Origin of the sequence: Roseovarius salincola, assembly GCF_026891095.1 — a bacterium.
In the GTDB taxonomy this organism is placed as follows: domain Bacteria; phylum Pseudomonadota; class Alphaproteobacteria; order Rhodobacterales; family Rhodobacteraceae; genus Roseovarius; species Roseovarius salincola.
Genome location: NZ_JAPTNL010000018.1, coordinates 1 through 56,319 on the forward strand (window position 1 = coordinate 1; position 56,319 = coordinate 56,319).

The window sequence follows — 56,319 nt, forward strand, 5'->3', positions numbered from 1 at the left end:
CGCCACGAAACTGAAACCGCATAATCTCAATCAAGGATGGGCCAGAGCCTCCAATCCGAAAACCGCTCAAGCGTCCCAAATTATCTGACGACGTACAATTGACCGTGAGTTCGCGTGCGTGCACCACCTTGCCCCTACCATCAACAATGCAAAGCGCACACGACCGCAGCGACACGTCCAGTCCAGCAAAATATTCCATCATTTATCTCCCTTGTTCACAGCTATCCTGTGATCCTATCGGCAGCTCGACCTCAGAACAGAGGCAGCCCAATTACGCATGCTCTGGGCCGTGAGCTTCGGAATGATTTCGGGGTCGACAAATTCATAGGTAGCCTCGCTTCTACGGTCGATACATGTTTAATGTGAACGGGATGGAGACCGGATGCGACCATGTCGACTTTTGAAGATGAAGACCTGCGGACACATCAGCGTGAAGTTCAGCGATTGCTGGGTCGATGCATGTTGCGGTTGCAACAGTATGAGCGGCTAATCAAGGCGATGGTGGCACATTATGGGGCCTCAGGGCCAATTCTTGAGTTGGAGCGGACTCGGGCCGCGCAAATTGACGGCACGGCGCGTAAGACGCTCGGCACCTTGGTTAACGAACTCCTTGGAACGTATGTTATTGCAGACAAGAACGGTCATGGCGAAGACACGCCCATAAATTCTCCAGAGAACGTCAATTGGTTCGCAATGCAGACGTCAGTCGGCCTATCGGACGCAGATTTTGCTCAGGCAGAGCACGAACTTGGAGAATTGGTAGGCCTTCGAAACAATCTGGTTCACCATTTCATCGAGCAGCATGACATTTGGAGCGTGAACGGATGCCGTCGCGCGAAAGATGCTCTTGTCACCGCATACAGCCGCATCGACCGAAATTTAGGACAGCTTCGGGAATGGGCCGAAGAGATGAAAAACGTGCAGCAGGCGATGGTGAACGTTATGCAGTCGGCAGAGTTCGCAGACTGGTTCGACAACGGAATTGCTCCCGATGGCACAGTAGAGTCGAATGCCTCGGGTATAGTGGCGGCCTTACGAGAAGCATTCGGTGCCCTGGCCGCCGATGGGTGGGCGCATTTGGTTGAGGCTGGCAAATGGATTGCCGAACGGTATCCCGAGCAACTGCCTGCCAAATATGGATACCAAAGTTGGCGGCAGGTCGTGCATGAGTCCCCCATCTTGGAACTTCGGTATTTTGAAATGCATGGGCAACGCATGGCCTTCTATCGGGAGAAAGAGAGTGCCGCGAATCCGCTTTAAGATACGTCGGCGTCGCGCGAATTGTTACGCTTCATCAAACGGCCACTTTTGGGAAGCTGCACCGCAGCGCAGGTAGCGGCTATGAGTGACTGGTAAGGGCCGATCGGGTAATTGCCCATCACGCTGTGCCAAGCTTATTCCAAGATCGCAGCCCGCACGGCGAACGCTTACGAAGACCGAACATTTGCCATATAGATAACTTAACTATGGTGACAGGCGATCAAAGCCCGAGGCTACGCAGACAAAAATGACTCAAACCCAGATTCCCTCCGATGAAAATACGCAGTTTGCAAGATTATTGCTCGACCCGGAAGACTATTGCGACATTGTTGGAATGCCTGTGAAGAACTCCATGCTCGGACCGCGTGTTGCGGGCGTTGGTGGCAACGAAGCGCAACACAGGTTCTGGACGAGAGCGCGTAAGACCGGCAACGCGACCAAGACTGCGGTTACAAAGTTCATCAGACATCTTGAAGCTAAACACCGGTTGTCTTTTCTATCCCCGCAAGATGTGCCTCCCGAAGTGATCCGGCTTGGTGCCTGGTCCATCGCGGAACTCGGTCTACGCAAAAGAGGCGCGCATACGCTTATGGCCGTTCAGGACGTAGTCCTTGCCTCGGATCACTTGCAAGCGGTCGTGACCTCAGGGGGGACGAAAGCGCTCGCTTCTGAACTGCGCCGGGTGCCGAAATCCCGCGTTGCACCGCTTTTCCACGAGTGTGCCAGCATGCTCGAAACAACCAACCGCGCCGATTTGCGGGCTATCATGGCACCGATACATATTTTCATGGCGAGCGTCTTTGTCTTTAACCTGCTAATCGAAACCGGGCCGGACCGGACCGAGAGCGTCCTGGCGCTCCGTAAACTTGCGTGTGGGGATGCCATCCGTAGAGGGCCGCGTCTGGCGTTAGCAAGGTGGCTGGACACGGCCCAAGGCGCACTTGGCTACGAAACGAAGAGCGGCTTCTACGCTGCGCTCTCTCCGCATTTGGATCCTGAAAGCGCGCGCATTGAATGGTCAAAGGTTGCAAGTGGAAGAGACGTGCCACCACTGGACAGGCTGCGAAATGATCTCAAACGCGTCAGCGAAACCTCAGATGTCTGCAAAGCCAACTCCGACCTCCACGACCGGCTCGATTTGGGGCTGTGCTATTGTGCCTTTGTCGCGCGCTCCTACAGGTATCTGCAAAAGCAGAACGTCACCAAGGCGCGCAAGGTTTTTTTGCTCGCCGCGGCCGAGGTGGAGGAGGACTGGAGCGAGGCAAATCAGCCTGCGTGACATTTTGCCTGCCTGTTCAACACCCGTTCCACATCGCGCCGGAAGTTGCGAAGAGCCCGGCGATCACTGGGGGTGCATGGCACGATTACAAAGCCACCAGTCGGTGACACCAGCCTCCCATGTTTGCGTTTTCGGACATACTGCCAGCTCTCACGCACGCGCGATTGCACCTCTTTCTCGATCTCTTTGCTGGTCGAGTATTTCATGACGTGCTCTCCAGAGGCTGGTAGCGCGCAAGAAACCTGTTGATGGAGAACGGGATTTGCGCAAACGCACGTTCGATCCCGATATCGAGGATGGGTTCGCTGTAGTAATATCCTTTACTGTCCAGCCTGTTCTGGAAAAAGCGGCCATGCGGATCGATCATAAGATAGGACTGGACCATCGAGGGGTTGTCCTCGACGGAAAGGATGCGCCGGAAAGCGGCATGGCGGCTGACAAACCTTTCAAATGTCGCTTCATCCACGGTCAGCTCGTCATTGTAGGACGGCAACATTCGTAGAGCCTTCCAACGGTCTGGTGCAATTTTGGAAACGAGTGTCGAGAAATCCTCTTCGGCATTCACCGCATTCACGACCGTGTTCAGCTTGATCTGCAGTGCAGGGTTGGCGGTGCGCAATTCGCGGACCAAGTCGATAAGATCGTCCGAGCCGATTTGCGCGCCCTTTCTATCCACCCGTCCGATCCGCAAATTCCCGTCGCAACGAGTGGAATCCACACTGAGACCGAGCATTGAAATTCTTGATGCAATATTACGCAACGTCTCGAGACGGCTGCCATTGCTTATCAAACTCACGTCAAACCCGGCTGCAACGGCGTGATCCACCACGTGACTGAGCTCGCCCGCCCAAAGCGTCGGCTCACCTCCGGCAATGTTAAGTCGCGGCCGGCGGGCAAACCGTTGTTCCCAAAGCGGGTTTTCAGGTGACAGAAACCGGCCCAGTTCCGATATCAGCAACCTACACGCGGCATGATCGCGCCAAAGTTCCGAAGCCTTTGGTTTGGACCAATGCGCGTAGCAAAACTTGCAACGATAATTGCAGGCTTCTGTAACATGCCAATTCGCCACGAGTTGAGGTTGAAGTTCCATTGCGCTCTCCTTGCAAAAGTGTGCTTGAAGAAATGGCCGATGCGGGCAGCGCAAAGACGTGGGATTCTCGGGACATTTTAATTGATCTTGGGCTCAGTAATGCCTGCAATACCTGCCTGTGACATAAGTGCTGCCTATCCAGGTCACTCATTTGAACTCCCCTACCAAGTGGAAACCGCGGGGCAGAGCCTCTCCATTCGCGCCAGGACGCCCGGTGTCAATCCGATGCGCTCTTTCGAGGAGGAAGAAGACAAGGTCGAGGCGGGCCTCATCGCGACCCGGGACCTTTTAGCGTGGATCCGCGCCAATGCCGGCGAGATCGCCCGCCTACTTGATATCCCTTGAGCCGTTTTACTGGCCGATGCATGAATGACCGGTCTGGCGAAGCTGCGGCGTGGCGCCACTCACCTCGGCGAGTGACCGCAAAGGGGCCGTGAGGAGCTTCGGCGACCAGACCCAGCGCCAACCCGCAGCACATCTTGCGCTCACCTACCGATACAACGATCAGCAGCACCGACCGCCACCAGCTTCTTGAACTCACTTACAAAATCATAGTTGCCAACGAGCTTTTCGACTGCATCGTTCGTGTTGTAGACGACATCACGCAAGTACTGCCTATTTGCACTAAACACAATATTCCGATCCTTTCGACCTTTGCTATCCACTTTGTTGCTAACAAATCTTCTCAGGTCTTCCCTGGAGATTGCGAAATCTCTGAGTTCAGGCCGCTCTTGCAAAACGAACCGAAAAGCAATTGGGCGTAACTTGATATCATACTTCTCGCCTTGTCGATGGAAGACGAGGAAACTGTCTTGGTGTGCTCCGAACTCCATTAGCCGCTGAGCGTCTGACGCGCTGGTGGGAACTATACGATTCGGATGCTCCGCAGTGTCCCAAGCTGCTGTAATTCCGATAACGGGCTTGCCCTCGGCAACTATCCGAAACACATCTAACAACGCTCTTGTCCTCTCAATTGCAGCTACATCATCGACATCCACCTTTTTCATTTTATCGTACAATCTGTATGGAACGGAGAATGACTTGACGCGACTGTCGTGCAAACAGACGCCTCGAGCCTCAAGAAATGATGCCTCCTCTTCGTCGAGAAACCTCGTGTTGGGCCACGAGAACAGATTCTTCGGCTTGCAGCTTTCAGGTAGAGGGTAGCTTTCCACACACGAATTTTGGTCAGCTGCGTGAGCGATCCTGAGGCACTTTCAATCATCGTTAGAAGCGTGTCTGTCATCATAAATCCCAAACTTTACCCTTGTGTATTCCGGTATCTTCGAACCATGTTGCTTCCCAACGGAGACTGCACTTCTGTACCATTCCGATGTCGGCGGACAATATACCGACAGGACAAAACAACAGTATCCCTGAATGCAAACGACCCACTACTCTCGCGCTCGGGAGATTGTCCAACACCGTCTGCACCGGGTAGTGCCCCACGGGGTTCTCTAATCGCCTCCGTCGACAGCTGATCTTTCTGCGCGACCTATGAACGACCGATCCGGAGAAGCTGCAACTCGCATTTTCCGCAGCCTTGAAAGACCGGGATGGGCCGAAAGCTACGTGTGCAGTTTGAAGAACAAGAACCAAGGGCACATTCATTATGTCGGGGCTTGGTCCTGAGCCTCATGCCAATCTGCTATCTTCTGGCAAAGCAGACCGATCCACACTTCGAATAACAGCACTTCAGCCTCGCCGTCTGGTGTAAATGAGGGATGGTCGTTATCGTCCATCTCCCAAGTGCCAAGATACTCGCCATCCCTCGTAACCACCGAACCGTCGTCGCACAGATTGATCTTGAACCGATATGGCTGTGCCAGATGTTCTTCGGCATTGGCGATGGCCTTGGTGGCAGCGGTCGCCTTATCCGGTTCCATTCCACTGCCGATTACCTTGCCGTAGCTTTTTGCCATCCACTCAAAGGATAGGTGGCGCTCACCGGCTTCGCTTGACGTTACTTCGTCAATGTGGATCTCGACGCCTTTGTGCTCGATGTAGGTCTTGATCCTCGCCGGTCTCTGCGTTGATGCCGTGAGCCGCTTCTCGCTTCTCCGTTGTGCTGACAACGCGTCGAAGATATCTTGACCAGATGTATTCACATCGCGAAGGTCAAACTTTTGTTCGCGTTCGGCACTGACGTCGCCCGGAGGGACCGCCTTACCTTTTATCCAAGGTGGCGTCGAGTTCTTGGAAGCCTCTTCAATCTGGCACTTCACGCTTTTCGGGAAAAACGCCGTACTTGGCGACGCCTGATCAGCGAAGACTTGTGCAGTACCCGCTATGACAGGCATTCGCCCAAGGCTTTTCTCCAGGCTCGGTACCGAAGTGTTGAACTCGGGCGCATAGGCCCGAATGGCTGCGCTTTCATACTCGTCCATGTCTTCGTAGGCGCAGGGCGCGAAGGCCATAGACCATGGAAGCCACGTGTCTGGGACCCTGTGATAGACACGCCCAAGACTGTCGATGGATCGTTGACTGAGTTGATTGCTCTGCCCGATGTACACCACACGGTCGGCGCATCCGATCATGTATATGCCGGTATGAAGCCAAGAACACCCAAGGAGCGACGAAAGTTCGTCGTGGCGATTTCGGAGAAAGACCTGCCGCTTCCAAAGGTGGAAGAGCGCACTGCTTGTCAGCATAATGACCCTGGCAAAAACATAAGGAACGACAATATCTAAGCGATCCTATCGCAGCTTTGGAGGCCAAGTAAATTGTTGACGAGCATGACTGTAGTCGTAATCGAGAACTTTTGAGGTAAGACGACGGTGGCGGAAGCGATCCGTTCGTTCGCGGTGCCGCCGCTCGCCTGTTTCCAAATGTGCGTGTGCAGCGAATGACCTCTCTGGGGAGGCTGCGACTGGGCACACGGTGTCCGCTTTGGGCCGTTCACGACCAAGAGCGTCTCGCCTCATGCGCGAAACCGACCCGAGGCGCCGTGGCCAAGATGACCTCGAAACGGACATTGCACTCAGAGCCCTCCGCGCTCATCTGCACCACGAAATGCAAAGGGCTGGCTCTTTTGGTGTCATTTTTTACTTTCTGGTCCTTTTCATTTCACAACCCTTGGGATTAGGTTTCGATGAAGGGGAGAGCTGAAATTCAACCAAAAGAAAAGCAGGCAAAAGCAAGCCATCTCCAAGATGACCACTTTTGACACCCCCATGACCGAATTCACAGAGCGCGAATCTGATAACGACTGGGGAAACACTTTTCAGGAGCTGCCATGTCATTTCGATTCATTCATTCCTCCGACCTGCACATTGGCCGGAAATTCGCGAATATCCCGGAGCCGGCAGACGGCAATATCCGCGGACGTCTGATGGAAGCCCGGCATAGCGCGATTGCCCGCCTTTCGGCAGCAGCGTACAACCATGGGGCAGAGCATATCCTGCTTGCCGGAGACACCTTCGACACTGCGACCCCCTCTGCGACCGTGATCAGACAGGCACTTGGTGCAATGGCAGAAACACCAGACGTTACATGGTGGATGCTGCCCGGCAACCACGACAATCTCCGCGATGCCGAGCCGCTGTGGGAGACTATCTGTCGAAATGCACCGGACAACGTCAAGACTCTGCTCGGCTCCACGCCACATGACATAGGCGACATGGCGACGCTGCTGCCCTGCCCCATCGCTTTCCGCTCCGGTGCTTCCGACCCGTCCGAGCCGCTGGTGAACATGGTGAGCGACGAAGGCCGGTTGCGGATCGGGCTGGCGCATGGCGGCGTGACCGACTTCACCGAGTCCGGCGATGCGATCGCGCCCGACCGTGACCAGAGCGCGCGCCTCGACTATCTCGCGCTCGGGGACTGGCATGGCCGCATGGCCGTATCGGACCGTGTGCAATATTCCGGCACACCGGAACAGGACCGCTTCAAGCATGGCCGCCGGGGCGTCTGCCTCTGCGTCGAGCTCGACGGGCCGGGTGCCACCCCGAAGGTAGAAGAGATCGAGACCGGCACATTCCTCTGGCAAGAGATCGAGCTACCCTTGCACCCTCGGCAGGATGCAGCGGCTGCGCTGGCTGAGGCTCTGCCGCTGTCCGGGCGGCGCGATATCCTGATGCGCGTGGCGGCGACCGGCTGGGCCGGGTTGCCCGACCGGGCGGACCTGGAACGCGCTGCGGAGGCATCTGCGCCCGAATTTGCCCATTTCGACCTGGTGACGGATGCGTTGGGCACGCAGTACGACGCCGCTGATCTCGATGAGATCGACCGCGGCGGCGCGCTGCGGCTGGCGGCCAATACGCTCAAGGACGATGCCGAGGCCGACGCCCTGCCGCAGGAGGATCGCGACGTTGCAGCCGACGCGCTCGCCCGGCTTTACGCCTATGTCCGGGAGGCCTCGGAATGAAGATCCGCTCGATCACTCTCGACAATGTTCGCCGCTTCACCGAGCAGGTGCGCGTAGACGACATCGGCGACGGGCTGAACGTGCTTTGCGAGCCCAACGAGCAGGGCAAGTCGACGCTTTTTGACGCAATTCAGGCGTTGTTCTTCAAGCCCCATGGCTCGCGCGACAAAGATGTCACGGCGTTGCGCCCCCATGCTGGCGGCGCGCCGCAGGTGTCCACAGAGATCGAGGCCGAGGGCAAACGGTTCACCGTGATGAAGCGGTGGCTGCAGAAGCCCGCCGCGACGGTCCACCGCGATGGTACGCTGATCGCGCAAGCCGACGAGGCGGAGGCATGGATCGCGGACCTGCTTGGTGGGGATAACGGCGGACCCTCGGGCCTGATCTGGGTGCGGCAGGGTATGACCGACCTGATGGGGGGCTCCAGAAAGGAACAGCAAGCAGCGCTGGAGGCGCGGCGCGACCTGATGTCATCGGTTGGCGCGGAGGTCGAGGCGATGACCGGCGGGCGGCGGATGGACATGGCGCTGGCGCAGTGCCGTGATGAACTGGCCGGCTACGCAACCAAGACAGGGCGGCCCTATGCCAATGGCCCGTGGAAGATTGCCATGGACCGGGTAGAGGAGCTGAGGGCGGAGCGCGACGCGCTGGCAGCGACGGCTGAGGATCTGCAAGGCGCTCTGGCCGAACGCAAACGGGCCCGGCGCGATCTTCGCGAACTGGAAGATCCCGAGGCAGTTGAGGATCGGCGGCAAAAGCTCGAATACGCGCGCACGGCCCATGCGGCGGCGGAACGCCATGCTCAGGACCTCGACGCCGAGGCGCACAAAGTGGAAATGGCCCGGCTGACAGCCGAGAACGCGCTGGCGCGGCTCGACGGGCTCCGGGAGGCCCGCGCCGAAAAGACGAAAGCCGCGGAGTTGACGGCGACCGCAGAAGCCGACGCAAGCAACAGCAAGGCCGCGTTGGAGATGGAGCGCAGGTCACGAGACACAGCCGAGCGCAACCTCGAAACCGCGCAGACCGAGCTGAAGGATGCCGAGGCCGCCCGCAACCTCGCCCTGCGCGCGCAGGCTGCCCGAGACGGCGCCGACCGACGGCGAGAACTGGCGGCGCGGATCGCCGAGGCCGAGAAGACGCGTAGCGCTATGGAGATCGCCGCCGCGGCGGCGCGTTCCGGCCCGGATGCCAAGAGCCTGAGCCGGATCGAAACTCTCGCCGCCAACCACGCCACGGCCGTCGCCGCGCGGGACGCTACGGCGACACAGGTCGTCGCCCATTACAACGAAGGCCACGTCGGCATGATCCGCTCGGAGGACATGGCTTTGCCCGACGGGCAACCTGTACCCCTGCCCCGCGCCACGAGGTTCACCATCGAGGGTATTGGCGAGTTGGAGATCCGCCCCGGTGACGCGGGACATGACGACAGCTCGGTCGAGGCTGCTGCCACCGCCTTGCGCAAGGCACTCGACGCCATCGGCGCCGACGATCTGGACGCCGCCCGCAGAGCCGGCGCCGCCAGGGCCGAGGCGGAACGCAAAGCGGGTGAGGCGAAAGCTGTTCTGCAAAGCCTTGCCCCTGATGGGATCGACCCGCTGCGCGAGGCGCTGGCGAAAATCCCCCAGGTGGAGGACGACGCCGATGCCCCCGACCTGCACGAGGTAGAGGTGGCGCTGGAGGCGGCGCGCGCTGCCCACGAGCAGGCCCGCATTGCCCGTGACACCGCGTCGGAACGTGTATCGGACGCCCGCGAGGCAGCCACCGGCGCCGAGACCGCGCTCGGATCGCTGCAGGACCGTCTGCTGCGTGCCGAGGGCGCGCTGGCGAAATACGGTACGAGCACTGAAGAAACGCTGGCCTCCGAGGCGAGCCAAGCGGCCGAAGCGCTGGAGGCCGCCGCAAAGAGTCATGCCTCGAAGGCGGACAACGCCCCCGACCTCGCCGGCACTGAAGCGACGCTGAAACGGGCCGTCTCGGTCGACCAGGGCGCGCGGGACGAGATCGCCCGCCTGAAACCGCTACTCGCCCGGCTTGACGAACGCATCACCCGGTCTTCGGGCGATGCCGTCGAGGAACGGCTGGCCGAGACCGAAGAGGCGCTCGGCGCAGCCTCGGCCAGCCTCGCCCGGATCGAACACGAGGTGAAGGTGCTTCAGCGACTGGAGAAAGCGTTAGAGGCCGCCCGCACCGAGGCGCGCGATCGTTACTTCACCCCCATCGCCCGAGAATTGAAGCCGCTCCTGCACCTGCTCTGGCCGGAGGCCGAGCTGACTTGGGGCGAGGAATCCCTGCTTCCCGACACGCTGATCCGGGACGGCCAAGAAGAGCCGATCGACATCCTGTCGGGCGGCACGCAGGAGCAGGTGGCGTTGCTTGTCCGGCTGGCCTTCGCCCGGATGCTGGCCGCCGCCGGGCGGGTCGCGCCGGTGATCCTCGACGATGCGCTGGTCTTCACCGATGACGACCGGATCGAGCGGATGTTCGACGCTCTGCACCGACAGGCGGGCGATTTGCAGATCATCGTCCTGACCTGCCGCCAGCGCGCCTTCCGCGATCTGGGCGGCAAGGCTCTGCGTCTGGCCGCGCCTGGAAACATGGAGCCGGCCGACTGACAGAACGCCTTGGACTTCTCCCACACATGTGCCCGCGAACAATCAGACATTGAGGGAAAATCATTATGTACAATGATGAACTACCGGAACCGCGTTACCGCGGCCGTCCATCCAGCGTAAAAACTTTGGAGAAACTTGGCCGGGAACAACTCTCACGGCATTTTTTCATGCGCAATTTCCTCTACTCGGAAATAGGCGCATTCGAAGGCATCCCCAATATTCCTGATGATCCGGCACTTGCGGTGCGGGCGGGACGCGCCCTTGCCCAAACGCTGCTCGAACCGTTGGTGGAAACATTTGGCCCAATCGAGGTGCGTTCGGCCTACCGATCCCCGGAGGTCAATGACTTCGGCAACCGGAATGGGCTGAACTGTGCATCGATCGAGGCCAACCGAGCCTCCCATATCTGGGATCAGCGGGATGCGGAAGGGAACCTCGGGGCGTGCAGCTCGATCGTCATTCCGTGGTTCGCCCGGAAATTCGAGGCCGGGCGCGACTGGAAGGATCTCGCGTGGTGGATGCACGATCACCTGGACTATCACGCCATGACCTTCTTCCCGACGCGCGCCGCCTTCAACCTGACTTGGCGAGAGAACCCGGAGCGCAAGATTTCATCTTGGATTGGGCCCACAAGGACCCTGCTGGCTTCCGGCTGCGAGCCCAATGAGCCTCTTGCCGCCCGGCAGCAGGGATATGCGGACTTTCCCACCTTTCGCGGCATCCGGTACCCGGAATGAAGTGGCACAGCACCAGCATCCACGAGCGTATCTGTCGCCGCTATGCAGCTTCATCAGACCGGCCATTTGCTGCAGTGCAAACCCGCAACCGCTTGTTCCAATAAGCAGAAATTCCAGTCTTTCTGGTCCGCGATTTCATCGAGTAGGCTGTCCAGGAACCGGAGGCAGGCGTCTATCTGCCCGATTTCGACGAACTCGTCTGCCTTGTGGGCCTGCTTGATCGAGCCCGGGCCTACGATCACTGCAGGGATTCGGCCTTCCACCTCAAAGATGCAGCCCTCAGAACCGTAAGAGACCTTGCCAGACCATTCGGGCATTATCACGCGCAGCTCGCCGAATGCGTCGGTGCCACTTGCATCGCTCATCGCCGGGTAAGCGGGAAAAGAAAAGCTCGCAACTCCGGCTTCGTGCTGTGCAATAGATGGGAAATCATTCTTTGGCAATTCACCGAGACGGTCATAGGTGCAACGCGTGGTCATATACTGCCATCCGTACCACTCCGAATCTTCCTGGCGTGTTTCGGATTGGGGACGCAAAGACGCTATGTCGCCCGTTCTGTCGAATCGATTTTCTCCGATAAGGCAGGCTTCGAACCTCCATCACATTTTTCAAAACCATCAGGCGTGTGTCATTTTCGCCACGCGACAATCCGAGTGTCGCCGGAGATTTCGTAGATGAGACAGACGCGAAGGGGCCGGCGCAGATGTTTTTTTTGGCGCGAGATGGAGGTCGGCAGAGAAAATAACACAAAAACAGCACCTTGGGCTTCACTGGTATCAACCATCTCCGCTCGGAAGGAATTTTTAGAGAAAAATTTTGGGCAAAATCAGCAGTTGCCCGAGGTGGCGTGCTGGGTACTTTGACCCTCGAAACGAGGCCCGGGACGGCGGATTTCACAGGTCAACTCGACCGGGTCGTTTCGCCGAAAATGTAACCAGCCAATGTCCTGGCTGCCCAACCCAAGAGACCGGGCAAGCCGCAGGAAACACGATTGAGAGAGAATGGAGGAAGAAGTGGATGTCAAGAGCTGACTACACAGTCTAATCAATCGGATCTTTAGATCCATAACCTTGAAATGACCGACAACTAAGAGCCAATCGGTTCATTTCAACAAATCCCGAAAATACGGCCGCCGCCTTCGGGCAGCGTCGGACCGAGGTCCGGCGGGTGGCCTTCCTATGCGAAAGGAAATCAAAATGCCGATTTATTCGGAGGATAATGTGTTGCCCGGAGAAACACTGGCGGATCGTGACGCAACGAAACGCGAGTATCTCGAAACAGAAGATACCGTCATCGATCATGACTCGTGGAACTACTCACTCCCGAAACTCCCTCGCGCAAGCGCGCTCTCACTCGGTGAGATCCGCGATGTTCTCTCCTTCGATGGGGTTCGGAACCCGAGTGCACGCAGCAATACCTCACACAAGGTCTTTCTGACCTACCGCACCCCGGCAAACGATTGGCAGCCGAAGGTTGGCATCGCTGAAAGCGCCGCTGAGGCGGCACCAGGGTTGGAGGCGGTGATGTCCCGCGAGATCTACGATGTCACGTTTCAACCCCTCACCGTTCATTACCGCGACGAGGACGGTGTCCGGCGTTCATATACTCACGACCTGCAGATCACTTTCCGGAATGGGTACAGGCGGCTGATTTTCGTTCGTAATGAAGAAAGCCTCAAGAAGCCCAAGACACAGCGTCAGATCAACGCAATCGTGGCCGCCACGCCCAAGCACGCCGCCAACGACATGATTGTGGTCAATGCGAATGACTACACGCGTCAGCGTCGTGACAATCTAATGCGGATGCATCACTTCGTGTTTAACCCGGATCCACAGGCTGATGAGGCCCTGCTGGAGACCGCACTTTCGGTCAAGTCTTTCTATTACATGAAGGACCTCTTCCCACACGCGCCTGTCTCCACACCACGCGCATTTGCCGCCTGCTACCGGCTGATCGCCCAAGGTGCGTTCCGCGCCAACCTCGACCATGTGTTGTGGGAAAATTCTCAGATCGAGGTGGCGGCATGACAGTGGTTCCACGATATAACTTCCTTCCCGGAACCGAAATGACGCTCCTGGAGCGCCCGGTGGTGATTTCCGGACAGAATGCGCACGGATACAAGGTGGTTGGCCGTGACGATGGGATCACCACTGTTCTGCCCTTTGCCAAGTTGGTCGAACAGCTCAAGCTTCCAGGAGCGACAATTGATACGGCTTTGCCAGAGAACGGTGCGCGTCTGAAACAACGGCTTGGCGGATACGCTTCATCCGAAGCTCTCTCCAAGGATCAACGCGAAATTGGCAGATTTCATCTGGCGATGTGCCAGGGGATGTTGGCCTATCGCGCACAAATCCGTGCCGAACGCGGCGATCCGAACTTCGAGCTTTCGGATCGAATTGCCGACCGCCCGGCCGCGCGTCGCTTCTTTGCTGCCGTTGCAAGTGAAATCTTCGGAGAAAAGGTGCTGATCAACCCACCTCGGGGTGGGCGCTCAAAGGGCATGTATCTGTATAAGGGACGCACTTTGATGAGGTATTTCAGGGTTTTTGAAAGCCTGGCGCCTGACGAGTCCCCGATTGATGCTTTGGTCACATTGGATCACCTCAAGGGCAATCGTACAGATAAGATTGGCCTGCGACTTCGTGAATTGATGACCGAGGTTTGGGACAACTTCGGTCTGGACCAGAAAAAGCCCACAGTTTCCAATGTCCACAAGCGTCTTGAGACACGCATCTGGGAAGAAAACAAGAAGCGTGCCCGCAATGAGTTGCCCAAACTTATAGTGCCGTCCCAAAAGACGCTGCGTGACCATCGGGACCTTCTCTTAACCCCAACTGAGCAATTGGTCGCGACTGAAGGCCTCCGCCAAGCCCGTAACAAACGCGGGCGTGGAAGCACCGATTTGCGAGCTCTCATGATTGGGGAACTGGTGGAAATCGATGAATGCAAGATTTCCCTCATAGCTTCGGCAAAGTTGGCTGGCTTCTGGGAGCGCATGTCCGACGATGAAAAAGAAGCGCTGGATAATTTGGATAAGTATATCAAATCCCGGTTCTGGATCTTGGTCATGATAGACGTGGCGACCCGCATGCCCCTCGCTTGGGTGATTTCGGAAACCCCGAATTCAGAAGCCACGTTGGCACTCTTCCGAATGGCAACTCGTGACAAGACCAGGGAAAAGCGCCTTTACGGATGTAGTGGAGAACCGGCCGCCGCAGTTGGCCTGATGCACGTGAAGAACGACAATGGGTCAGGCTTGCGCAATTCGACAGCAGTCGGAGCGCTTATGGGCATCGGAAGTATCAACACCGTTACACGGACCTATTCTTCGACGGACCGGGCTACCATGGAGCGTTTATTCGGGACGGTCGAGCTGGACATTTTTAAGCTTTTGCCCGGCTATACCGGCGGCCGGCCGGGCGAACTGCCCGGTTATGACGCCATGGCAAACGGTGTTCTCACGGTCGAGCAGCTCCATGAAATCATTACGCGATACTTTGTCGACGAATATCCTTCCACCCGTCACTACGGCGTCGGGATGGGCGGACGCCGCCCCCGTGACGTCTATGAAACCATCAACGAGACCCGCGGCCACATACCGCTGATTGATCCGCATAATCGGCGAATTCATCTCGGGTGGGAGCAAGAAGTCACCCCCACGGATGAGGGCGTCCGGTTATTTCAGGGCATCTGGTTCAACTCCGATGAACTACAGAAGAAACGTGATGAATACAGAGTTAAAGGAAAGGTGAAGGTCTTTGTCGATCCCGACAATATGAACTCCGCAACTGTTGTGTTGCCCAAGGTGAAGGAGCCAGTCGAAGTTCACCTTCAGATGACGGCTTTTGCAGATATGACGCTTCCGGAAATCCTTCGACTTATGGCCGAACAAAGGCGGGAAGATCCGGAATCCGCAGCCTTCCATGAGGACCGGGTGATGCGTACGCGCAAGCAGCGGTATGATCAAATTACCGCCATCGGTGTGGAACATAATCTGCCTCGCAGCTACTCGACGATTGCTGAATGCAAAGCTATGGCAAAGGCGGTCTTCTCCGGTGCGCGGGTGATCCCGTCACAACCGATCCTTGGAACAACTCGACCGGGAGCGATCACAGATCTTCAGCCATCCGAAGGAGTATATCGTATTGGCCATGACGAGGCGCCAATCGACGGGAAGGTGACGAATGATCCCGCCCGGGCAGCGGACAATACCGGCTCCAAAGATCCTGATATAGGCGCTCTCACGAAATTCGAACCGCCCAATTCTAATTCGGCATCCGGAGGGTCGTCCCGCAATGCCCAGTTGCTGGGAAAGCCGTCGACCTCCGACGTGATCTTGCCGCGCCCCAAAAACCTGAAAGACCTCGAATAATGGCTTTTATCAATCAACAAGTAGTGAAGGCTTCCGCGCCTCTGAAGGCAGCCCATTTTCCGTTCCCCAGAGGAGAGAAACTGTTCGAGGCGATATCTTGGTGTGCGACGGATTATTATACCAAGGCATCGTCAGGGAAGCCTTTCGAAGCGCGGGGCGTGCTCGTCATTGGCGAGTCGCGCCAAGGTAAATCCCACGAAATCCTGCGTCTGCGCACAAAATTCAACGACGGATCGGTGATTATGCCCGACGGTCGCCCCGCAAAAATCATTCACTGCTTTCTCTCTGGCAAGATCACCTGGAAGGACTTGGGCGTTAATATCCTGGAGCTCCTCGGCTATAAATTGAAAGGCCGCCGCACTCAGGCTGCCATCTGGGAGATGGTCCACACATACGCCGAGCTTCAGGGCGTGGTCGGCATTCATTTCGACGAGTGCCAACACGTTTTCACAGAAGAGGGATACCGAACCAACCAGCAAATACTCGACAGTTTCAAAACGCTCTTGAAGGAGCCACGCTGGCCCCTGATGTTGATCCTATCAGGCATCCCGAGCCTCGCCACGCATGTCGCCAAAGAAGAACAGCTGGCCCGACTCCTAAGAACAGTTCATTTTGAGAAAATCGACCTGACCCGACAGGCCGATATGGATGAAATTTTGCAGTTGACCTTCAGCTACGCGGAGAAGGCAGGGCTGGACTTTAACCCTCTTGCGACGAGTGATTTTTTCGAACGTCTCGCCTTCGCCTGCTGCGACCGCTGGGGGTTGGTCATCGAGATGCTGATCGAGGCGTTCACGCATTGTCAGATCCTTGGCGACACGGTTTGCGCGACGGAACATTTTTCTCATGCGTACGCGAAAACCTACTCGACCCCGATCGGCTATTCGCCCTTCACCATGCCGAATTATCGTGACAGCTTCAACCAAGACAAGTTGATGGACATTCTAAAACAGACGCGCTGATTTCTTCGAAATCATCTAAAGATAAAGGCTCGCTTAGGCGGGCCTTTTCTTTTGCCTTCTTCACATTCAGGTGCGCACACATATCGTCCCAACGCGCATGCTTATGACATTCGCATTCGATGATGTAAAATATAATATAAATATATCAATCACTTACCTATGGTGATTCGCGTGGCGAATCTGTGAAGTGCGCACTCTTATGCCCCATTGGCACGGGTTGCGGTTTGACATGAATCAAGGCGCATATGCGTCTGGGCGCATAAACATGCACCCATGCAGCAGGCTCTGACAGCCATTTGCGATCCCACGCGCCGTGCCGCGCTCAGCCTTGTCTGGGACGGGGGCGAGCATTGCGTCTGCGAATTGATGGCGCGTCTTGATGCGAGCCAGAGCAGGATGTCGCGCCATATGAAGGTCTTGCGAGAGGCCGGTCTGGTGCTGGACCGGCGCGACGCGCAATGGGTCCGCTATCGGCGCAACCCGGATCTTGCGCCAGAGCTGGCGGCGGTGATCGACGCGGTGCTGGCCGCCGCGGGAAACGTTCAGGAGGCCTGCGCATGACCACTGAAACGCAGCATGACGTTGCCCGCCCGGCCCGTGCGGACCTTCTGTGGTATGCCGGGGTTCCACTGGCGGCCATCGTCCTTTGGTTTCTCTACAGCCAGCTGATCCCGTTTTCCGAATGGGTCACCTCGCTGGTCCCGGTTGCGCGCCACAGCCATGCCGGCGAGGCGATCGCGTTCTTCGTCTATGATGTGCCCAAGGTTCTTTTGCTGCTCACGGGCATCGTGTTCGTCACGGGCGTCCTGCGCAGCTGGTTCAGCCCGGAAAGGACGCGTGCCATTCTTGCCGGCAAGCGCGAGATCGCAGGCTATCCGCTGGCCGCGCTTCTCGGGGTGTTCACGCCGTTCTGCTCGTGTTCCTCGGTGCCGCTGTTTATCGGCTTCGTGTCGGCGGGCGTGCCGTTGGGCGTGACGTTTTCATTCCTGATCGCGGGTCCGATGGTGGGGCCGGTGGGGCTGGGCCTTTTATACGGCATCGTGGGCTGGAAAGTCGCGACGATCTACCTGGTGTTCGGCTTCAGCATCGCCACCATCTCCGGCTTCGTTCTGGGCCGGATGGGGCTGGAGCGGTATTTGCAGGACTGGGTGCAAGCGTTGAACGCGGGGCCTGTGGACGATCTGCCCGAGGAACGGCTGACATTGGTCGGCCGGCTGAAGATCGGGGGGGAACAGGTGCGTGAGATCGTCGGCAAGGTCTGGATCTGGGTCATTCTCGGCATTTCGATCGGCGCGCTAATTCACGGCTATGTGCCCGAGGCCACGATGTTGCGGATCATGGGCGGCGAGGCATGGTGGTCGGTGCCTGCGGCGGTGGTTGTGGGCGTGCCGATGTACACCAACGCGGCGGGAGTCATCCCGGTCGTGGAGGCGCTGTTGGGCAAGGGCGCCGCGCTTGGCACGACGCTGGCCTTCATGATGTCGGTCATCGCGCTTTCGCTTCCGGAGATGATCATCCTCAAGCAGGTTCTGACCTATCGGCTGATCGCGATCTTCATCGCCGTTGTCGCCACTGGCATTCTGGCGACCGGCTTCCTCTTCAACTTCCTGTTGTGATCGGCATCTTTGGTCGATCCGTTCTCTGAAAGGACACGAACATGAAAACCGTCAAGGTCTATGGCCCCGGCTGCAAACGCTGCGAAGCGACAGCCGTCATGATAAGCGACGCCGCCGCAAGGCTGGGAGTCGGGGTCGATGTCGAAAAGGTCACCGATCCGAAAGCCATCGCCATGGCGGGCGTGATGTCCACGCCCGGTGTCTCGGTCGATGGCAAGCTGGTTCATGCCGGCGGCCTGCCCGACGAAACGAAACTCGACGCGTGGCTGTCATCATGATCCGCGCCCTGATCACTGCGGCCGCCGTCGCGCTGCCTGCCTTCGCCACGGCGCAAACGCTTGAAATCCAGCCCGTGACCGAGGGTGTCTGGGCCATCGTGGGCGAAAAGGAACAGCGCAGCGCCGCGAACCTTGCCAACAATGCCACCTTCGGGCTGGTCGTGACCGGGGCGGGCGCGGTGCTGATCGATCCCGGCGGGTCCTGGAAGGGGGCAGAGGCCCTGCATGCGGTGGTTCGCACCCTGACGGACCAGCCCGTGACCCATGTCATCAACACCGGCGGACAGGATCACCGCTGGCTGGGGAACGGATACTGGCAGGCACAGGGCGCGACCCTGATCGCCAGCGACGCGGCGGTCGAGGATCAGAAGGCCCGCGCCTCGATGCAGATGACCGGACTGTCGCAACTGATCGGCGATGCGCTGGCGGGCACGGACCCTGTCCATGCCGACGTAACCTTCGGCGAGGCGCACAGTCTGGAAATCGGCGGTCTGAGTTTCGAGATCGTGCATCCCGGCCCCGCGCATACTCCGGGCGACAGCTTTGTCTGGGTGCCCGCGCGCGAGACGGTGTTCACCGGCGATATCGTCTATGTCGAGCGCATCCTGGGCGTGGGCGAGCAAAGCTCGATCACCCATTGGCCCGCCGCCTTTCTGGCGGTGGAGGCGACCGGCGCGGCGCATGTGGTCCCCGGCCATGGCCATGCCACGACGATGGACCATGCGCGTGCGGACACCTACGATTATCTCATGAACCTGCGCACCCGGATCGGTGCCCTGATTGACGCGGGCGGCGACATCATGGATGCCCCCGAGGTGGACCAGTCGGCCTTCGCCCATCTTGAGCAGTTCGACGCGCTTGCAGGGCGCAATGCGCAGACCGCCTTTGAGCAGATGGAGTGGGAATAGCGGGGTTTCACCGGAGGCCGACCCGCGGATATGGCGGGCGCGACACAGAGGGGCACGGCGAAGCGGTCGTATCCTGACGAGCGTCAATTCGGTGATGGCCGGTGAAATGACTTTACAAAACCAGTTTTATGGTTATTTTGGACTCCATGATCACAACCAACCCCAACGCCCGCGCCCTTGCCGCTCTCGGACATGATGCCCGCCTGTCGATCTTTCGCCTTCTGGTGAAAGCCGGAGAGGACGGTCTTCGCGTCGGGGATATCGGCGGCCATCTCAACCTGCCTCCCTCCACGCTGGCACATCATCTGTCGGCGCTTGTGGATGCCGGGCTGGTGCTGCAGGAAAAACGCGGGCGCGAGGTCTTCAACAGGGTTGACTATCCGGCCATGCAACGGGTCCTTTCGTTCCTTACATCCGAATGCTGCACCGGCGTATCGCTTCGATCGGAGGAAGACGTGGCATGATCTGCACCGTTTTTCCTTGCCCAAAAGAAACCAGATTTCCGGGAATTTAGAAATGTCCAAGACAAGCATCGACACGCCAAGTCACGCACCGTTCCTGCATGCCCTGTGGCACAAACAAAGGGTCTGGCTGGCATCGGCGCTGATCCTTGCCCTGCTGGCGCTTGTCGATCCGCGACAGGCCGGGGCCAGCGCGATGTTCACCTTCGAGTCCCTGTTGAGCACCGCGCCCTTCCTGATCCTGTCCATCGCTGTGGCCGCATGGGCCGGGGCGACAGGTGCCGACAACCTGATTGCGCGCGCCTTCACGGGGACGCCCATTGTCATGATCGCCCTCGCTGCGCTGGCGGGGGGCGCGTCGCCCTTTTGCTCCTGCGGTGTGATTCCCCTGATCGCCGCGCTGCTGGCGATGGGCGTGCCGCTATCGGCGGTCATGGCCTTCTGGCTGGCCTCGCCGGTGATGGACCCGTCGATGTTCGTGCTGACCACGGGCGTTCTGGGGCTGGAATTCGCCGTGGCCAAGACCTTGGCCGCCATCGGCCTTGGCATGTTCGGCGGCTGGGCGACGCATCTTTTGACGCGCGCCGGTGGATTGTCCGCCCCCTTGCGCGAGGGAATCGGCAATGGCGGCTGTGGCGGCACCAAGGTCCGCGACCCCAAACCGGTCATGTGGCGCTTCTGGGAGGACGCGGAGCGGCGCGCGAAATTCGGGCGCGAAGCGCTTGGCGTGACCCTGTTCCTGGCCAAATGGCTGACCTTGGCCTTCCTGCTGGAAAGTCTGATGCTGGCCTTCATTCCCGCCGAGACCGTGACCTCGGTCCTGGGGGGCAGCGGGCTGGCACCGATCGCCCTTGGCACGCTTGTCGGGGTTCCGGCTTACCTCAACGGCTACGCCGCGCTGCCGCTTGTCGGCGGGCTGATCGAACAGGGCATGGCCCAAGGGGCCGGGCTGGCCTTTCTGGTGGCGGGCGGCGTCACGTCGCTTCCGGCGGCCCTCGCGGTCTGGGCCCTGGTGAAACCGCGCGTGTTCCTGCTCTACCTCGCGCTTTCGCTGTCGGGTGCCTTCGCCGCCGGTCTTCTGTTTCAGCTTTGGGGACTGGCATGAGCATCCTGAGCGTCGATATCGAGGCACTTGATCCCGGTGCCACCCTTCTGGCGCCGGTCGGCATGACAACGCCACATGACGCGATCAAGGACGCCTCGGTCAGTGGCGGGCGGATCGCCGCGGCCCTGCTTGACCCCGAACTGGCGCTCTGCGCCGTTCAGATCGTGGCCGATGGCGGGCCGCTGCGCCTGACCTATCGCCTGGGCGACGCTTCGGCGACGGGCAGCTACCCCGAACAGATGTTTGTCGAGCGTCACAACCGTTTCACCCAAGCGGCGGGGGATCTGGCCGAAGCCAGCCGCAAGATCGCCCAAGGCGCCGGCGGCGGCAGCGCGGGCATCGCAGCACTGGTCGCCGAGGCCGAATCCCGCTTCGACTACGGCCACCCCGAGACGCGGTTCAACGACGGCGCCGATGCGGTTCCCTATCTGTCCTGCGGGCTGACACCGGGATCATGCGTGGATATCAACACCTATCTCATCGCCAGCCTGCGCGCCTGCGGTTACGAGGCCGGCTATGTCTATGGCTACTTCTTCCCGGAGGAGAACGGCGGGGTCACACATGACATGCATTGCTGGGTGGTTACACGCCATGACGGATGCCTGCAGGAATGGGATATCGCGCATCACGTCAAGGCCGGGCTGGGGCCGACGCAAGCCGGGCTCAACCCGCGTCCGGGACGCCGCGTGGCGCTGGGGCATTCGATGGGGCATCGCTACGCAGCGCCGGGCCTTTCGGGGCAGCTGAAACTTCTGGCGGAACCGATGCGGCTTGTCGCGGGTGACCTTCTGCGCGTGGAGCTTGTCGCGCGGCTGCAGGGCTGAAAAGCTGTCGGAATTTCGCGGGTTCCCCGTACCCGCCCGAGGGGCGCGACGGAGCGCGCACGATACATGAGCGCGCCGGTGCAGGGGGCGATCATGGATAATGGTCGATACCGTAATAGCGCTCAAGCCGCCGTATCGTGGATGGCGTGACCTCATAATACCGGGCGATCTCGCGATCGCAGAGGCCGAAATCCCGCATTGCGCGAAGCGCTGTTTCGGGCTCATGCCCAAGCTTTCCGGCGATGCGGCGACCCTTTCGTTTTTCAGATGGCACGCGCGATTTCGCCAGTATCGGCTGAAGGCTCTCTGCGGCGGGGATCGTGTGATCGTAAGTCATGAAAACTGCACCCTCATCATGTCAATTCCGGTCGCGGTGTCGGCAGCGCTGCGCTTTCGCTGTCGCCGCGCAGACATGCCTCAGCCCGCAGCCGGCTGATCCTCAAGCAGGAAACTGATCTTCGCATTCACGCGATAGCTGACGATCCTGTCGTTCTCGACCGCTGCGTTCATGTCCTTGATGTAGATGGATTTGATATTGCGCACCGATTCCGACGCCTTGATGACGGCGGATTGAGCCGCGTCCTCGAAACTTTTGTCCGATTCCGCGAGAACTTCGATAACCTTGAGCATGGACATGTATGGCCCCCCTTCATTGCCGGGGCGCTTCTGCCCCTCGGAATGAGACTTTAGCCTTCACCGGACCAACCCGCCTTGACCGGCGTCAACGGGCGCTGCCTGTTGCTGCCCTCAGGCTGGGGTGGATTGGATTTCCTGACGAACCGCCACGTAGTTCATGATGTCACGCATGGTCAGAATGCCCGCCAGCGCGCCATTCCGGGTGACCAGCAGGCGGCTGGTGTTGTGTTTTCTCATGACATCGAGCGCATCCATCACCGAACTGCCGGATGAGACAGTCCTTTCCAGCCCGTCGCGGGACAGGATGTCGCCTGCGGTCAGGCGCGCCCGGTCCTCGACCGGCAGCCGCCCGATATCGTCCAGCCGGACGCAACCCAGAAGAACGTCACCCCGCACCACCGGAAAGACCTTGTGCCCGAAACGGTAGATGTAATCCTCGATGATCTCATCGACCGGCATATCCGCCGGGACGGTCACCGGGCTGCTCACCATGAGCTGCCTGACGGGAACGTCGTTCAGGTGGCTCTTCATGATCATCTGGACCTCCGAGGAACGCGCCGCGCCGATGATGAAAAGCCCGATCAGCGCCTGCCACATCCCGGCAACGAAATTGCCGCTGACAACACTGAAAAGCCCCAGCACCATCAGGAACGTGCCAAGGATGCGCCCGGTGCCCGCCGCCAGCCTGGTGGCGCGCTGCAAATCACCGCTCCACCACCAGACCGCCGCACGGAACACGCGGCCCCCATCCAGCGGGAAGGCGGGAAGCAGGTTGAACGTGGCCAGAACCGTGTTGATCAGCGCCAGGTAGGAAAACACCGCGGCAACCGGCATCTCGGCGGTGGCCGGGGACAACACGACGGCGACGGTATAGAAAACCACGGCCAGAACGTAGCTGGCGATCGGCCCGGCGATGGCCATCAGGAATTCGGATTTCGCGCTGGGTGGTTCTTTCTCCAGTTCCGCGACTCCGCCGAAGATGAACAGCGTGATTCCGGTGATGGGAATATCGAAGCGCCGCGCCACGATCGCATGGGAGAATTCGTGAAACAGGATCGAGAAGAACAGCCCAAATGCCCCGACGATACCGAGAACCAGCGCGGCGTTGCGGTTCAGACCCTCGATCACCGCCGGGAAATATCCCCATGACAAGGACCAGACGATCAGGATTGCCAGAAAGAACCAGGTGAAATCCAGGCTCACGCGAAAGCCGAGAATGGAAAACAGATCGATCTTCTTGCCAAACATTGCCTCGTGCCTCCTTCGCTCACATATCTCGTGGCGTCCTGCTGCACCCTGCACCAACATGTTCGCGCACGCGTTAACCGTGATCAACCTGTCATCTGCGCGTCATCTCGGAGGCGGATGATGCAGCCGAAGCCCCCGGCGGGGCCAACAGCGCCGGCTTGTCCCTGAGATATGGGTGATCGAATTGATGCGCGACGACGGGCGCGAGGGTCGGTTCGCGAAGGCGCAGGCACCTGACGGGATCGTTTCGCGACGGCAAGGCCGGCGGGAAAGAAGTGCCGCCCGCGCACGGGATGCGCGGGCGACAGAAGAAGCGGTTCCGGGGACGCGTCAGAACTTCGCTTCAACCTTGAGATAGAGTGTCCGCCCCGCTTCGTTCACCTGCGTCACCGCAGGGTCGAACAGGTTGGCGCGGCTCAGGTGGTTGGCGTAGGTCTCGTCGGTGACGTTGTTGATCCCCGCAAGGACCGTCGCGTGTTCTGAAAGCTCGTAGCTGCCGAACAGGTCCAGCGTGGCGAAACCCGGCGTCTGGCCCGGATCGCGCGCCGGGTCGATCTCGGTCTGCTCGAGCGCCCAGTTCACCCGCGCGCCCGCACGCCAGCCATTGAGTCCATAGGCCAGCGAGACCTGCCCGTGCAGCGGCGGGATCTGGGCGATGTCGCGGTCATCGGTTGTGTTGCGGCCCTGCGTCCAGGTGGCGTCGCCCCAGATTGCCCAGGGGCCTTGCTCCCATCCGGCCGAAAGCTCGATCCCGCTCAGTTCGGCGCTCACGTTGCGATAGGTGGTGACGCCGAACACGCTGAACTGATCGCGCAGGATGTAATCATCCACCCAGTCGGCATAGGCCGAGGCATTGAGATACCATGCCCCCTTGTCGATCTGCATCCCGAGGTCGAGCTGGTGGTGCTTTTCGGGGTCGATATCGGGGTTGCCCACCCAGTTCGCGCGCCCCATCGCCCGTTCCGTGGCATCGGCGGTGCGCACCGAGCGCGACAGCCCCGCAAAGAGCGTGGTGTCGGGATTGAGCGCATATTCCAGCCGCAGCAGGCCGCCGAGATTGTCCTCTTCGCGCGGGGTGTTGAAGGTGGTGCCGTATTGCGCCGTGTAATAGGTGTTGGGCGTGTTCCCGGCATCCAGCGCAGGTGCGAAATTGGCAAGGCCCGCGCTGGCCTTGACGCGGTCATAACGCAGGCCGGCCTTGAGCATCGTCTTGGGCGAAAGCTCGGTTTCGGTTTCAAGGTAAAGGCCGGTCTGCCTGATGGTCACATCGGGCCACATCAGGAAACGCGCGCGCGACGGGTCGGCGTTGTTGAGCAGCGGGATCATCGGCGGCATCCCGGCATACATCATCGCCACGCGGTTGTTTGACTGGTGGTCGATACCCAGCTTCGCGGTGGTCCGGCCGAAATCCAGCTGCGCCTCGAGATTGCCGCCGGTGGTGTCCGATGTCGCCGGGGTGCGCATCGCCATGAGCATGACCGGGCGCAGGGTGTAGTTGTCCATCACGTGATCGACGCTGCTGCTGAAGAGCGTGCCCTCGATCCGGCGCAGCGCGCCTGCATCGAGGTCCAGCCCGCCGCGCAGACGGTAGATCGTGGTTTCATCAAACGGGCTGTCCATGCCCGCACCGGGGTACAGGCTGTCTTCGACAAGAGAATAGTCATAGTCGAAGGCCAGTTCGACGCCATTGGCGGCGTAACCAAGCGTGACGCCAGCGCCGGTCTGGTCATAGGCGCTGCGCACGGTGCGCCCGGAGCCATCGACGTAGTTGCCCACGTTCTTTCGCTCGGCTGCGGCCTCGGCATAAAATCCGCGCCCCAGATCGATGGCGACATGCCCGCCCAGTTCCGTGCCGGTGCCGTTCGATCCCGCACCCGCGGTCAGATGGCCCTCGATGCGCTTGTCCGGCCCGAGGTCGGGAGCTTTGCGGTTCAGGATCACCGCGCCGCCTGAACCGCTTGGCCCATGCGTGACCGAGGCGTAGCCGCGCTCGATCACGATCTCGTCGGCGCGCAGGAACGAGGCGCTGCTGGTGGGCGGGTCCATGCGGTTGGGGCAGGCGCCATAGGTAAAGGAACCCGCGTCGATGATGTTGAGCTGGTTCTGCTGCTGGCCGCGAATGACCAGTTCAAGCCCGTGACCGCCCATGCGCCCCGCCGACAGGCCGGGCGCGGTAGCCAGGATGGCGGCGCCATCGGAGGCCGGGGTGCTGTTGATGCCGCGCGGCAAAAGCACCGTCGACATCGGGCCATCGGCCTGGGCCGGGCGCTCGACGGTGATCGGGGTCAGTTCGGTTGCCGCCTCGGCGGCGGCCTGGGCCAGCGCAGAGGGTGCCAGCGAACACATGAGAATGGCCGAGACGCCAAGGCGTTTCGTTGCGGGACAGAACATAGGTCTTCCTTCCGGTTGCTTGAATGATCGTCGTGACGCCCCGGCCCGGAAGGGCCGGCGCAGAACCGTCGCGATCGCGATCAGAATCGCGGTCGCGGCGCGCCGATGGCGCGCGGTGCTGTCGGCTCAGACGATGGAAGGAGGCGCGCGAATGGCGTAGCCATCGCGCGTGCGGGCGCGCGGCGCGATGGCACTCTCGGCAATCCGATAGCGCAGGGCGCGCGGCGCGGGGCGCGCGGCGGGGCGCGTGAAGCTGTCGGTGACAAGCGTGACCGATACGATACAGAGCGGGCAATGCCCCGCCATATGGCCGGGCGCGTCGTCGCTGTCGCCCGCGTCGCCGGGCATGGTGATTTCCTGCACGCCATCGGCCGTGCAGATCACCATTTGCAGCGCCGCCGACGCCGATGCACCGAGCGGCGGCAGAAACGCCGTCGCCACCTGCACGGCCAAGAGGGCCGACAGGATCAGCGACAACAGCCCCGCCAAGGAGGCCCGGTTCCGGATGCGGTGCTTCATCGCCAGTCAACTGAAACGATCCCCAACCCTGTGGCAATCGAAAAGATCACGCTTCTGTGAAGTTCATGTGCGACATTTCACCGCCAGACGGGACGGATCATGGCGTTGCCCGTCACCGGCCCCTCTGGTCCTTTGGGCCAAAACGCCATACATAGAACCCCGATATGGTGAATTTCTGGAAGGCTCTCGTGAAGGACAAACACAACGGCAGACTGACCCGCGACGGAATCCGCATTCATGAACGCGCGGATTTCGCAGGGATGCACAAGGCCGGGGAACTGGCGGCGCGCATTCTCGACGAGGTGGCCGACCACATCCATCCCGGCCAGACCACCGGCGCGATCGACGCGCTGATCGAAGACAAGGTCAATAAAGCCGGCGCGAAATCGGCGACCATCGGCTACAAGGGCTATCAGCACGCCAGCTGCATCAGCGTCAACCACGTGGTCTGTCACGGCATCCCCGGCGACAAGAAGCTGAAGGACGGCGATATCCTGAATATCGACGTGACCGTGATCGTGGATGGCTGGTTCGGCGACACCAGCCGCATGTTCGTCGCCGGCAAGCTGAACCGCAAGGCCGAGCGGCTGATCGAGGTGACGCATGATTCGCTGATGAAGGGGATCGAGGCCGTGAAACCCGGCAATACCTTCGGCGATATCGGCCACGCCATCCAGACCTTCGTCGAAGGCAACCGCATGTCGGTCGTGCGCGATTTCTGCGGGCATGGGCTGGGACGTGTGTTCCATTCGCCCCCCAACGTGCTGCATTATGGCCGCGAAGGCACCGGCCCGGTGCTGGAAGAAGGCATGTTCTTCACCATCGAACCGATGGTGAATCTCGGGCGTCCCGAAACCAAGGTGCTGGCCGATGACTGGACAGCCGTGACGCGCGACAAGTCGCTTTCGGCGCAGTTCGAGCATTCCATAGGCGTCACGTCGGATGGCTGCGAGATCTTCACCCTCTCGCCCGCAGGCCGCTTCCACCCGACCTGGACCACCGGCTAGGCGGACGCGCCCGGCGCCTGCCCGCCCTGCCCCGCCGGGTGGTGGAACCGCGCCAGGAAACGCGCCATTTCCGCATCGCTCGCGGGCGTTCCGGTATAGATGCGCGCATAGAACGGCACCCGCTCGAGCCGCGTGTCGAGGGTCTCGCGCACCTGCATCGAGATATAGCCGATCTGCCCGTGATAAAGCGTGCTGACGCGCACATGGGCGTCCTGCGGGTCATAGCCGTGCCCCTCCAGCATCGCCTGCAAGGCATTGATGCGGCGCGTATCGGCATCCTTGAGCCGCGCCATCACCGCACGCGACTGCAGCGCCCAGCCGCGAATGGCGAATTCCAGCTGGGGATCGAAACAGGTCTCGTCGATGAAACAGGCGATCACGTTCAGCACCGCCTCGTTGGCACTGGCGCCATAGGCCTGCGCGGCGGCCAGCAGGCCTTGGGTATTGGTGGCCTCCCAGTGATCCAGCAACGCCTCCAGAAGATCGGCGCGATCCTTGAAGAACCAATAGAAACTGGTGCGCGACAGGCCCAGCCCGCTGGCAAGCGGCTGGATCTTGACCGCGTCCACTCCGCGCCCGATCAGCGCGCCAAGCGCCGCCTCCAGCCAGACCTCGCGCGAGCCGCGCCAGCCACTCTCCTTGCCCGCACTCATCGCACCCCCCGCCTGACAGCGGGCCATTCGCCCCGCAGGAAATATACACTCATGTCGTTATACTTGACATGAGTGTATAGTTTTTTCAACCTCCACCGGACAACCCCAGATTCGGGAGGCCAGCCGATGTCCAGCGATCCCCTGCTTCAGCCCTACAAGCTCAAGCATCTGACCTTGAAGAACCGCGTGCTGATCTCGGCGCATGAACCGGCCTATGCCGAAGACGGCCTGCCCAAGGACGCCTATCGCGCCTATCACGCCGAGCGCGCGCGCGGCGGCGTGGCGCTGACCATGACCGCCGGGTCGGCTGTCGTCTCAAGGGACAGCCCGCCCGCCTTCAACAACATCCTCGCCTATAAGGACGAGGTGGTCGGCTGGATGAAGAAACTCACCGACGAATGCCACGACCATGATTGCGCGGTGATGATCCAGCTCACGCATCTGGGCTGGCGCACCCGCTGGGACAAGGGCGACTGGCTGCCTTCCCTTGCACCGGGACATGAACGCGAACCCGCGCATCGCGCCTTTCCCAAGAAGGTCGAGGAATGGGACATCGCCCGGATCGTCACCGATTACGCCGATGCCGCCGAACGCATGCAGGCGGCCGGGCTCGACGGGATCGAGCTGGAATCCTACGGGCATTTCATGGATGCGTTCTGGTCGCCCCGGCTCAACGATCTCGATGCGCCCTATGGCGGCGATCTGGACAACCGGATGCGCTTTGCCTTCGAGGTGCTGGGGGCGATCCGCGACCGGGTCGGCCCGGATTTCATCGTCGGGATGCGCTATGTGGCCGACGAGCAGCTTGAAAACGGCATCACCCGCAATGATGGGCTCGAGATAACCCGGCGGCTCAAGGCCAGCGGCTTCGTGGATTTTCTCAACGTGATCCGTGGCCATATCGAGACCGACGCCGCCCTCACCGACGTGATCCCGGTGCAGGGGATGCGCAGCGCGCCGCATCTGGATTTCGCCGGCGAGATCCGCGCCCAGGTGCAGGTGCCGGTATTTCACGCCGCGCGCATCCCCGATGTGGCCACCGCGCGCCACGCCATCGAAAGCGGCAAGCTCGACATGGTCGGCATGACCCGCGCCCACATCACCGAACCCCATATCATCCGCAAGGTGATGGCCGGAGAAGAGGATCGCATCCGCCCCTGCGTGGGCGCGAATTACTGCCTCGACCGGATCTATCAGGGGGGCGCGGCGCTGTGCATCCACAACCCGGCAACCGGGCGCGAGCTGAGCCAGCCGCATGTGATTCCCGCAGCGGACAGGCGCAAGCGCGTGGTGATCGTGGGCGCGGGACCGGCGGGCATGGAGGCCGCGCGCGTCGCCGCCGAACGCGGCCATGACGTGGTCGTATACGAGGCCGCCAACGATCCCGGCGGGCAGATCCGCCTGTCGGCGCAATCGGCGCGCCGCCGCGAGATGATCTCGATCATCGACTGGCGCATGGCCGAATGCGAGCGCCTGGGCGTGCGCTTTCACTTCAACGCCCTCGCCGAGGCCGGCACAGTGATTGCCGACGCGCCCAATGTGGCGGTGATCGCCACCGGCGGGCTGCCCCATACCGACATGCTGCGCGCGGGCAACGAGCTTGTGGTCTCGGCCTGGGATATCCTCTCGGGCGACGCGCAGCCGGGGCAGAACGTGCTGATCCATGACGAGGCGGGCGACAATGCCGCCCTTCAGGCCGCGCAGCTCATCGCCGAAGCCGGTGGCAAGGTCGAGATCATGACCCCCGACCGCAGCTTTTCGCCCGAGGTCATGGGCATGTCGCTGACCCCTTACATGCGCGCGCTGCAAAAGCTGGATACCACCTTCACCGTCACCTGGCGCCTTCTGGCGGCGCATCGCGACGGCAACCGATTGCGCGCCGAGATCGGCAGCGATTACGATTCCGTGACGCGCCAGCGCCATGTCGATCAGATCGTGGTCAATTACGGCACACGGCCGCTCGACGATCTCTATTTCGACCTGCGCCCGCAGTCATCCAATCACGGCGAGGTCGATTACGACGCGCTGATCGCGGGCACGCCCCAGACGATCACCCGCAACCCCGAGGGCGGCTTCCAGCTCTTCCGCATCGGTGACGCGGTCTCATCGCGCAACACCCATGCTGCGATCTACGACGCCCTTCGCCTGCTGAAGGCGGTGTGACACCAGCACCACCACCAAACCCCGCCCTTCATCTGGCCTGAAATACCTCGGGGGGTCCGGGGGGCTGGCCCCCCGGCCTTGACCAATGTTGCGCCACCACCTGACGCGCCGGGTCCCGATCTGAGATCGGCTCCCGCAGCCTTGATCAGGAAGGGGTTTCACCATGGATGCTACAATGGCGCTTCTCACAGAGCATGGCGGCCATCGGCGCAACCGGAAATGGCCGGGTCGACGAACTGCCGCCCCGGAACAGTCGACCGGTGTCGGTCAGCGCAGGACAGGATCGCCGACTTGCGGGACGGGTATCCGCAATTCGCGACGCGCCTGACGGATGATCGTCTCAGCGCCCTGAATCGCCAGCACAGCCATGATGCCCGCCACGGTGATGTCTGGCCAGCCGGTGCCGGTCCCGAATACACCCAGAGCCGCAGCCAGTACCGCAAGGTTCGCCACCACGTCGTTGCGCGAGCAAATCCAGACCGAGCGCATGTTCGCATCGCCATCGCGCCAAGCATAGAGCAACCCGAGGCAAGCCATGTTCGCGATCAGCGCGGCGATCCCGACCGCCCCCATTGCGCCCCAGGATGGCACCGTTCCCGTCAGAGCATGCCAGATGACATTGCCGACCACCCACAGGCCGAAAAGCCCCATCGAGGCACCCTTGACCAAGGCGGCGCGGGCACGCCAATGCAGCCCTAGACCCAGCACGAAAAGGCTGATGCCGTAGTTCGCGGCGTCGGCGAAGAAGTCGAGCGCATCCGCCTGAAGCGCAGCAGAGCCAGCGGCAAGCCCGGCCACGATCTCGACGAGGAACATCGCGGCGTTGATCGTCAACACGATCCACAGGATCGCGCGGTAGCGGCCCGGCGCAGCGGCCCGGGAGGAACAGGTATCATCGCTGTAGCAGGGCATGATCCCGACTCGCGGTTATGGCGTTCGCGCGCTAGACTGGGGCCTATAGCCACTATAGGGTCAAGGGGATTCATGACGGTTCGCACGCTGAAGATCGGCGATCTCGCCCGGGAGACCGGCACCAAGGTCGTCACCATCCGCTACTATGAAAAGATCGGCCTGCTGCCGGAACCGGAGCGCAGCGCAAGCAACTATCGTACCTACACGGGCGAAACACTCGACCGGCTGCACTTCATCCGACGCTGTCGGGCGCTCGGCTTCCCGCTTGACCAGATCCGCGCGCTGCTCGACCTGTCTTCCGATGCGGAGCGACCCTGTGACGATGTCGATCGCATGGCCGCCAGTCACCTTGCCGAAGTCGAGCGCAAGATCGCGGATCTGACCCGCCTGGCCAAAGAGCTGCGCAGCATCTCCGCATCCTGCCAAGGTGGCGGCACGATCTCGAGCTGCTGTATCATTGACGCCCTGTCGCCCGGTCAAGCCGCGGACATGTGACGAGAACAGCACCCATATTCGGGATCAGATCATTCCTTGTTCCATTCCTGGCCACATTGTCCCGCCTGTCGGATCTCGGCCCGGTGCCGGTAGCGGCCAGCGGACGTAAAACAGGCCGTGTCGTGATCTGCTCGAATACGCATGCAGCTTCATCTTGTGTCACACCTGTGTGTCACACCGCTCTAGTATTCATCTATCATATTGATCTGTAAGGAATTGGTGGAGCCTAGGGGGATCGAACCCCTGACCTCTTGCATGCCATGCAAGCGCTCTCCCAGCTGAGCTAAGGCCCCATCCTGCGGGCCGACTGGCCCGTCATTCGCCGCTATCTAGGCAAAGCGGCAGGCGGGATCAAGTGGAAAATCCCGCCTTTTCGCGTTCAGCTTTCGTTGTCTTCGGTCGAGACGTCGGCGATCTCGTCGAGCGACACGCTGTCCTCGTCGTCATCGTCCAGAACGTCATCCCCGAGGTCCACATCGACTTCGTCATCTTCCAGCACTTCGCTGTCGTTGCCGGTTTCAGCGGACTTCATCTTCTTGGTTTCGGCGTCTTCCTCATCGGCGGTGATCGACCGGCTCTTGCCGGTGTCCATCTCGACGACCTCGCCCGTATAGGGGCTTACGATCGGGTTCTTGTTCAGGTCGTAGAACCGTTTTCCGGTGGTCGGGCAAACGCGTTTGACGCCCCATTCTTCCTTGGGCATGGGTGATCCCCTTTGGCTCTTTCTGTCTTGTCGACGGTCAGCGCCACCTGCCATAACGCGACAAAGGTGTCAAAGGCTTTAAGCAGCCCCGTGCATACCGTCGATCAGGAGGGCATATGGGCCACCACATCCTGCCGGGCAACCCCCCTCTGGCGCTGACGCTGCGCCGCTCGCCACGCGCGCGGCGGATTTCGCTGCGCGTGTCGCGTCTTGACGGGCGGGTCACGCTGACCTTGCCGCGCGGCGTGCGCGAGGGCGAGGCGCTGGATTTCGCCCGCACCAAGGAAGACTGGCTGCGCGCGCAGCTCGAGGCGCGCCCGCAAACGGTGCAGGTGGCACCGGGGGCACAGATCCCGGTTGAGGGGCGCCTGCTGCGAATCGTACCCGGCCCGGGGAGGCGAATCGTGCTTGATGGCGACGACATCGCCGTGCCCGGCCCCGCCGACGCGGCCCCGGCGCGGCTCAGGGCCTGGCTCAAGGATCTGGCGCGCGACCGCCTTGCGGCGGCCTCGGATCGCCACGCGGCGGCGCTGGGGCGGCCCTATGCGCGGCTCACGCTGCGCGACACGCGATCGCGCTGGGGGTCCTGCTCAAGCGGCGGCGGGCTCATGTATTCCTGGCGGCTGGTCATGGCCGCGCCCGAGGTGCTGGATTACGTCGCCGCGCATGAGGTGGCGCATCTGGCCGAGATGAACCACTCTCCCGCTTTCTGGGCCGTGGTCGCGCGGCTCTGCCCCGGCTACGAGACGCCGCGACACTGGCTGCGCGAGCATGGCACCGGGCTGCACCGCTATCGCTTTGACGCCTGAGCCGCACCGCCTGCCCATTTGAGCGATTGACCTTGGCGGGTTTCGTGATCACAAAAGAGGAATGCTGCTCAATCCGCGCCCCGATCCGGCCCCGTCGGCCCATGACCGCGTCTATCGCGGGCTGCGCGGGCGAATCATGCATGGCGAACTGGCCCCCGGGCTGGCCCTGACCCTGCGCGGCATCGGCGCGGAATTCGACGTGTCGATGACCCCCGCGCGTGAGGCCGTGCGCCGCCTCTCGGCCGAAGGCGCGCTGACGATTTCCAGCTCGGGGCGGGTTTCGACCCCGGAGCTGAGCAATGAGCGGATCGAGGAACTGGTCGCCCTGCGCGCCCTGCTCGAGGTGGAACTGGCCAGCCGCGCCCTGCCGCGCGCCCACATCGCCCTGATCGAACGGCTGCAAAGCATCAATTCGCGCATTGCCGAGGATATCGCCCGCCAGGATGCCGTGGCCTATATCCGCCGCAACCTGGAATTCCACCGCACGCTTTACCTGCGCGCCCAGACGCCCGCGATGCTGGCCATGGCCGAAACCGTCTGGCTGCAACTGGGGCCGACCATGCGCGCGCTTTACGGGCGGCTGCGCCGCAAGGACCCGCCGCATTATCACCGCCTGATCATCAGCGCCCTCAAGGCCGGGGATGAACCGGGGCTGCGCCTCGCGGTGCGCTCGGACGTGACCCAGGGCCTGCGGATGCTGGTGACCTGAACGGCCATGGACCTGCCCACCCTGCTGATCGCTCTTGGCGCGCTGTTCCTTGTCGGGCTGGCGGCGGATACCATCGGGCGGCGCACAAGGCTGCCGCGGGTGACGTTGCTGCTGGCCTGTGGCATCGCGGTGGGCGGTTCGGGCTTCGACCTTATACCGCCACAGGTTCAGGCGCTTTATGAATTCCTGTCAGTAACGGCGCTGACGATGGTGGCCTTCGTGCTGGGCAACGCGCTGACGCGCAAGAACCTCGTGCGCCATGGCCGCGTGATCCTGTCGGTTTCGGCGATGATCGTGCTGGTGACGGTCGCCACCGTCGGGCTGGGGCTTTGGCTTTTGGGACTGCCGCTGGCGGTTGCGCTGGTTCTGGGCGCCATCGCCACGGCAACCGCCCCCGCCGCCACTCAGGACACGATCCGCCAAAGCGGCCTCAAGGGGCCGTTCGTCGATCAGCTCAGGGGGATCGTCGCCATCGACGACGCCTGGGGCGTGATGGTCTTTTCGGTGGTGGTGGTGCTGGCGCTTGGCCTTGGCGGCGACCCCGCGCCCCACCTTCTGCGCGACGCCGCATGGGAGATCGGCGGCGCGCTGGCGCTTGGCGCGGCGATCGGGCTGCCCTCGGCCTGTCTGACCGGGCGCTTGCGGCGCGGCGAGCCGATGCTGACCGAAGGGTTGGGCATCGTCTTCCTGACCGCCGGACTGTCGATCTGGGCGGATGTGTCCTTTCTGCTGGCGGGCATGACGGCGGGCGCGGTCATCGCCAATTTCGCCCGCCACCACGATCGCGCCTTCCACGAGATCGAACATGTGCAATGGCCGTTCATGATCCTGTTCTTCCTGCTGGCGGGCGCGTCGCTGAAAATCGGCGTGGTGGCACAACTGGGCGTGATCGGGCTGGCCTATGTCGTGCTGCGGATCATGGCGCGGCTGGCGGGGGGCTGGCTGGGCGGCGCGCTGGCCGGGGCCTCGCCCGCAGAGCGGCCCTGGTACGGCATCGCGCTTTTGCCTCAGGCGGGGGTGGCGGTGGGCATGGCGCTGGTCGCCGCGCGCCAGTTTCCCGAGCATGCCGACATGGTCCTCAGCCTGACCATCGCCACCACCGTGATATTCGAACTGATCGGCCCGGTCGCGACCCTCTGGGCGATCCGGCGCGTTCAGGGCCGCCGCGACGCGCCCTGACCGCCCCGCCGCAAGCGCCGCCGCGCTTCAGGCGGCCAGACCCTTGGAGCCCATGTTGAGAAACTTGTCGCGCCGGTCCTGCACCAGCTTCCCGGGGCTTTTGCCGTCCAGCTCGCTCAGCATGGATTCAATCGCCTTGCCGACGCTGGCAATGGTCTTTTCACGGGCGCGATGCGCGCCGCCCAGCGGCTCTTCGATCACCCGGTCGGCAACGCCCAGCCGGGTCAGGTCCTGCGCCGTCAGGCGCAGCGCCTCGGCGGCCTCGCGCATCTTCTCGGCATCCTTCCACAGGATCGACGCACAGCCTTCGGGACTGATCACCGAATAGATCGAATGCTCCAGCATCGCCAGCCGGTTGGCCGTGGCAAAGGCCACCGCACCGCCCGAGCCGCCCTCGCCGATGATCACGCTGACCAGCGGCACGCCGATCTGAAGGCATTTTTCCGTTGAGCGCGCGATCGCCTCGGACTGGCCGCGTTCCTCGGCGCCCTTGCCGGGATAGGCGCCCGGCGTGTCGACCAGCGACACCACCGGCAGGCCGAACTTGTCGGCCATCTCCATCAGACGAATCGCCTTGCGATAGCCTTCGGGCCGGGCCATGCCGAAATTGCGCTCGATCCGGGATTTGGTGTCATTGCCCTTCTCATGGCCGATCACCATCAGCGGGCGCCCGTCCAGACGCGCCAGCCCGCCCATTACCGCGTGATCGTCGGCAAAGTTGCGGTCGCCAGCCAAGGGCGTGTATTCGCTGAACAGCGCCTTGATATAGTCGCGGCAATGCGGCCGGTCGGGATGGCGCGCCACCTGGCATTTGCGCCAGGGCGTGAGGTTCTTGTAGAGATCGCGCAGCATCGCGTCGGCCTTGCGGTCCAGCGCGCCGGCCTCCTCCTCGACATCCACGCCGTCGCCCGCGCGGGCCATGGCGCGCAGCTCTTCTGCCTTGCCTTCGATTTCCGCCAGCGGCTTTTCGAAGTCGAGGTAATTGGTCATCGCACACTCCAAGGTTGACGCGGCGATATATGGCCGCGCGGACGCCGGTTTGCAATCATATCGCACAGTCATGCCCATGAGAAAAGACAGCCCCGGCCATTGGCGCGGGGCTGTAAGTTGAAGGAAACGCAATACCCCGACACAACCGGGCGATTGCCTCTGTCCCGGCGCGGCAGTTCTGAAAGGGCCGTGCACCGGTGATCCGTATGAATTCGCGTGGGCTTCATGGCGCCCCAATGCATTACATGCCAAATCGGGAATGTAATCCTTGATCCAGATCAAGCCGACGGGCGCGCCACCTCCAGCGCCGCGCGCAGCGCCAGTTCCGGCGAGGCCAGCACCGGCACCCCCAGATCACCCAGGCGCCGCGCAGCCCCCGCCATCGAGGCCTGCGCCAGCACCACCGCGCCCAGCCCCGCGACATCCGGCGCCGCATCGCGGATCGCACCGGCAATGGCCGCCTCGAAGGCCTCGTGCTCGCCCGCCAGAAACAGCGGCCAGAACGCCGTGAGCGACAGCATGTGAACCCGCGCGGCCCCGCCTTCGGCCCTCATCGCGCTCTCAAGCAGCGCGCGGCTCGGCCCTGCGGTGCTATCGGCCGCAAAGGCCAGCATCACCCCACCGCCCAGCCGCGCCGCCGCCCGCATCATCGGCCAGTCGATCCGCATCGCGCCGGCTTCCTCCGCCGCCGCGCCGATCGTGGTGCAACTGCACAAGACCGGCCCGCCTGCCGCGCCCACCGCCTCGGCGATCTCCTGCGCCACATCCGGCGGCGTGCCGCCCCTGGCGCGCTCCAGCCAGTCGGGACGCACCACATGGCGCAGCACCGCATCCGGCGCGATCCGGTCGCGCAGCGCATCGAACGCCGCGCAATGCAGCGCCGCCGTGTGCAACAATGTCAGTGTCATCGCGCCCCCTCAGCCCTGCCCGGCCCATAGCACGGGGATCAGCGTCGCCACCAGCAAGGCCGCCATCACCCAGTTGAACGCCCTCAGCCGCGCGGGGTTCTTCAACAGCCGCCGCATCTGCTGGCCCAGCACCGTCCAGCTTGTCGTGCTGATCCCGGACACGGCCACATAGGTTCCCGCCACCCACATCACCGCCATGAGATCACGGCTCGCCGCATAAAGCGTGATCGCCGAAAGCGCCATCGACCAGGCCTTGGGATTGACCCACTGAAACGCCGCCGATTGCAGGAAGGTCAAGGGCCGCCCGCCCGCCTGCACCTCGCTGGGCGGTGCGGCATTGGCGATCTTCCAGGCAAGATACAACAGGTAAACCACGCTCAGCACCCGCAGAATCGCATAGCTTGCGGGCCAGAGGTCAAACACCTGCATCACCCCGACCCCCACCAGCGCCACCATCGCCGGAAACCCGAGTCCGATCCCCAGCATATGCGGCACCGAGCGCCGGAATCCGAAATTGGCCCCCGACACCATCAGCATCAGGTTGTTGGGCCCCGGTGTGATGACCGTGACGAAGGCGAATGCGACCAGCGCAGAGAACAATTCCAGTGTCATGTTCGCAACCCTATGCGCCCATACGCGCATTTGAATTGCGTTCTTTTGCGCCTGTCCAATTATTGTGCAATAATTCGCCTCCATGGACAGTATAGACGACCATATATTGCGCGAAGTTTCCCGCGACGGACGCATCAGCAACCTCGAACTGGCCGACCGCGTCGGGCTGTCGCCCTCGGCCTGCCTGCGCCGGGTCGCCGCGCTGGAGCGCTCGGGCGTGATCGCGGGCTATCGCGCGGTGCTTGACCGCGCCGCGCTCGGCGTCGGCTTCACCGCCTATGTCACGGTGGGGCTCAACGCCCACACCAAGGCCAGCCAGGAAGCCTTCGAACGCGCCATGTCCCGCGCGCCCGAAGTGGTGGAATGCCACAATATCACCGGCGCGGTGGAATATCTCCTGCGGGTCGAGGCCGCCGACCTCGCCGCCTACAAAAGCTTCCATACCGATGTGCTGGGAACCTTGCCGCAGGTGAACGCCATCACCTCCTATGTGGTCATGGGCTCGCCCAAGGACGAACGCGCCTGATCACATGAGAAGGGCCGGACGAAACCCGGCCCCTTCTTCTGTTCCGAAAATATCCCGGGGGGAGTCGCGCCCCGGCGCGACGGGGGGCAGCGCCCCCCTAGATCCGGCCTTTCCAGGGCACCAGCCATTTTTCGGCCTTGCGCATCAGGATGTCGATACCGTAGCCGATGATGCCGATCAGGATGATCCCCATGATCACGATATCGGTCAGCTGAAACCGGCTCGCGACCATGATCATCATGCCCGCGCCCTTTTCGGCGGCCACCAGTTCGGCGGCCACCACCGTGCCCCAGCAGACCCCCATCGCCACCCTGGCCCCGGTGAATATCTCGGGCAGGGAGTTGGGCATGATCACGTAGCGCATCAATTGCCACTTGCTGGCGCCCAGCGAATAGGCGGCATGCACCTTGGAGATCGCCACGCCCGACACGCCTGCACGCGCCGATATGGTCATGATCCAGAGCGCCGCCAGGAACAGGAGAATGACTTTGCCGGTCTCGCCAATCCCTGCCCAGATGATCACCAGCGGGATCAGCGCCAGCGGCGGCACGGGGCGCATGAATTCCACGATCGGATCGAACCAGCCGCGGAACCAGTCGCTCAGCCCCATCGCATAGCCCAGCGGAATGCCCACCAGCGCGCCAAAGAAGAACCCCACGATCACCCGGAACAGCGACCAGTAGAGATGCTCCCAGAGGGTGAAGTTCTGATAGCCCTGGCTTGCGATCTCGCCGACACGGGCAACCACCGCCTCCGGGGCGGGCAGCCAGATCGGCTCCATCTGCATCCCCTTGGCGGGGCTGAAATTCAGCGAGCCCTTCGAGGTGATCGCCACCTGGCCGTCGGCGACGCTAACGGTATCGCCGGGCGCGACGGGCTGACCATCAATCGCCACCACCTTGGCACCCTCGCTGCGCTTCACCTCGTCGTTCTTGTCCATCAACAACAACTCCGAGCGCCACGCGCCCACGGTGATCGCGTCATTCTTGGCGAAACCCTCCCCCGGTTCGATCTCGGGGTCCTCGACGCTTTCGCCCGCCCTGGAGACACGCGCATGAACCGTCGCATCGTCGCGCGACCCGTCCGGGGCCTCCAGCGTATAGGTGAACTGCGTATCCCCCACGAAGGGGCCGGGCGCATGGATCGGCACCCAGTTGCTGCCGGTGAACGCCCCCCACAAGAGAAAGATCGTCACCACCGAGATGACACTGGCCCAGCGATCCGGGCGCACCGCGCTTTCGTCGCCGAAGGTCACTGTCTTGAGCGAAATGAAATCATTGCGCTGCATCACCCCGCGCAACAGCTTGCGCACGATGAAGAAGGACAGAACGAAAACAAGGACATATATGATCAGAAGAGTCATCAGGCGGTCTCCTCGGTGCGGCCCATGATCTCTTCTTCCATGTCCCAGATCATCGACAGGATCTCTTCGCGTTTCTCACCGAACTCGGGGTTCTTCTTGACCTCGCGCAGGTCCTTGCCGACGCCTTCATCGGCGAATGGCAGGCGGTATTCCTTGTGAATGCGCCCCGGTCGCGGCGCCATCACCAGCAGGCGTTCACCCAGCAAAAGCGCCTCTTCCACCGAATGGGTGATCAGGATGATGGTCTTGCCGGTCTCCTTCCAGAGTTTCAGCACCAGCCCCTGCATCTTTTCGCGCGTCAGCGCATCGAGCGCGCCAAGCGGCTCGTCCATCAGGATCACGTCGGGGTCGTTGGCCAGGCATCGCGCCAGCGCCACGCGCTGCTGCATCCCGCCCGACAGCTCGTAAACCGCCTTGTCCTTGAAATCCTTCAGCCCCACCACCTCGAGCAGGTGATTGACCGAATCCATGTATTCCGCCTTGCTCCGCCCGGCCATACGCGGCCCGAAACTGACATTGTCGCGCACGCTCATCCACTCGAACAGCGCGCCCTGCTGGAACACCATGCCGCGTTCGGCATCCGGTCCCTTGACCTGATGGTCATCCAGCATGATCCGCCCCTCTGTCGGAGCCAGGAACCCCGCCAGGATGTTGAGCAGGGTGGTCTTGCCACAGCCCGACGGGCCAAGCACGCTCAGAAGCTCCCCGCTTTGCAGTTCAAGCGTTACATCCTTGAGAGCCTGCACATGGCCGCCCCCCGGCAGATCGAAACGCATCGATATATTTTCGATGGATAGCGTCGACATCCCGCCCCCGTTCTGGTTGTTGATCTGGTTGCTGAGGTCTCAATTGGCGCGGACCCGGACGCAGTAAGGCCCGGATCCGCGCTCGCTCAGGGATGGTCGATTACTGGCCGGCTGCCTGTTCCAGCGGCCCGACATTCACGTTGCTTTCATAGCTGTCGAGCGCGGCGTCGATGCTGCCGGCCTCCACGAAAACATCCGCGACACCCTTCATGAACTCCTGCGCGCCGCCGCCCAGCCACTTGGCCGTCAGCTGCTCTTCGACCGAGGGGAAGACGAAGGTGTCGATCGTGGCCGCGGTGGCCTCGACATCCATGCCGCTATCCTTGGCGATGACCGGCAGCATCTCGTCGCGGTTGGCCGGATCGGCCCACATCGCGTTGGCATCGCCCGTCACCTTGAGGAACGCCGCCACCACATCGGGGTTCTCGGCGATGAAATCCGACGGGCCGCTGGTCACGTCGAAGACAAGAATGCCCAGTTCCTCCTTTTCGGCGCCGGTGAGCAGCACGTTGCCATGCTCCTTGGCGCGCCGCAGGCTGCCGCCCCAGCCGCAGAACATGGCGACCGCGCCCTGCGCGATCGCCGCCGCGCCTTCGGGCGGGGCCATGTTGACCACATCGAGCGAGCCGACATCGACACCGAAATGATTCATCTGCTTCAGGAAGCCGTAATGCGCCGCCGTGCCCAGCGGCACCGCCACCTTCTTGCCGACCAGTTCACCGGCACTGTCCTTGTCGATCTCCAGCGCCTCGGCGACGACGCAGTTGTCGTTGTCCGAATAGGACACGGCCACATCGACCACCTGAAGATCCTGCCCGGCGCTGGTGGCGACCACGAAGGGCGGCACGCCCTGGCTGACCGAAAGCTGCACATCGCCGCTGGCCATCGCCGCGCTCATCGCCGTGCCGGTATCGAAGGCGCGCCAGTTCACCGTCATGCCCAGCGCCTCGTCATAGGTGCCCTGAACCTTGGCGTATTGGAACGGCATCGGCCATTCGAGGAAGTAGCCGACCGTCAGCTCCTGCGCATTGGCCGCGCCGGCCCCCGCCAGCATCGCCGTCCCGGCCACGGCCGACATCAGTTTCGTCTTGATTTTCATGTGAAATTCTCTCCCGTTGGTTTTCTTTTTTCATCCTGTCCGGGCCACCCGGCGCAAGGCCGCTTTTGCGACATCAGCAGTTGTCCCACCGTTGTGCAATCTTCATTGCCCGCTTATCGGAGCCGAATTTTGGATTCCGATCAACGCTTTTGTGCCTCTCAGTCAAGGATTTCGGCTTTCATGAAACGGCCATTTGGGGAAGGTGCATGAATATTTGGCGCGTTTGCGCACATGTAAACGGCGGGGCTTTTCCTCGCCGGTTTTTTTGGCAATAGTCAAAGGTGCCAACTGGCCCTATCCGAAGTACCGGATTCAAGGCTCAATTGCGGAAATTCGATCAAACCGGCCCCGGCCCGAGCGCGACATGCGGCCCAGGCCCCGCCGGTCCAGCCTGATGGAGCATCTCATGATGGACGGAAACCTGCCCAACGACATCGAAAAGATCGTCGAAGCCGATCGCGCGCATGTCTGGCATCACCTGACGCAGCACAAGCCCTTTGAAACCGGCGAGCCCCGGATCATCGTCGAGGGGCGCGGCATGCGCGTCTGGGACCAGCACGGCAAGGAACATATCGACGCCGTCTCGGGTGGCGTCTGGACGGTCAACGTGGGCTATGGCCGCGAGCGAATCGCCAATGCCGTGCGCGATCAGCTGATCAAGCTGAACTATTTCGCTGGCTCCGCGGGTTCGGTGCCCGGCGCGCTGTTCTCCGAAAAGCTGATCTCGAAAATGCCCGGCATGAGCCGCGTCTACTATACCAACTCGGGTTCCGAGGCGAACGAGAAGGCCTTCAAGATGGTCCGCCAGATCGCGCATAAGCGTTACGGCGGCAAGAAGCACAAGATCCTGTACCGCGAGCGCGACTATCACGGCACCACCATCGCCGCCCTGTCGGCCGGCGGCCAGGACGAGCGAAACGCCCAATACGGCCCCTTCACGCCGGGCTTCGTGCGCGTGCCCCATTGCCTTGAATACCGCGCCCAATGGGATCTTTCCGGCGAGGAATACGGCCAGCGCGCCGCCGACGCCATCGAGGAAGTGATCCTGGCCGAAGGCCCCGACACCGTCGGCGCGCTCTGCCTCGAGCCCGTGACGGCGGGTGGCGGCGTCATCGCCCCGCCGCCGGGCTACTGGCCGCGTGTGCAGGAGATCTGCCGCAAATACGACATCCTGCTGCATATCGACGAGGTCGTCTGCGGCGTCGGGCGCACCGGCACATGGTTCGGCTACCAGCATTACGGCGTCGAACCCGATTTCGTGACCATGGCCAAGGGCGTCGCCTCGGGCTATGCGGCGATCGCCTGCTGCGTGACCAACGAAAAAGTCTTCGACATGTTCAAGGAAGACGCCAGCGATCCGATGGATTACTTCCGCGACATCTCGACCTTCGGCGGCTGCACCGCCGGTCCGGCGGCGGCGCTGGAGAACATGGCCATCATCGAGGAAGAGGGCCTGCTCGAAAACACCTTGGCGATGGGCGATTACATGCTGGACCAGCTGAGCGCGCTCAAGGACAAGCACGAGGTCATCGGCGACGTGCGCGGCAAGGGCCTGTTCCTTGGCGCCGAGCTGGTCGCCGACCGCACCAGCAAGGACCCCGTGCCCGAGAAACAGGTGCAGGCGGTCGTCGGCGACTGCATGGCGCAAGGCGTGGTGATCGGCGCGACCAACCGCTCGATCCCCGGTTTCAACAACACGCTGTGCTATTCGCCCGCGCTGATCGCGCGCAAGGACGATATCGACCAGATCATCGAGGCGACCGACAAGGCGCTGACCAAGGTCTTCGGCTGAACTCCCACAGCCGGATTTTTCCCCACTCCCCGGCATCTTCGCATGCCGGGGTTTTTTATGTCCGGGGCAATGTGATCTTCGGCGCGGTTTCGCCTTGCACCCCCGCGCCGGGGCTGGCTCTCTCGCAGACAGGCGCGACTCATCCCGAGGCGCCGGCTGACCAGATGAACAGGAGCCACATGAAACCGAAACTTCCCCTTATCCTCGCCCTTTCCCTAGCCGCATCGCCCGCCGCGGCCCACCTGCCGCCCGGCGAATACGGCTCGTTCATGGCCGGGGTCACGCATCCGCTCTTCGGGCTCGATCACGTGCTGGCGATGATCGCGGTCGGCCTCTGGGCGGCACAGATCGGCGGGCGCGCGCTGTGGCAGGTGCCCACCGCCTTTGTCGGCGCGATGCTGGCCGGTTTCGGGCTGGCGCTGGCCGGAATGCCCCTGCCTCTTGTCGAGCCGATGATCCTCGCGTCGATCATGTTGCTGGGCCTTGTGGTCGCGCTGGCGCTGCGCCCCTCGGCTGGCTGGGCGATGGCCCTTGTCGGCGCATTGGCGCTGTTTCACGGTCATGCCCATGGCGGCGAGCTGGGCAGCGCGGCGGCGGTGCAATTCGGCGCGGGTTTCGCGCTGGCGACGGCGGGGCTGCATCTGGTCGGGCTGGCGGTCGCGCTGCTCTTTGCCCGCGCGCTGAGGAATGGGTCCGGCCTGGTGCTGCGCGCGATGGGCGCCGCTACCGGCTGTACCGGGGCGCTGATCGCCCTCGGCTGAATGCCCTGTCGTTAACCATTCCTCGACGTTTCGGGGCGCGCCACCAGCGCGCGCCCCGTTAACCACCCCGATTCCGCTCCGCGATACCGACACGATACCGACGTTGGACCGATGCGACGCCGATCACGGGTTTCGCTTGTTAATCAGAACGATATCACCGATTCGCGCGGCCCCTCAACCATCATGCACCGCGCGGCTGTCCTCGGGCGCCTCGTCGCGCTCATGCTTTCCGTAATCCCGGATCACGCTGACCACCCGCAGCCGGTAATCCGCGAACATCACGTTGCGCCCGGCCTTCTGCGCGCCCCTGTGCGCCTCCAGCTGACGCCAGCGTTCCACCGCCGCCTCATCCTCCCAGAAGCTCAGCGACAAGAGCTTGCCGGGGGTGGTCAGACTCTGAAAGCGTTCGACGCTGATGAAACCTTCGACCTGTTCGGCCAGCGGGCGCATCTTTGCGGCCATGTCCAGGTAAGGTTCCTGCTGGCCCTCTGCGGGTTCGACCTCGAATATCACGGCGATCATGGCATCCCTCCTGTTCTGCGCTCGGCCTGACCATCCCCCGGCAAGGCGCACCATTCAAGCCCCCGCGCATCCCCGGCAGCGACCGCCGCGCACGCATGACGCGCGCGGCGCGGGCGCAAATACATGTCTTGCGTGCATAAGACCAGATTGCCTCCGGAATAAGTCCAGCCTATCCTGACGTCATGGGAATTTCAGTCGAAACCTTCTTTCTCAATCCCGATGCCGAAGGCACGCTTCAGGCGAAGATCCAGCAGATGATCGCCGAGGGCATCCTTTCGGGCCGGTTCCGCAAGGGCGAGAAACTGCCAAGCTCGCGCAAGCTGGCGCGCCATCTGGGCGTCAGCCGGATCACCGTCACGCTGGCCTACACCGAATTGCAGGCCAGCGACTATCTCGAGGCGCGCGACCGATCCGGTTATTTCGTCTCGCAGAACGCACCCGAGCCGCCCGAGTTCGACGCCCGCGCACCGGGGCGGGATACCATCGACTGGTCGCGCGCATTGGGGCGGCGCTTTACCGGCGGCAACACGCCAGAGAAGCCGCAGGACTGGTCGCGCTACCGCTATCCCTTTGTCTTCGGGCAGACCGATCCGTCGCTTTTCGATCATGCCAACTGGCGGCACTGTGCGCTTCAGGCCCTTGGGCAAAAGGACTTTCAGGCGCTGACCACAGATTACTACGATCAGGACGACCCCAAGCTGATCGAGTTCATCCTGCGCCACACCCTGCCCCGTCGCGGCATCCTGGCCCAGCCCGACGAGATCCTTGTGACCATGGGCGCGCAGAACGCGCTTTGGCTGACCGCTCAGGTCCTGCTGACGCAAAGGCGCACCGCCGCCATCGAAGAACCCTGCTATCACGCGCTGCGCGATATCCTCATGCAATCGCGCTGCTATCTCGCCTCGGTCGACGTGGACCGCGACGGGCTGCCGCCCGCCGATCTGCCACGCTACGCCGATGTGATCTTCACCACGCCCAGCCACCAGGCGCCGACCAACGCGACCATGCCGATGGCCCGCCGCAAGGCGCTTCTGGAGAAGGCGCGCGAGATGGACGCGCTCATTGTCGAGGACGATTACGAGTTCGAAATCTCGTTTCTGCGCTCGCCCCTGCCGGCCCTGAAATCGCTCGATACCGATGGGCGGGTGATCTATGTGGGCAGCTTCTCCAAGTCGATCTTTCCGGGGCTGCGGCTGGGTTATCTGGTGGGCTCGCGCCAGTTCATCCGCGAATGCCGCGCGCTGCGCGCCAGCGTGCTGCGCCACCCGCCAGGCCATATCCAGCGCACGGCGGCCTATTTTCTGAGCCTCGGCCATTACGACAGCCTGATCCGGCGGATGGGGCAGGTTTTCTCGCGCCGCAGGCAGGTAATGGAACAGGCGCTTGCCGATCACGGACTGGACGTCGAAGGGCGCGGCGTGTTCGGCGGCTCGTCGATCTGGATGCGCGCGCCCGATGGCGTCGATACATCCGCGCTGGACGAGAGGCTGCGCGCGCGCTCGGTGCTGATCGAACCCGGACAGCCATTCTTTCGCGGCCCCGCGGCGCCGCGCAACTATTACCGGCTGGCCTATTCCTCGATCCCCTCCGAACGCATCCCCGACGGAATCGCGATCCTCTCCGAAGAACTGGCCCATCTGCGCCGACTGGCCCTATGATGGCGGCCATTCTGGCCCTACTGCCCATCTTCTCCCCAGCCTATTTTCCTCCCAAACCGCCACCCAAAGATCCCCATTTGCTCAGGAGAACTCCGATGAAAATGACGACAGAAGAAGCTTTTGTGAAGACGCTCCAAAGACACGGGATTGAACATGCTTTCGGAATCATCGGATCGGCGATGATGCCGATTTCGGATCTGTTTCCGGAGGCGGGGATCACGTTCTGGGACTGCGCGCATGAAGGCAGCGCCGGGATGATGGCCGATGGCTACACCCGTGCGACCGGCAAGATGTCGATGATGATCGCGCAGAACGGCCCCGGCATCACCAATTTCGTGACCGCCGTGAAGACCGCATATTGGAACCACACGCCGCTCTTGCTGGTGACGCCGCAGGCGGCCAACAAGACGATCGGCCAGGGTGGTTTCCAGGAGGTCGAGCAGATGGCCCTGTTCCAGGACATGGTCGCCTATCAGGAAGAGGTGCGCGATCCAAGCCGCGTGGCCGAGGTTCTGGCGCGGGTGATCTCGCAGGCCAAGCGCCTGTCGGGTCCGGCCCAGATCAACCTTCCGCGCGACTACTGGACACAGGTGGTCGATATCGAGCTGCCCGATGCGCTGGAGTTCGAGCGCTCGCCGGGTGGCGAGGATTCGGTGGCGCGGGCCGCAAAGTTGATATCGGAAGCCAAGAATCCGGTCATCCTGAACGGCGCAGGCGTGGTTCTGTCCGATGGCGGTATCGAGGCCAGCAAGACGCTGGCCGAGCGGCTGGATGCGCCTGTTTGCGTGGGATACCAGCATAACGACGCCTTCCCCGGCTCGCACCCTCTGTTCGCGGGGCCTCTGGGCTATAACGGGTCAAAGGCCGGGATGGAGCTGATCTCGCAGGCGGATGTGGTGCTGTGCCTTGGCACGCGTCTCAATCCGTTCTCGACGCTGCCCGGCTATGGCATGGAATACTGGCCCAAGGATGCCAGGATCATCCAAGTCGACATCAACCCCGACAGGATCGGCCTGACCAAGAAGGTCGAGGTCGGTATCGTCGGCGATGCGGCCAAGGTGGCCAAGGGGATCCTGTCGCAGCTTTCGGACACGGCTGGCGACGAGGGGCGCGACGCCCGCAAGGCGAAGATCGCCGAAACCAAGTCCCGCTGGGCGCAGCAGCTCAGCAGCATGGATCACGAGGAAGACGACCCCGGCACCAGCTGGAACGAGCGCGCCCGCGCCGACAAGCCCGATTGGATGAGCCCGCGCATGGCGTGGCGCGCGATCCAGTCCGCATTGCCGCGCGAGGCTATCATCAGCTCGGACATCGGCAACAACTGCGCCATCGGCAACGCCTATCCCTCTTTCGAGGTGGGCCGCAAATACCTGGCGCCGGGTCTGTTCGGACCCTGTGGCTATGGCCTGCCGGCAATCGTCGGCGCCAAGATCGGCTGTCCGGACGTGCCGGTCGTGGGCTTTGCCGGTGACGGCGCCTTCGGCATCGCGGTGAACGAGCTGACGGCGATCGGGCGCAGCGAATGGCCCGCGGTGACGCAGATCGTGTTCCGCAACTACCAGTGGGGCGCCGAAAAGCGCAACTCGACCCTATGGTTCGATGACAACTTCGTCGGCACCGAGCTGGATCAGGAAGTGAGCTATGCCGGGATCGCAAAGGCCTGCGGGCTCAAGGGCGTGGTCGCACGCACCATGGAAGAGCTGACCGACGCGCTGAACCAGGCGATCAAGGACCAGATGGAGAATGGCAAGACCACCCTCATCGAGGCCATGATCAATCAGGAGCTCGGCGAACCCTTCCGCCGCGACGCCATGAAGAAGCCCGTTCAGGTCGCCGGAATCGACAAGAACGACATGAAGCCTCAGAAGGTTTGATGGCAGACGCGCCCGACGCAACCACGCCGAGGCCGGTCGCCCTTGCTCTTGCGCAAGGCCCGGCCCCGGCGGCGAAGATCGCCTTGAGCGAAGGCAGCGATCCGCGCGTCGTGGCCGGGGCGCTGGCGGCGCGCGAGGCGGGAATCGCCGAGATCATCCTTGTGGGCGACAACGCGGACGTGCGCGCCGCGCTGGCCGCCGAGGGTGCGAAGGTTGGCGACGGGATCGAGATTCACGATCCCGCAACTTCGCCGCTGATTGATGATTTCACCGCCGCATACCACGATCTGCGCCGCCACAAGGGGCTCGATGAGGCCGCCGCGCGAAAGGCGGTTCAAAGCCCCTTGGTCTATGCCGCGATGCTGGTGCGCCAGGGCCATGCCGCAGGCACCGTGGGCGGGGCCGTGGCGACCACGCCAGATGTCGTTCGCAGTGCCCTCCAGGTCATCGGCAAGGCATCGGGCGCTGCGATGGTGTCGAGTTTCTTCCTGATGTATCCGCCCGAACACGCCGCAGGCGACGCGCGTGCCATGCTTTACTCCGATTGCGGGCTGGTCATCGACCCCTCGCCCGAGGAACTGGCCGCCATCGCCGCGAGTTCGGCCGCGTCCTGCCGCGCGCTGATGCGTCAGGAGCCGAAAATCGCTATGCTGTCCTTTTCCACCATGGGTAGTGCGCGCCATGCCAGCGTGACCAAGGTCACCGATGCGCTGAAGCACCTCAAGGACAGCCATCCCGAATTGCAGGCCGACGGGGAGTTGCAGTTCGATGCCGCTTTCGTACCCTCGGTCGCGGCCTCCAAAGCGCCGGGTTCGGACGTGGCCGGGCAGGCAAATGTTATGATCTTCCCCAATCTCGACGCCGGGAATATCGGCTACAAGATCACTCAGAGACTGGGTGGATATGCTGCCATCGGGCCCATTCTTCAGGGTTTGGCAAAGCCCGCCAATGACCTTTCGCGCGGCTGTGTCGCGCAGGATGTGACCGAAATGATCGCCGTGACCGTATTGCAGGCCCGCGCCTGATCCGGAAAACCGGGGCAGAGATCCCGGACAGACTTCAAGCAACCGCCATGTCGGGCGCCAATAGATGCCCCGCCGTGACCGACGCCAAACCAGGGAACGCCCGATGACACATCACCAGCCCAAGATCGAGACCTCGCCCAAGGTGTCCGACGAGGTGCGCAAGACCACCTGTTACATGTGTGCATGCCGCTGTGGCATCAACGTCCACATGAAGGACCGCAAGGTCGCCTATATCGAGGGCAACCGGGACCATCCGGTCAATCGCGGCGTCCTGTGCGCCAAGGGCAGCGCCGGGATCATGCAGCATAACGCCCCCTCGCGGCTGCGTGCACCGATGAAGCGGGTGGGGCCGCGCGGATCTGGCGAGTTCGAGGAAATCAGCTGGGACGAGGCGCTGGAGATCGCCACCGGCTGGCTTGCGCCGCTGCGCGCCGAAGCGCCCGAAAAGCTGGCCTTTTTCACCGGGCGCGACCAGTCGCAGAGCTTCACCAGCTACTGGGCGCAGAATTTCGGCACGCCGAACTATGCCGCGCATGGCGGGTTCTGTTCGGTGAACATGGCAGCGGCGGGTATCTACACGATGGGCGGCGCATTCTGGGAATTCGGCCAGCCCGACTGGGATCATACAAAACTGTTCATGATCTTCGGCGTCGCCGAGGACCATGACAGCAACCCCATCAAGATGGGCATCGGCAAAATCAAGGCGCGCGGCGCCAAGGTGATCGGGGTCAATCCGATCCGCTCGGGCTATAACGCGGTGGCCGACGAATGGGTCGGCATCACGCCGGGAACCGATGGGCTGTTCATCCTGTCGCTGGTGCATGAGCTTCTGCGCGCCGGGCGGATCGACCTGGATTACCTGGCGCGCTACACGAATGCGCCGGTTCTGGTGAACATGGACCCCGAGTCGCCCGAGCACGGACTCCTGATGCGCGACGAGGACGGCAAGACGCTGGTCATCGACCGCAAGACCGGCAAGCTGACGCCGTTCGACCAGAAAGGCGTGCAGCCGGACCTGTCGGCCAGTTACCGGCATGGCGGTATCACCCACAAGCCGGTGATGCACCTGATCGCGGAACGCTACATGGATGCGCAATACGCCCCCGAGGCCGTGGCCGGGCGTTGCGGCATCAGCGCCGACAAGATCCGCACCATCGCCGCCGAACTGGCCCGCGTGGCCTTTGACGAGGAAATCGTGCTGGACCAGGAATGGACGGATTTCCGGGGCGAAACCCATAAGCAGATGAAGGGCCGCCCGGTCGCATTTCACGCGATGCGCGGGATTTCGGCCCATTCCAACGGGTTCCAGACCTGCCGCGCGCTGCATGTGCTCCAGATCCTGCTGGGATCGGTCGAGGTACCTGGCGGTTTCCGCTTCAAGCCGCCCTATCCCAAGCCGGTCAGCGCCCACCCCAAGCCGCATAGCAAGGTGACGCCGGACAGCCCGCTGGATGGCCCGCACCTGGGTTTCGTGCAGGGGCCGGACGATCTGGCGCTCAAGGATGACGGCAGCCCGGTGCGGATCGACAAGGCGTTTACCTGGGAAAACCCGATGTCGGCGCATGGGCTGATGCATATGGTGATCTCGAACGCCCATGCGGGGGATCCCTACAAGATCGACACGCTGTTCATGTATATGGCGAACATGTCCTGGAATTCCAGCATGAACACGGGCGGCGTGATCGACATGCTGACCGACAAGGACGAGAACGGCGAGCATGTCATCCCGCATATCATCTATTCGGATGCGTATAGTTCCGAGATGGTCGCCTATGCCGACCTGATCCTGCCCGACACCACCTATCTGGAGCGCCATGACTGCATCAGCCTGCTGGACCGCCCGATCTGCGAGGCGGATGCGGCAGCGGATGCGATCCGCTGGCCGGTGGTCGAACCCGACCGCGATGTGCGCGGCTTTCAGTCAACACTGTGCGACCTTGGCGCACGGCTGGGCCTGCCGGGCTTCGTCAATTCCGACGGCAGCCAGAAATACGCCGACTACGCCGATTACATCACCAATCACGAGCGCAAGCCGGGCATCGGCCCGCTGGCGGGCTGGCGCAAGGGCGAGACCGGCCCGAGCCACGGGCGCGGCGCGCCCAACCCTGAACAGCTGGACCGCTATATCGAAAATGGCGGCTTCTTCGTGAAGCACATCCCCGACGCCGCCAGCTACTACAAGCCGTGGAACATGGCCTATCAGGACTGGGCCGTGGAACTGGGCATATTCGACAGCCCGCAGCCCTATATCTTCGACCTCTATGTCGAGCCGCTGCGCCGCTTCCAGCTGGCGGCCGAAGGCCATGGCGAACGCCAGCCCCCCGACCACCTGCGCGAACGCATCCGCGAAACGCTGGACCCGCTGCCGATCTGGTATCCGCCATTCGAGGATGGCGGCATCGATACCGAAGAGTTCCCGGTTCACGCCCTGACACAGCGCCCGATGGCGATGTATCACAGCTGGGGCAGCCAGAACGCATGGCTGCGCCAGATTCACGGGCACAACCCGCTTTACCTGCCGACCGGCCTCTGGGAGGCGAACGGCTTTGCCGAAGGGGATTGGGCGCGTGTCACCTCGGCGCATGGCGAGATCACCGTGCCGGTGGCGCATATGGCCGCGCTCAACGAAAACACGGTCTGGACCTGGAACGCCATCGGCAAGCGCAAGGGGGCCTGGGCGCTGGACAAGGACGCACCCGAAGCGACACGGGGCTTCCTTCTGAACCATCTCATTCACGAATTGCTCCCGCCCAAGGGCGACGGGCTGAGATGGGCGAATTCGGACCCGATCACCGGGCAGGCGGCATGGTTCGACCTGCGGGTGAAGATCGAAAAGGTGGCCGCTCCGGCCGAAAGCCAACCCGGCCTGCCGCAGATCCACTCGCCGGTGGGCCAGGGCCCCGATCATCTGGAATGGAAGGTGGGCAAATGACACAGCTACCTGAACGCACCGAAAAGAAGCTGGGCCTTGTGATCGACCTGGATACCTGCGTCGGCTGCCATGCCTGCGTGGTGTCCTGCAAGGGCTGGAACACCGAGAATTACGGTGCGCCCTTGTCCGATCAGGACCCTTACGGCAGCGCGCCGAGCGGCACATTCCTCAACCGCGTGCATTCCTACGAGGTGCAACCCGAAGAGGGCGCGGCGCAGCTCATTCATTTTCCGAAATCATGTCTCCATTGCGAGGACGCGCCCTGCGTCACCGTCTGCCCCACCGGCGCCAGCTACAAGCGGGTCGAGGACGGGATCGTGCTGGTCAACGAGACCGACTGCATCGGCTGCGGGCTTTGTGCATGGGCCTGCCCTTATGGCGCGCGCGAGATGGACGCGGCCGAAGGGGTGATGAAGAAATGCACGCTTTGCGTGGATCGCATCTATAACGAGAACCTGCCCGAGGAAGACCGGGAGCCGGCCTGCGTGCGCACCTGCCCGGCGGGCGCGCGGCATTTCGGCGACCTGGGAGACCCGGACAGCGACGTGTCGCAGTTGGTCGAGGCGCGCGGCGGTGTCGACCTGATGCCCGAACAGGGCACGAAGCCGGTCAACAAATACCTGCCGCCACGCCCCAAGGACCGGATGGACCGCCCCGCAGTGCAGCCCGAAGGCGATATCGACGTGCTGGCCCCGCTCCTGAAGCCGGTGGCGGAAGAGCCCAAGGGGTTCATCGGCTGGCTTGACAAGGCATTGGAGAAAATCTGACATGCATCCCGCCCCTTCCGTCATCATCTTCACCACGCTTTCCGGGCTTGGGTTCGGGCTTCTTGTCTGGCTGGGTCTGGGGCGTCCCGACGTCACCGGATGGATGGCTTTCGCCTTTTTCGCGATCGCCTATGCGCTGGCCGTGGGCGGACTCATGGCCTCGACCTTTCACCTCGGGCATCCCGAAAGGGCGATGAAGGCGTTCACCCAATGGCGCACAAGCTGGCTGAGCCGTGAGGCATGGCTTAGCGTCATGGCGCTGATCGTGATGGCGCTTTATGGTGCCGGTCTGGTGTTTCTGGGTACCCCTTGGACCGCCCTTGGATGGCTGGGCGCCGCGCTGTCGCTGCTGACGGTCTATTCCACCTCGATGATCTACGGTCAGCTAACGACGGTGCCGCGCTGGAAGACACCCCTGACGCCCGCGCTGATGGCGGCGATCGCGCTGGCGGGCGGCGCGCTGTTGGCCGGGCAAGCCCCGGCGGCGTTGATCCTGCTGCCGGTGGCGGCGGTGCTTCAGGTGCTGTGGTGGGTGCGCGGCGACATGGCCCTGAGCCGGAGCGGCACCGACATGGCCAGCGCCACACAGCTTGGCGATATCGGCGCGGTGCGTGCCTTCGAGCCGCCCCATACCGGGACCAATTACCTGTTGCGCGAATTCGTCCATGTCGTCGGGCGCAAGCACTCGATCAAGCTGCGGGTCATCGCGCTGGTACTGGGATATGTGCTGCCGGTGCTGTTGCTGCTGGCGCCGTTCACGCATCTTGTGGCGTTTCTGGCGGTGGCGTCGCATCTGGCGGGGATCGCCGCATCGCGCTGGCTGTTCTTTGCAGAAGCCGAGCATGTGGTCGGCCTCTACTACGGCAAGCGCTGAACGGGCGGCGCAAGCACTATTCGTCGCGCCCGGTCCATTGCGCGATCCTGGGGTCGAGCCGGTTGGCGCGAAAGCGTTTCCAGCGCACCCGCACGCCCCAGGCAAAAGCGGCCAGGACGGTCAATAGGATGATGTTGAACCACGGGATGATCCGCTGATCCGGCCCCGAGGCTGCTTTGACCGAGACCGCGTTGGGATAGATCGACAGGAACTCGTTGCGCCATCCGTAATGCGTGATGATCACCCATTGTGGATTGGCGGCGTTATTCTTTGAAATGAGGTCCGACGCCTCGGCCTGAAGGTTCGAAGTGTCGAACTTGAAATAGGGCGGCCAGCCCCAGCCGGTATCCTCGTTGCGATAGATCATCGGCCTGTCGTTCGTACGGAAGGTCTGAATGAAGAACACGTCGCGATTGGTGCCCGTGATGTCCTCGCCGGTATCGGCATTGGACCAGAACAGCGCGTTATCGCCCGGATCGACCCGCTTTTCGTAAGTGTCGGTGATCCTGCCGATATCGTGCTGCGGCAGCGTGTAGTGCAGGAACGCCGCCACCAGCAGCCAGAACAGCCCCCAGAATCCCCATTTGACATAGACCATTCCGGCCCCCTCACATGAAATTCGTCACATAGATGATCACCGCGATCGCGGTCACCGGGATGACATAGACCAGCAGGATCAGCCGACGCCTGAGCGAATGCTCGTAATCGGTCATCCCTGTCTCGATATAGGTATCCTTGTCGCCGGGCCTACCCGTTTCTTCCCATTCGCGCTCCAGTTTTCCGCGCCGTACCGCGCGGGACCAGAGCGAGATGGCGAAATAGATCACCGTCAGGGCGATGAAACCGAATACCACGAGTCGCACAAATGCCGCCATTCAAGCCCCGTCCGTGTCAGTGACCACTTGCACCTGAATAAGGATTGATCCACCCCGGCGCAATGACCGGGTGGCGGGCGGCCGTGGCTGCCGCCCGCCAGACATTCAGCCGACCACGTTGAAGCCGGGTCCGTAGGGATACCCGGTGATGTTCTCGTTCCCGTCGGGCGTGATCACCAGGATGTCATGCTCGCGATAGCCCCCCGCGCCCGGCTGTCCCGCGGGCAGCGTCAGCATCGGTTCCATGCTGATCACCATGCCGGGTTGAAGGATCGTGTCGATATCCTCGCGCAGTTCCAATCCTGCCTCGCGGCCGTAATAGTGGCTCAGCACCCCGAAGGAATGGCCATAGCCGAAGGTACGATATTGCAAGAGGTCGCGTTCCTCGAAGAAAGCATTGATCGCGTGGGTCACCTCGGCGCAGCTGATGCCCGGCCTGAGCAGCGATATCCCATATTCATGCGCCGCCACGTTCGCTTCCCAGATCTTCAGGCTGGCATCGTCGACCTCGCCCAGGAACATCGTGCGCTCGAGCGCCGTGTAATAGCCCGAGATCATCGGAAAGGTGTTGAGGCTGAGGATATCGCCGCGTTCAAGGCGGCGCGCGGTCACCGGGTTATGCGCCCCGTCGGTGTTGATCCCCGACTGGAACCAGACCCAGGTATCGCGATATTCGGCGTCGGGAAAGCTACGGGCGATCTCGTGTTCCATCGCGTCGCGACCGGCCATTGCCACATCGATCTCGCGCACGCCTTCCGCCACCGCCTCGCGGATCGCGTAGCCGCCAAGATCGGCCACCCGCGCGCCTTCCCGGATCAAGGCGATTTCGGCGGGGGATTTCCACAGACGCTGGCGCATGGTCGCGGCGGCGATATCGACCATTGTCAGCGGCTTCAGCACATCCTCGAGCGCGTCGCGCTGTTGCAGGGTCAGGTGATCGCCCTCGTAACCGATGACGCAGTTCTCGCCGGCCACGGACAGGACCGCGCGCCAGAAATTGCCGCGCTGCCAGTCGGTATAGGTGATCGCGTCACCATAGGAGCGCCGCCAGGGTTGGCCCGCGTCGATCCCCGCGCTGATCGTCACGCAGTCGGTGTCGGTCACCACAAGCCCGTAGGGACGGCCAAACGCGCAATAAAGGAACCCGCTGTAATAGGCGATATTGTGCATCGAGGTGAAGACGACCGCCTGCGCGCCGGCATCATCCATGATCTGGCGCAGCCCCTTGAGGCGGGCTTCATATTCGATTTCGGCAAAAGGCAGCTTGGCCTTTTCGCCATTGTGGAAACGATACATTTCAGGACGTGCAGTCATGACGACCCTCCTTCGACAAGAAAGGTCCCGGCGTTCAGGACGGTTGGATTGCCGGCCCCGTGGAGCGACGCCATCGCCCCGGCCCGAACCCTTCCTTGCCGATCCTGACGGTTCTGGCAAGATGGTTTGAGACACCCTCAGAGGATTTTGACCACAATGCACGCGATACCCGGACCAAGAAACCTGATTACCGATGTACCGGGCCTGATGGTTGGCAATGCGCAGGTTGCGGCGGTCAGAACGGGCGCGACCGTCCTGTTGGGCGATGCGCCCTTCGTCGCCGGGGTGCATGTGATGGGCGGGGCGCCGGGAAGCCGGGAAACCGAT

The 56,319-nt window shown here is 62.3% G+C and carries 54 protein-coding genes, 1 tRNA gene and 1 pseudogene (1 of these 56 only partly in view); 32 read left to right on the top strand and 24 right to left on the bottom strand.

Going from position 1 to position 56,319, the window contains the following annotated elements:
• A pseudogene (locus tag N5A93_RS16090) lies at positions 1-199 on the bottom strand (hypothetical protein); the annotation flags it as partial.
• 191 nt (positions 200-390) lie between these two features.
• Here N5A93_RS16090 and N5A93_RS16095 point away from each other — a divergent pair.
• Together N5A93_RS16095 and N5A93_RS16100 are read left to right on the top strand one after the other, a co-directional pair.
• Entirely contained in the window at positions 391-1,260 is an 870-nt protein-coding gene (locus N5A93_RS16095; protein ID WP_268956120.1) for an OST-HTH/LOTUS domain-containing protein, read from the top strand.
• A gap of 247 nt (positions 1,261-1,507) precedes the next feature.
• Positions 1,508-2,539: a hypothetical protein gene (locus tag N5A93_RS16100; RefSeq protein WP_268956121.1), complete on the top strand. Its 1,032-nt coding sequence runs from the start codon at positions 1,508-1,510 to the stop codon at positions 2,537-2,539.
• 202 nt (positions 2,540-2,741) lie between these two features.
• On the opposite strand, the gene N5A93_RS16105 is transcribed toward N5A93_RS16100, so the two are convergent.
• The gene (locus N5A93_RS16105; protein WP_268956122.1) at positions 2,742-3,629 is read right to left on the bottom strand and encodes a viperin family antiviral radical SAM protein; all 888 of its coding nucleotides are present in this window, start codon (positions 3,627-3,629) and stop codon (positions 2,742-2,744) included.
• 168 nt (positions 3,630-3,797) lie between these two features.
• Between N5A93_RS16105 and N5A93_RS16110 the strand changes: the two genes are divergently transcribed.
• On the top strand, positions 3,798-3,974 hold the full coding sequence (locus tag N5A93_RS16110; RefSeq protein ID WP_268956123.1) for a hypothetical protein: 177 nt from the start codon (positions 3,798-3,800) through the stop codon (positions 3,972-3,974).
• A gap of 140 nt (positions 3,975-4,114) precedes the next feature.
• On the opposite strand, the gene N5A93_RS16115 is transcribed toward N5A93_RS16110, so the two are convergent.
• A complete protein-coding gene (locus N5A93_RS16115; RefSeq protein WP_268956124.1) occupies positions 4,115-4,636 on the bottom strand; it encodes a hypothetical protein in 522 nt (173 codons plus the stop codon).
• A gap of 603 nt (positions 4,637-5,239) precedes the next feature.
• Entirely contained in the window at positions 5,240-6,016 is a 777-nt protein-coding gene (locus N5A93_RS16120) for a hypothetical protein (protein WP_268956125.1), read from the bottom strand.
• A gap of 848 nt (positions 6,017-6,864) precedes the next feature.
• On the opposite strand from N5A93_RS16120, the gene N5A93_RS16125 reads away from it, so the two are divergent.
• The 3 genes from N5A93_RS16125 to N5A93_RS16135 all read left to right on the top strand — a co-directional run bounded on the left by N5A93_RS16125 (position 6,865) and on the right by N5A93_RS16135 (position 11,344).
• On the top strand, positions 6,865-7,995 hold the full coding sequence (locus N5A93_RS16125; RefSeq protein WP_268956126.1) for a metallophosphoesterase family protein: 1,131 nt from the start codon (positions 6,865-6,867) through the stop codon (positions 7,993-7,995).
• Positions 7,992-10,607, top strand: a complete 2,616-nt coding sequence (locus N5A93_RS16130; RefSeq protein WP_268956127.1) for an AAA family ATPase — start codon at positions 7,992-7,994, stop codon at positions 10,605-10,607. Before N5A93_RS16125 ends, N5A93_RS16130 begins: the two co-directional genes overlap by 4 nt.
• A gap of 65 nt (positions 10,608-10,672) precedes the next feature.
• Positions 10,673-11,344, top strand: coding sequence for a hypothetical protein (locus tag N5A93_RS16135; RefSeq protein ID WP_268956128.1), 672 nt, complete (start codon positions 10,673-10,675; stop codon positions 11,342-11,344).
• A gap of 53 nt (positions 11,345-11,397) precedes the next feature.
• Here the strand turns inward: N5A93_RS16135 and N5A93_RS16140 are convergent, their stop codons facing one another.
• Positions 11,398-11,823 carry a M20/M25/M40 family metallo-hydrolase gene (locus N5A93_RS16140; RefSeq protein WP_268956129.1) on the bottom strand — a complete coding sequence of 142 codons (426 nt, stop codon included), beginning with the start codon at positions 11,821-11,823 and terminating at the stop codon, positions 11,398-11,400.
• Between the two features lie 717 nt (positions 11,824-12,540).
• On the opposite strand from N5A93_RS16140, the gene N5A93_RS16145 reads away from it, so the two are divergent.
• From N5A93_RS16145 to N5A93_RS16190, 10 genes are all read left to right on the top strand, one after another.
• Positions 12,541-13,371: a hypothetical protein gene (locus N5A93_RS16145; RefSeq protein WP_268956130.1), complete on the top strand. Its 831-nt coding sequence runs from the start codon at positions 12,541-12,543 to the stop codon at positions 13,369-13,371.
• Entirely contained in the window at positions 13,368-15,716 is a 2,349-nt protein-coding gene (locus N5A93_RS16150) for a TnsB C-terminal domain-containing protein (RefSeq protein ID WP_268956131.1), read from the top strand. The genes N5A93_RS16145 and N5A93_RS16150 overlap by 4 nt, the downstream gene beginning before the upstream one ends.
• Entirely contained in the window at positions 15,716-16,678 is a 963-nt protein-coding gene (locus N5A93_RS16155; protein ID WP_268956132.1) for an ATP-binding protein, read from the top strand. Before N5A93_RS16150 ends, N5A93_RS16155 begins: the two co-directional genes overlap by 1 nt.
• Positions 16,679-16,951: 273 nt before the next feature.
• Entirely contained in the window at positions 16,952-17,239 is a 288-nt protein-coding gene (locus tag N5A93_RS16160; protein ID WP_268956133.1) for an ArsR/SmtB family transcription factor, read from the top strand.
• Entirely contained in the window at positions 17,236-18,294 is a 1,059-nt protein-coding gene (locus N5A93_RS16165; protein WP_268956134.1) for a permease, read from the top strand. Before N5A93_RS16160 ends, N5A93_RS16165 begins: the two co-directional genes overlap by 4 nt.
• 41 nt (positions 18,295-18,335) lie before the next feature.
• Complete coding sequence (locus tag N5A93_RS16170; RefSeq protein ID WP_268956135.1) at positions 18,336-18,572, top strand: thioredoxin family protein; 237 nt, start codon at positions 18,336-18,338, stop codon at positions 18,570-18,572.
• Positions 18,569-19,480: an MBL fold metallo-hydrolase gene (locus N5A93_RS16175; protein WP_268956136.1), complete on the top strand. Its 912-nt coding sequence runs from the start codon at positions 18,569-18,571 to the stop codon at positions 19,478-19,480. Before N5A93_RS16170 ends, N5A93_RS16175 begins: the two co-directional genes overlap by 4 nt.
• Positions 19,481-19,626: 146 nt before the next feature.
• Complete coding sequence (locus N5A93_RS16180; RefSeq protein WP_268956137.1) at positions 19,627-19,944, top strand: ArsR/SmtB family transcription factor; 318 nt, start codon at positions 19,627-19,629, stop codon at positions 19,942-19,944.
• A gap of 52 nt (positions 19,945-19,996) precedes the next feature.
• Positions 19,997-21,046 carry a permease gene (locus tag N5A93_RS16185; protein ID WP_268956138.1) on the top strand — a complete coding sequence of 350 codons (1,050 nt, stop codon included), beginning with the start codon at positions 19,997-19,999 and terminating at the stop codon, positions 21,044-21,046.
• On the top strand, positions 21,043-21,870 hold the full coding sequence (locus tag N5A93_RS16190) for a transglutaminase-like domain-containing protein (RefSeq protein ID WP_268956139.1): 828 nt from the start codon (positions 21,043-21,045) through the stop codon (positions 21,868-21,870). Before N5A93_RS16185 ends, N5A93_RS16190 begins: the two co-directional genes overlap by 4 nt.
• Before the next feature lie 91 nt (positions 21,871-21,961).
• On the opposite strand, the gene N5A93_RS16195 is transcribed toward N5A93_RS16190, so the two are convergent.
• The 5 genes from N5A93_RS16195 to N5A93_RS16215 form a co-directional block, all read right to left on the bottom strand.
• The gene (locus N5A93_RS16195; protein ID WP_268956140.1) at positions 21,962-22,207 is read right to left on the bottom strand and encodes a hypothetical protein; all 246 of its coding nucleotides are present in this window, start codon (positions 22,205-22,207) and stop codon (positions 21,962-21,964) included.
• Positions 22,208-22,287: 80 nt separating this feature from the next.
• Positions 22,288-22,506, bottom strand: coding sequence for a dodecin family protein (locus N5A93_RS16200; protein ID WP_268956141.1), 219 nt, complete (start codon positions 22,504-22,506; stop codon positions 22,288-22,290).
• A gap of 111 nt (positions 22,507-22,617) precedes the next feature.
• A complete protein-coding gene (locus N5A93_RS16205; protein ID WP_268956142.1) occupies positions 22,618-23,754 on the bottom strand; it encodes a site-2 protease family protein in 1,137 nt (378 codons plus the stop codon).
• Between the two features lie 330 nt (positions 23,755-24,084).
• Complete coding sequence (locus N5A93_RS16210) at positions 24,085-26,145, bottom strand: TonB-dependent receptor domain-containing protein (RefSeq protein WP_268956143.1); 2,061 nt, start codon at positions 26,143-26,145, stop codon at positions 24,085-24,087.
• 126 nt (positions 26,146-26,271) lie between these two features.
• Positions 26,272-26,664: a DUF2946 family protein gene (locus N5A93_RS16215; RefSeq protein WP_268956144.1), complete on the bottom strand. Its 393-nt coding sequence runs from the start codon at positions 26,662-26,664 to the stop codon at positions 26,272-26,274.
• 164 nt (positions 26,665-26,828) lie between these two features.
• Here N5A93_RS16215 and map point away from each other — a divergent pair, with 164 nt between their 5' ends.
• Positions 26,829-27,671: a type I methionyl aminopeptidase gene (gene map / locus N5A93_RS16220; RefSeq protein WP_372920988.1), complete on the top strand. Its 843-nt coding sequence runs from the start codon at positions 26,829-26,831 to the stop codon at positions 27,669-27,671.
• Here the strand turns inward: map and N5A93_RS16225 are convergent.
• Positions 27,668-28,351, bottom strand: coding sequence for a TetR/AcrR family transcriptional regulator (locus N5A93_RS16225; RefSeq protein WP_268956146.1), 684 nt, complete (start codon positions 28,349-28,351; stop codon positions 27,668-27,670). The two genes, map and N5A93_RS16225, sit on opposite strands and share 4 nt — an antisense overlap.
• A gap of 99 nt (positions 28,352-28,450) precedes the next feature.
• Here N5A93_RS16225 and N5A93_RS16230 point away from each other — a divergent pair, with 99 nt between their 5' ends.
• The gene (locus N5A93_RS16230) at positions 28,451-30,487 is read left to right on the top strand and encodes an oxidoreductase (protein WP_268956147.1); all 2,037 of its coding nucleotides are present in this window, start codon (positions 28,451-28,453) and stop codon (positions 30,485-30,487) included.
• 267 nt (positions 30,488-30,754) lie between these two features.
• Here N5A93_RS16230 and N5A93_RS16235 read toward each other — a convergent pair whose 3' ends face one another.
• Positions 30,755-31,399: a cation efflux transmembrane domain-containing protein gene (locus N5A93_RS16235; RefSeq protein ID WP_268956148.1), complete on the bottom strand. Its 645-nt coding sequence runs from the start codon at positions 31,397-31,399 to the stop codon at positions 30,755-30,757.
• Between the two features lie 72 nt (positions 31,400-31,471).
• On the opposite strand from N5A93_RS16235, the gene N5A93_RS16240 reads away from it, so the two are divergent.
• Positions 31,472-31,894 carry a MerR family transcriptional regulator gene (locus tag N5A93_RS16240; RefSeq protein ID WP_268956149.1) on the top strand — a complete coding sequence of 141 codons (423 nt, stop codon included), beginning with the start codon at positions 31,472-31,474 and terminating at the stop codon, positions 31,892-31,894.
• Between the two features lie 217 nt (positions 31,895-32,111).
• Here the strand turns inward: N5A93_RS16240 and N5A93_RS16245 are convergent.
• Positions 32,112-32,187: transfer RNA gene (locus tag N5A93_RS16245), tRNA-Ala, on the bottom strand.
• Positions 32,188-32,273: 86 nt separating this feature from the next.
• Positions 32,274-32,597, bottom strand: coding sequence for a TIGR02300 family protein (locus N5A93_RS16250; protein WP_268956150.1), 324 nt, complete (start codon positions 32,595-32,597; stop codon positions 32,274-32,276).
• A gap of 116 nt (positions 32,598-32,713) precedes the next feature.
• Here N5A93_RS16250 and N5A93_RS16255 point away from each other — a divergent pair, with 116 nt between their 5' ends.
• The 3 genes from N5A93_RS16255 to N5A93_RS16265 all read left to right on the top strand — a co-directional run bounded on the left by N5A93_RS16255 (position 32,714) and on the right by N5A93_RS16265 (position 35,294).
• Entirely contained in the window at positions 32,714-33,406 is a 693-nt protein-coding gene (locus tag N5A93_RS16255; protein ID WP_268956151.1) for a M48 family metallopeptidase, read from the top strand.
• Between the two features lie 61 nt (positions 33,407-33,467).
• Entirely contained in the window at positions 33,468-34,115 is a 648-nt protein-coding gene (locus tag N5A93_RS16260) for a GntR family transcriptional regulator (protein WP_328406997.1), read from the top strand.
• Positions 34,116-34,121: 6 nt separating this feature from the next.
• Positions 34,122-35,294, top strand: a complete 1,173-nt coding sequence (locus N5A93_RS16265; protein WP_268956152.1) for a cation:proton antiporter — start codon at positions 34,122-34,124, stop codon at positions 35,292-35,294.
• 27 nt (positions 35,295-35,321) lie between these two features.
• On the opposite strand, the gene N5A93_RS16270 is transcribed toward N5A93_RS16265, so the two are convergent.
• The 3 genes from N5A93_RS16270 to N5A93_RS16280 form a co-directional block, all read right to left on the bottom strand.
• Positions 35,322-36,284, bottom strand: a complete 963-nt coding sequence (locus tag N5A93_RS16270; protein ID WP_268956153.1) for an acetyl-CoA carboxylase carboxyltransferase subunit alpha — start codon at positions 36,282-36,284, stop codon at positions 35,322-35,324.
• Positions 36,285-36,562: 278 nt separating this feature from the next.
• Entirely contained in the window at positions 36,563-37,192 is a 630-nt protein-coding gene (locus N5A93_RS16275) for a hypothetical protein (RefSeq protein WP_268956154.1), read from the bottom strand.
• Positions 37,193-37,201: 9 nt separating this feature from the next.
• The gene (locus tag N5A93_RS16280) at positions 37,202-37,804 is read right to left on the bottom strand and encodes a LysE family translocator (protein WP_268956155.1); all 603 of its coding nucleotides are present in this window, start codon (positions 37,802-37,804) and stop codon (positions 37,202-37,204) included.
• An 82-nt stretch (positions 37,805-37,886) separates the two neighbouring features.
• Here N5A93_RS16280 and N5A93_RS16285 point away from each other — a divergent pair, with 82 nt between their 5' ends.
• Positions 37,887-38,330 (top strand): Lrp/AsnC family transcriptional regulator, encoded by a 444-nt coding sequence (locus N5A93_RS16285; protein ID WP_268956156.1) that lies wholly within the window; start codon positions 37,887-37,889, stop codon positions 38,328-38,330.
• 97 nt (positions 38,331-38,427) lie between these two features.
• Here N5A93_RS16285 and N5A93_RS16290 read toward each other — a convergent pair whose 3' ends face one another.
• The 3 genes from N5A93_RS16290 to N5A93_RS16300 form a co-directional block, all read right to left on the bottom strand.
• A complete protein-coding gene (locus N5A93_RS16290; protein WP_268956157.1) occupies positions 38,428-39,693 on the bottom strand; it encodes an ABC transporter permease subunit in 1,266 nt (421 codons plus the stop codon).
• Complete coding sequence (locus N5A93_RS16295; RefSeq protein WP_268956158.1) at positions 39,693-40,499, bottom strand: taurine ABC transporter ATP-binding protein; 807 nt, start codon at positions 40,497-40,499, stop codon at positions 39,693-39,695. The genes N5A93_RS16290 and N5A93_RS16295 overlap by 1 nt, the downstream gene beginning before the upstream one ends.
• Before the next feature lie 100 nt (positions 40,500-40,599).
• Positions 40,600-41,598: a taurine ABC transporter substrate-binding protein gene (locus N5A93_RS16300; protein WP_268956159.1), complete on the bottom strand. Its 999-nt coding sequence runs from the start codon at positions 41,596-41,598 to the stop codon at positions 40,600-40,602.
• A gap of 409 nt (positions 41,599-42,007) precedes the next feature.
• Here N5A93_RS16300 and N5A93_RS16305 point away from each other — a divergent pair, with 409 nt between their 5' ends.
• Positions 42,008-43,390 (top strand): aminotransferase family protein, encoded by a 1,383-nt coding sequence (locus N5A93_RS16305; protein WP_328407032.1) that lies wholly within the window; start codon positions 42,008-42,010, stop codon positions 43,388-43,390.
• A gap of 179 nt (positions 43,391-43,569) precedes the next feature.
• On the top strand, positions 43,570-44,151 hold the full coding sequence (locus N5A93_RS16310) for a HupE/UreJ family protein (RefSeq protein ID WP_268956161.1): 582 nt from the start codon (positions 43,570-43,572) through the stop codon (positions 44,149-44,151).
• Between the two features lie 174 nt (positions 44,152-44,325).
• Here the strand turns inward: N5A93_RS16310 and N5A93_RS16315 are convergent, their stop codons facing one another.
• Entirely contained in the window at positions 44,326-44,673 is a 348-nt protein-coding gene (locus N5A93_RS16315; protein ID WP_268956162.1) for an antibiotic biosynthesis monooxygenase family protein, read from the bottom strand.
• Positions 44,674-44,855: 182 nt separating this feature from the next.
• On the opposite strand from N5A93_RS16315, the gene pdxR reads away from it, so the two are divergent.
• The 6 genes from pdxR (at position 44,856) to N5A93_RS16345 (ending at position 53,803) form a co-directional block, all read left to right on the top strand.
• Complete coding sequence (gene pdxR / locus N5A93_RS16320) at positions 44,856-46,331, top strand: MocR-like pyridoxine biosynthesis transcription factor PdxR (protein ID WP_268956163.1); 1,476 nt, start codon at positions 44,856-44,858, stop codon at positions 46,329-46,331.
• A 95-nt stretch (positions 46,332-46,426) separates the two neighbouring features.
• Entirely contained in the window at positions 46,427-48,205 is a 1,779-nt protein-coding gene (gene xsc, locus N5A93_RS16325; RefSeq protein WP_268956164.1) for a sulfoacetaldehyde acetyltransferase, read from the top strand.
• Positions 48,205-49,230 carry a phosphate acetyltransferase gene (gene pta, locus N5A93_RS16330; RefSeq protein ID WP_268956165.1) on the top strand — a complete coding sequence of 342 codons (1,026 nt, stop codon included), beginning with the start codon at positions 48,205-48,207 and terminating at the stop codon, positions 49,228-49,230. The genes xsc and pta overlap by 1 nt, the downstream gene beginning before the upstream one ends.
• A 103-nt stretch (positions 49,231-49,333) precedes the next feature.
• Entirely contained in the window at positions 49,334-52,162 is a 2,829-nt protein-coding gene (locus N5A93_RS16335) for a molybdopterin oxidoreductase family protein (protein WP_268956166.1), read from the top strand.
• Positions 52,159-52,929: a 4Fe-4S dicluster domain-containing protein gene (locus N5A93_RS16340; RefSeq protein WP_268956167.1), complete on the top strand. Its 771-nt coding sequence runs from the start codon at positions 52,159-52,161 to the stop codon at positions 52,927-52,929. The genes N5A93_RS16335 and N5A93_RS16340 overlap by 4 nt, the downstream gene beginning before the upstream one ends.
• Position 52,930: 1 nt before the next feature.
• Positions 52,931-53,803 carry a dimethyl sulfoxide reductase anchor subunit family protein gene (locus N5A93_RS16345; protein WP_268956168.1) on the top strand — a complete coding sequence of 291 codons (873 nt, stop codon included), beginning with the start codon at positions 52,931-52,933 and terminating at the stop codon, positions 53,801-53,803.
• 16 nt (positions 53,804-53,819) lie between these two features.
• Here N5A93_RS16345 and N5A93_RS16350 read toward each other — a convergent pair whose 3' ends face one another.
• The 3 genes from N5A93_RS16350 to N5A93_RS16360 all read right to left on the bottom strand — a co-directional run bounded on the left by N5A93_RS16350 (position 53,820) and on the right by N5A93_RS16360 (position 55,992).
• Entirely contained in the window at positions 53,820-54,401 is a 582-nt protein-coding gene (locus N5A93_RS16350) for a DUF1523 family protein (RefSeq protein ID WP_268956169.1), read from the bottom strand.
• A 10-nt stretch (positions 54,402-54,411) separates the two neighbouring features.
• The gene (locus N5A93_RS16355) at positions 54,412-54,678 is read right to left on the bottom strand and encodes a hypothetical protein (RefSeq protein ID WP_268956170.1); all 267 of its coding nucleotides are present in this window, start codon (positions 54,676-54,678) and stop codon (positions 54,412-54,414) included.
• 105 nt (positions 54,679-54,783) lie between these two features.
• Complete coding sequence (locus N5A93_RS16360) at positions 54,784-55,992, bottom strand: aminopeptidase P family protein (RefSeq protein ID WP_268956171.1); 1,209 nt, start codon at positions 55,990-55,992, stop codon at positions 54,784-54,786.
• 156 nt (positions 55,993-56,148) lie between these two features.
• Between N5A93_RS16360 and N5A93_RS16365 the strand changes: the two genes are divergently transcribed.
• Positions 56,149-56,319, top strand: the 5' portion of a protein-coding gene (locus tag N5A93_RS16365; protein ID WP_268956172.1) for a P1 family peptidase. Its footprint extends 825 nt past the window's final position; the window shows 171 of its 996 coding nt (coding positions 1-171); the start codon lies at positions 56,149-56,151; its stop codon lies off the right edge, out of view.

Bases quoted from the DNA above. Each gene is read 5' to 3' on its own strand.
- N5A93_RS16275 (WP_268956154.1), bottom strand. From the start codon at position 37,192: ATGACACTGACATTGTTGCACACGGCGGCGCTGCATTGCGCGGCGTTC.
- N5A93_RS16130 (WP_268956127.1), top strand. From the start codon at position 7,992: ATGAAGATCCGCTCGATCACTCTCGACAATGTTCGCCGCTTCACCGAG.
- N5A93_RS16305 (WP_328407032.1), top strand. From the start codon at position 42,008: ATGGACGGAAACCTGCCCAACGACATCGAAAAGATCGTCGAAGCCGAT.
- N5A93_RS16175 (WP_268956136.1), top strand. From the start codon at position 18,569: ATGATCCGCGCCCTGATCACTGCGGCCGCCGTCGCGCTGCCTGCCTTC.
- N5A93_RS16300 (WP_268956159.1), bottom strand. From the start codon at position 41,598: ATGAAAATCAAGACGAAACTGATGTCGGCCGTGGCCGGGACGGCGATG.
- N5A93_RS16340 (WP_268956167.1), top strand. From the start codon at position 52,159: ATGACACAGCTACCTGAACGCACCGAAAAGAAGCTGGGCCTTGTGATC.
- pdxR (WP_268956163.1), top strand. From the start codon at position 44,856: ATGGGAATTTCAGTCGAAACCTTCTTTCTCAATCCCGATGCCGAAGGC.
- N5A93_RS16295 (WP_268956158.1), bottom strand. From the start codon at position 40,499: ATGTCGACGCTATCCATCGAAAATATATCGATGCGTTTCGATCTGCCG.
- N5A93_RS16255 (WP_268956151.1), top strand. From the start codon at position 32,714: ATGGGCCACCACATCCTGCCGGGCAACCCCCCTCTGGCGCTGACGCTG.
- N5A93_RS16215 (WP_268956144.1), bottom strand. From the start codon at position 26,664: ATGAAGCACCGCATCCGGAACCGGGCCTCCTTGGCGGGGCTGTTGTCG.
- N5A93_RS16185 (WP_268956138.1), top strand. From the start codon at position 19,997: ATGTCCAAGACAAGCATCGACACGCCAAGTCACGCACCGTTCCTGCAT.
- N5A93_RS16265 (WP_268956152.1), top strand. From the start codon at position 34,122: ATGGACCTGCCCACCCTGCTGATCGCTCTTGGCGCGCTGTTCCTTGTC.
- N5A93_RS16170 (WP_268956135.1), top strand. From the start codon at position 18,336: ATGAAAACCGTCAAGGTCTATGGCCCCGGCTGCAAACGCTGCGAAGCG.
- N5A93_RS16280 (WP_268956155.1), bottom strand. From the start codon at position 37,804: ATGACACTGGAATTGTTCTCTGCGCTGGTCGCATTCGCCTTCGTCACG.
- N5A93_RS16240 (WP_268956149.1), top strand. From the start codon at position 31,472: ATGACGGTTCGCACGCTGAAGATCGGCGATCTCGCCCGGGAGACCGGC.
- N5A93_RS16105 (WP_268956122.1), bottom strand. From the start codon at position 3,629: ATGGAACTTCAACCTCAACTCGTGGCGAATTGGCATGTTACAGAAGCC.
- N5A93_RS16165 (WP_268956134.1), top strand. From the start codon at position 17,236: ATGACCACTGAAACGCAGCATGACGTTGCCCGCCCGGCCCGTGCGGAC.
- N5A93_RS16335 (WP_268956166.1), top strand. From the start codon at position 49,334: ATGACACATCACCAGCCCAAGATCGAGACCTCGCCCAAGGTGTCCGAC.
- xsc (WP_268956164.1), top strand. From the start codon at position 46,427: ATGAAAATGACGACAGAAGAAGCTTTTGTGAAGACGCTCCAAAGACAC.
- N5A93_RS16145 (WP_268956130.1), top strand. From the start codon at position 12,541: ATGCCGATTTATTCGGAGGATAATGTGTTGCCCGGAGAAACACTGGCG.
- N5A93_RS16120 (WP_268956125.1), bottom strand. From the start codon at position 6,016: ATGGACGAGTATGAAAGCGCAGCCATTCGGGCCTATGCGCCCGAGTTC.
- N5A93_RS16195 (WP_268956140.1), bottom strand. From the start codon at position 22,207: ATGACTTACGATCACACGATCCCCGCCGCAGAGAGCCTTCAGCCGATA.
- N5A93_RS16345 (WP_268956168.1), top strand. From the start codon at position 52,931: ATGCATCCCGCCCCTTCCGTCATCATCTTCACCACGCTTTCCGGGCTT.
- N5A93_RS16360 (WP_268956171.1), bottom strand. From the start codon at position 55,992: ATGACTGCACGTCCTGAAATGTATCGTTTCCACAATGGCGAAAAGGCC.
- N5A93_RS16260 (WP_328406997.1), top strand. From the start codon at position 33,468: ATGCTGCTCAATCCGCGCCCCGATCCGGCCCCGTCGGCCCATGACCGC.
- map (WP_372920988.1), top strand. From the start codon at position 26,829: ATGGTGAATTTCTGGAAGGCTCTCGTGAAGGACAAACACAACGGCAGA.
- N5A93_RS16235 (WP_268956148.1), bottom strand. From the start codon at position 31,399: ATGCCCTGCTACAGCGATGATACCTGTTCCTCCCGGGCCGCTGCGCCG.
- N5A93_RS16135 (WP_268956128.1), top strand. From the start codon at position 10,673: ATGTACAATGATGAACTACCGGAACCGCGTTACCGCGGCCGTCCATCC.
- N5A93_RS16315 (WP_268956162.1), bottom strand. From the start codon at position 44,673: ATGATCGCCGTGATATTCGAGGTCGAACCCGCAGAGGGCCAGCAGGAA.
- N5A93_RS16155 (WP_268956132.1), top strand. From the start codon at position 15,716: ATGGCTTTTATCAATCAACAAGTAGTGAAGGCTTCCGCGCCTCTGAAG.
- N5A93_RS16160 (WP_268956133.1), top strand. From the start codon at position 16,952: ATGCAGCAGGCTCTGACAGCCATTTGCGATCCCACGCGCCGTGCCGCG.
- N5A93_RS16190 (WP_268956139.1), top strand. From the start codon at position 21,043: ATGAGCATCCTGAGCGTCGATATCGAGGCACTTGATCCCGGTGCCACC.
- N5A93_RS16210 (WP_268956143.1), bottom strand. From the start codon at position 26,145: ATGTTCTGTCCCGCAACGAAACGCCTTGGCGTCTCGGCCATTCTCATG.
- N5A93_RS16290 (WP_268956157.1), bottom strand. From the start codon at position 39,693: ATGACTCTTCTGATCATATATGTCCTTGTTTTCGTTCTGTCCTTCTTC.
- N5A93_RS16140 (WP_268956129.1), bottom strand. From the start codon at position 11,823: ATGACCACGCGTTGCACCTATGACCGTCTCGGTGAATTGCCAAAGAAT.
- N5A93_RS16350 (WP_268956169.1), bottom strand. From the start codon at position 54,401: ATGGTCTATGTCAAATGGGGATTCTGGGGGCTGTTCTGGCTGCTGGTG.
- N5A93_RS16100 (WP_268956121.1), top strand. From the start codon at position 1,508: ATGACTCAAACCCAGATTCCCTCCGATGAAAATACGCAGTTTGCAAGA.
- N5A93_RS16285 (WP_268956156.1), top strand. From the start codon at position 37,887: ATGGACAGTATAGACGACCATATATTGCGCGAAGTTTCCCGCGACGGA.
- N5A93_RS16200 (WP_268956141.1), bottom strand. From the start codon at position 22,506: ATGTCCATGCTCAAGGTTATCGAAGTTCTCGCGGAATCGGACAAAAGT.
- N5A93_RS16095 (WP_268956120.1), top strand. From the start codon at position 391: ATGTCGACTTTTGAAGATGAAGACCTGCGGACACATCAGCGTGAAGTT.
- pta (WP_268956165.1), top strand. From the start codon at position 48,205: ATGGCAGACGCGCCCGACGCAACCACGCCGAGGCCGGTCGCCCTTGCT.
- N5A93_RS16270 (WP_268956153.1), bottom strand. From the start codon at position 36,284: ATGACCAATTACCTCGACTTCGAAAAGCCGCTGGCGGAAATCGAAGGC.
- N5A93_RS16225 (WP_268956146.1), bottom strand. From the start codon at position 28,351: ATGGCCCGCTGTCAGGCGGGGGGTGCGATGAGTGCGGGCAAGGAGAGT.
- N5A93_RS16205 (WP_268956142.1), bottom strand. From the start codon at position 23,754: ATGTTTGGCAAGAAGATCGATCTGTTTTCCATTCTCGGCTTTCGCGTG.
- N5A93_RS16230 (WP_268956147.1), top strand. From the start codon at position 28,451: ATGTCCAGCGATCCCCTGCTTCAGCCCTACAAGCTCAAGCATCTGACC.
- N5A93_RS16250 (WP_268956150.1), bottom strand. From the start codon at position 32,597: ATGCCCAAGGAAGAATGGGGCGTCAAACGCGTTTGCCCGACCACCGGA.
- N5A93_RS16180 (WP_268956137.1), top strand. From the start codon at position 19,627: ATGATCACAACCAACCCCAACGCCCGCGCCCTTGCCGCTCTCGGACAT.
- N5A93_RS16115 (WP_268956124.1), bottom strand. From the start codon at position 4,636: ATGAAAAAGGTGGATGTCGATGATGTAGCTGCAATTGAGAGGACAAGA.
- N5A93_RS16310 (WP_268956161.1), top strand. From the start codon at position 43,570: ATGAAACCGAAACTTCCCCTTATCCTCGCCCTTTCCCTAGCCGCATCG.
- N5A93_RS16125 (WP_268956126.1), top strand. From the start codon at position 6,865: ATGTCATTTCGATTCATTCATTCCTCCGACCTGCACATTGGCCGGAAA.
- N5A93_RS16150 (WP_268956131.1), top strand. From the start codon at position 13,368: ATGACAGTGGTTCCACGATATAACTTCCTTCCCGGAACCGAAATGACG.
- N5A93_RS16355 (WP_268956170.1), bottom strand. From the start codon at position 54,678: ATGGCGGCATTTGTGCGACTCGTGGTATTCGGTTTCATCGCCCTGACG.